Here is a 43,749-nt window from a genome sequence, read left to right as displayed (position 1 = left end):
GGGCAGCTTTGCTGCCCGCCGCGCCTGCGCCCGGATCGGATCGCTGCGCGATCCGATCCGCCGGTCAAACCGGCGTAAAGGGAGGTGTCAGAATGGCACGTCGTCAGTGGCGGAAACAAACCGGGCAACAACTTTCTTGGTGCCGGCCTTCTCAAACTCCACTTCCAGCTTGTCGCCCTCGATACCGGTGATGGCGCCATAGCCGAACTTCTGGTGAAACACCCGTTCGCCCAGGGTGAAGCTGGACGTCGCGGTGAGGTCGATCACCTGATGCTTGCTTTCCTTGGGCTGCGACATCCCGCGCTCGCCTGCCCGCGCCTGCATCCGCTTCCAGCCGGGAGAGTTGTAGCCATCAGCCTGGGCCATTTTCTCTTCGATGGTGGAGCGGACCTGACCGCCCCCCATGGCACCGCCCATTGCACTGCCCGGAGCAGCGGCGCCGTAGCCGCCGCCGTAGAGGCCCGGCGGGGTCAGCACTTCGACGTGTTCCTCGGGCAATTCGTCAATGAAACGGGAGGGCAGTTGCGATTGCCATTGCCCGAACACCCGCCGGTTGCCGGCAAAGGAGATGGTGCAGATCTGCTCGGCGCGGGTGATACCGACATAAGCCAGCCTGCGCTCCTCCTCGAGCCCTTTGAGACCGCTTTCATCCATCGAGCGCTGCGACGGGAACAACCCGTCCTCCCAGCCTGGCAGGAAAACGGCGGGAAATTCCAGGCCCTTGGCGGCGTGCAGGGTCATGATCGAGACCTTCTCGTCCGCATCCTGCTTGTCATTGTCCATCACCAGGCTGACGTGTTCGAGGAAGCCCTGCAGGTTCTCGAAGTTCTCCAGCGCCTTGACCAGTTCCTTGAGGTTTTCCAGGCGGCCGGGCGAATCCGGGTTTTTGTCGTTCTGCCACATGGTGGTGTAGCCGCTCTCGTCCAGGATGATCTCGGCCAGTTCCATATGGGTTATGTCCGCATCACCGGCCATGCGGCCCCAGCGGGCAATGCCCTCGACCAGCTGGCGCAGGGCGCCGCCGCCCTTGCCCTTGATCAGGCCGTTGTCCACCGCGAGCCGGGCGCCTTCCACCAATGACACACCGTTTTCGCGGGCGATGCCCTGAATGGTCTGCTGTGCCTTGTCGCCGAGGCCGCGTTTCGGCGTGTTGACGATGCGTTCGAACGCCAGATCGTCGTCGGGTGAGACCACGACGCGGAAATAAGCCATCGCATCGCGGATTTCGAGCCGCTCATAAAAACGCGGACCGCCGATGACGCGGTACGGCAGGCCGATGGTCAGAAAGCGGTCCTCAAACGCGCGCATCTGGTGCGAGGCGCGGACAAGGATGGCCATGCTGTTGAGGCCGATGGGCGCCTGGCCGCGGGTGCCGCGCTGCATGGCCTCGATCTCTTCACCGATCCAGCGGGCCTCTTCCTCGCCGTCCCAATGGCCGATCAGGCGGAGCTTTTCACCGTCGCCGGCCGCAGTCCACAGCTCCTTGCCCAAACGGCCCTGGTTGCCGCGGATCACGTTCGAGGCGGCGGCCAGGATATGCCCGGTAGAGCGGTAGTTCTGTTCCAGCCGCACCACCATGGCGCCGGGAAAATCCTTTTCAAACCGCAGGATGTTGCCGACCTCGGCGCCGCGCCAGCCATAGATCGACTGGTCGTCGTCGCCAACGCAGCAGACATTCTTATGCGCGCCGGCCAAGAGCCGCAGCCAAAGGTACTGGGCGACGTTGGTATCCTGATATTCGTCCACCATGATGTAGCGGAACCAGCGCTGGTACTGCTCCAGCACGTCCGGGTGGTTCTGAAAGATCGTGACCATGTGCAGCAGCAGATCGCCGAAATCGACCGCGTTCAGCTCGCGCAGGCGGGTCTGATACAAAGCGTAAAACTCGGTGCCGCGGTTGTTATAGGCGCTGGCGTCGCCGGCCGGCACCTTTTCGGGTGTCAGGGCCCGGTTTTTCCAGTCGTCGATGATGTTTGCCAGCATCCGCGCGGGCCAGCGCTTGTCATCGATGCCTTCGGCCTTGATCAGCTGCTTCAACAGCCGGATCTGGTCGTCGGTATCAAGAATGGTGAAATTCGACTTCAGCCCGGCCAGCTCGGCGTGGCGGCGCAGCAGTTTCACGCAGACCGAATGAAAAGTGCCGAGCCAGGGCATGCCTTCGACCGCCTGCCCCAGCATGCCGCTTACCCGCTCCTTCATTTCGCGGGCGGCCTTGTTGGTGAAGGTCACCGACAGGATCTCATTCGGGCGCACCCGGCCGGTGCTGAGGAGATGCACAATCCGGGTGGTCAGCGCCTTGGTCTTGCCGGTGCCCGCCCCTGCCAGCATCAGCACCGGGCCATCCAGGCATTCCACCGCCTCCCGCTGGGCCGGGTTAAGGCTGTCCAGATACGGCATCGGCCGCGCTTGCATGGCGCGGGCCGACAATGATGCGCCCTCAAAGGCGTCCATTTCATCAAAACTGCTCATGAGGGTGATCCTAGCCTGATTCAGCCCCGGCGGAAAGAGGACGTTCACAGTCTGTTCCCAGGAGAATTCCGGGTTCTTCCCAGCCTGTTTTCGCGGCCGGTATCGGCACCCGCCAATCAAAAAATTCTTTAACCCTTACGGCTGATTAACGGTACCGAAATCAATCCCGCCCACAATCGCGGGGCCGTTCTGCGGCGAATATTCCGACTATTTAGGCACATAAGCATGACAACTAATTTGAGATCCAGCCTTGCAGAGAAGATCCGCAGCATGTCGCTGATCTTTGTTCTGGTGGCGGCGGCGGCTGTTTCGGCCTGGGCCGTGTTTGCGGTGCCGACGCCGATCGTGGACCGGATGCTTGAGAATGATGTGCGCAAGCAATCCGAGCTGTGGCAGCGCAGGGTCGTTTTGCACATGGCCAATGTTGAGGAGTCTTTTGAAGACGGGCTCATCCAGTCCAGCGATGCCCGCATGCTGTCCCTGCTTCCGGAGGAAACGGATGTTTTCCGCTACCGCCTGCTGACCAGCGAAGGGGAGATCTTCTGGTCCACCCGCAGCGATGAAATCGGCGAGTATGAGACCAACGCTTTTTTCAGCACGCAAGTGGCGCGCGGCGAAGTCTATTACATGCATGAGCCCCTGCCCGCGTTTGAGGTTGATGGCTTCCCGCTGCAGTCCAACGGCTATGACAGCAGCATCACGCGGGAAGTTGCGCAGGTCTATGTGCCCCTGATCCACAATGGCCATTTCGATGGCGCCATCGACTTTTACACCGACATCACCGAGCTGCGGGAGACCTTTATCCGCCGCGCCCAGCTGTCCCTGATCGTGCTGACATCCATTGCACTGATTGCGATGACCATTGCGGTTTACGTGGTGTTCAAAACCAACCGGTTCAGCATGAATCAGCTGCGCCAGCGCAATGAAACCGAGCGCGGCATTCTGGATGAGCAGCTGCGGCTGGCGCGCGAGGTGCAGCTGCTGGGGGAGTTGAACGAATGGCTGCAGTCCAGCCGTTCTTTGGATGAGCTGTTTGATATGGTTGCCCGCTTCATGACTCATATCCTGCCGACGGCTGAGGGCAGCGTCTATGTCTATTCCAACTCGCGCGATGTGCTGGACGGCTGCGCCAGCTGGAATGGCGGCAGCCACAAGGACCACATCCACCCGGAGGAATGCTGGGGCCTGCGCCGGGGCCGGACCTATGACTTCGGATCGTCGGAGATTGAATTTGTCTGCGAGCACGCCGAGCCGCATGACGGCAGGCGCTATTACTGCTTTCCGATCCTGGCCCATGGCGAGACCGTCGGCCTGATGCATTTGCAGGCGATCAAGGACGACTGCCCGGAGTTCATCAGCAGCAAGAAGCTGGCCCAGATGTGCGCCGAGCAGATCTCGATGGCGATTGCCAATGTGCGGATGCGCGACCAGCTGCATGACCAGTCGGTGCGCGATCCGCTCACCGGGCTGTTCAACCGCCGCCATATGACGGAGACTTTGCGTAAAAGCATCAATGCCAGCCAGAGCAGCGGCCAGCGGCTGAGCATCGTGTCGATCGACGTGGATCATTTCAAGAAGTTCAACGACAACCATGGCCATGACGCCGGCGACATGGTGCTGCGCGCGGTCGGGTCGGTGCTGGAGCAGGCCTGCGACGGCGATGAGGTGGCCTGCCGCCCCGGCGGCGAGGAATTCTCTCTGATCGTGCCGGGCGCCAGCCAGGAAGATGTGATGACCAAGGCCGAACTGGTGCGGCAGGCGGTGGAAGACGTTGTTGTGCGCTATGGCGAAAAGGCGCTGCCGCGGATCACCATTTCGCTGGGTGTTGCGCACTACCCGGCCCATGGCACCATGCCGCAGGATCTGCTGCGGGCTTCGGACGAAGCCCTGTATGACGCCAAGGCGAAGGGCCGCAACCAGGTCTGCGTTGCCGAGAGCGCGGCCCCTGCCCCGCGCAATCCGTCTGCCCGGATTGATACCGGCGGCGCGCGGGACGACGGCAAAGATGCAGCTGCATAGGGCCTGCCCCGGCGGCGCCGGCGGGCCGCGGCGCTTTTTCTTGCGGAATTCGCGGGGGAACGTACCAATGCCCGCATGGACTTGCATCAGCGATACCCCGGCCTTGAAGACCTGAAGCGCCGCGCCGAGCGGCGGCTGCCCCGGTTTGTCTGGGACTACCTGGACAGCGGCACCGGCTCCGAGGCCGCGCGGGCGCGGAACCGGGCAGGCCTGGACCGGGTAGGTTTCCTGCCGTCTGTGCTGCATGGCTCGATGGACCCGGACCTTGCCGTGCCGTTTCTTGGCCGCCGCCCTGCCCTGCCTTTTGGCATTGCGCCCGTCGGCATGTCCGGCCTGATCTGGCCGGATGCCGAGGGCATCCTGGCCCGCAGCGCCGCCAGGGCCGACATTCCCTATTGCCTCTCAACAGTTGCCAGCCAATCGCCCGAGGACCTGGCGCCGCATCTGGGCGGGGATGCCTGGTTCCAGCTCTACCCGCCCAAAGACGAGACCATCCGCAGCGACCTGCTGGCGCGGGCGCGGGATGCCGGGTTCAAGACCTTGGTGCTGACGGTGGATGTGCCTGCGGCGTCCCGCCGCGAACGGCAGACCCGCTCCGGCCTGACCCAGCCGCCGCGGCTGACCCCGCGGCTGCTGGCGCAGATTGCGCAGCGGCCGGCCTGGGCGCTGGGGATGGCGCGCCGGCAAATTAAAGGGCATGGCATGCCGCGGATGCGCACGCTGGACAAGTATATCACTGAGCCCCAGGCCAACCTGCCGCCAACGGCCCATATCGGCTACTTGCTGCGCACCTCGCCGGATTGGGAGTATGTGCATTGGCTGCGCCGCAACTGGGACGGACCCTTTGTCATTAAGGGGGTGCTGCGCGCCGAAGATGCTGTGCGGCTGCAGCAGGCCGGCGCCGACGCGGTCTGGATATCCAACCACGGCGGCCGCCAGTTCGACGGCTGCCCCGCGGCCATTGACCTGCTGCCGGAAATCCGCGCCGCGGTGGATCTCCCGCTGATCTTTGACAGCGGTATCGAAGGCGGGCTGGACATTCTCCGGGCGCTGGCGCTGGGGGCGGATTTTGTCATGCTGGGCCGCGCCTTCCACTATGCGCTGGCCGCGCTTGGCCCTGCAGGCCCAGCCCACCTGATCGATATGCTGGCCAAGGACATGCAAGCCAACATGAGCCAGCTTGGCCTGCCCGGCCTTGATGAGGCTCGCAACCTGCAGCAGCGTGAACTGGACTGATTGCACGCCGTTTTGGCGCAATTCGGGTAAAATCCGGGGAATTGCGCCAAAATGACGCAGCAGTCGCATCATTTCCCCGCTGCGCTGCAGAAAAATAGTTACAAAATCATGCTGCAAGTGCAGAATTCTGGCAGAATCTGCACCTGTTAGCGCCATGCCCCCAAGTCCCCGATTGGACCGGCCGGCGGGCAAACAGCAGATGACGAAAGAGAAAACAGGCCGCTTGAGAGCGCAATCATGCCGGAAATACCCAGAACTACTGTTGTGCGGTTCGATAGTATCCGCCTAACACTGCACCAACTTGCACGGACCCCGAGGGTGAAATGACCGACTTCAAAAAGATCCTGATTGCCAACCGTGGTGAGATCGCCATCCGGGTGATGCGCGCCGCCAACGAAATGGGCAAACGCACCGTCGCTGTCTATGCCGAGGAAGACAAGCTCGGCCTGCACCGGTTCAAGGCGGACGAAGCCTACCGGATCGGCGAAGGGATGGGGCCGGTTGCGGCTTACCTTTCGATCGACGAGATCATCCGCGTTGCCAAGGAATGCGGCGCCGATGCGATCCACCCCGGGTACGGCCTGCTGTCGGAAAACCCGGATTTCGTCGATGCCTGTGCCCGCAACGGCATCACCTTCATCGGCCCCAAGGCCGAAACCATGCGCGCGCTGGGTGACAAGGCCAGCGCCCGCCGGGTCGCGATTGAGGCCGGTGTGCCGGTCATCCCGGCCACCGAAGTGCTGGGCGACGACATGGACGCGATCCGCAAGGAAGCGGCTGAGGTCGGCTATCCGTTGATGCTGAAGGCCTCCTGGGGCGGCGGCGGCCGCGGCATGCGCCCGATCCTGGGCGAAGCGGAGCTGGAAGAGAAAGTCCTGGAAGGCCGCCGCGAAGCGGAAGCCGCCTTTGGCAACGGCGAGGGTTATCTGGAAAAGATGATCACCCGCGCCCGTCACGTCGAGGTGCAGATCCTGGGCGACAAACACGGTGAGATCTATCACCTGTTCGAACGCGACTGCTCGGTTCAGCGCCGCAACCAGAAAGTGGTCGAGCGCGCCCCTGCCCCGTATCTGTCCGACGAACAGCGCGCCGAGATCTGCGATCTGGGCCGCAAGATCTGCCAGCATGTAAACTATGAATGCGCCGGCACCGTCGAATTCCTGATGGATATGAACGACGGCAAATTCTACTTCATCGAGGTGAACCCGCGGGTGCAGGTGGAACACACCGTCACCGAAGAAGTCACCGGCATCGACATCGTGCAAGCGCAGATCCTGATCGCCGAAGGCAAGACCCTGGTCGAAGCCACCGGCAAGGCGTCGCAGGATGATATCCGCCTCAACGGCCACGCGCTGCAGACCCGGGTGACCACCGAAGACCCGCTGAACAACTTCATCCCGGACTATGGCCGCATCACCGCCTACCGGTCCGCGACCGGCATGGGCATCCGTCTGGACGGCGGCACCGCATATGCAGGCGGAGTGATCACCCGCTACTATGACTCGCTCTTGACCAAGGTCACCGCCTCGGCGCAGACCCCGGAAAAGGCGATCGCCCGCATGGACCGCGCGCTGCGCGAATTCCGGGTGCGCGGTGTGTCCACCAACATCGCATTTGTTGAAAACCTGCTGAAGCACCCGACCTTCCTGTCGAATGAATACACCACCAAATTCATCGATGAAACGCCGGACCTGTTCCAGTTTAAGCGCCGCCGCGACCGCGGCACCAAGGTGCTGACGTATATTGCCGACATCTCGGTGAACGGCCATCCCGAGACCGAAGGCCGCGCGGCGCCCGCCGCCGACCTGAAAGAGCCGCGCGCGCCGCATGCGGAGCCGGGCAACCAGCCCTATGGCACCCGCAACCTGCTGGAGCAGAAGGGCGCCCAGGCCGTTGCCGACTGGATGAAGGCACAGCGCCAGCTGTTGCTGACCGACACCACCATGCGGGACGGGCATCAGTCGCTGCTGGCAACCCGGATGCGCTCGATCGATATGATCAAGGTGGCGCCGGCCTATGCGCAGAACCTCAGCCAGCTGTTCTCGGTCGAATGCTGGGGCGGTGCGACGTTTGATGTGGCCTACCGGTTCCTGCAGGAATGCCCCTGGCAGCGCCTGCGCGACCTGCGCGAGCGGATGCCGAACGTGATGACCCAGATGCTGCTGCGCGCCTCCAACGGCGTCGGCTACACCAACTATCCGGACAATGTGGTGCAGGAATTTGTGCGCCAGGCGGCGGAGACCGGTGTCGACGTATTCCGCGTCTTTGATAGCTTGAACTGGGTCGAGAACATGCGCGTCGCCATGGATGCGGTGGTGGAAAGCGGCAAGGTCTGCGAAGGCACCATCTGCTATACCGGCGACATTCTGGACCCGAACCGGGCCAAATACGACCTGAAGTATTATGTCGGCATGGCCAAGGAACTGGAGGCCGCAGGCGCCCATGTTCTGGGCCTGAAGGACATGGCGGGCCTGCTGAAACCCGCCGCCGCCCGCCAGTTGGTCAAGGCGCTGAAGGAAGAGGTCGGCCTGCCGGTCCACTTCCACACCCATGACACATCCGGGATTGCCGGCGCCACCATTCTGGCGGCAGCGGATGCCGGCGTGGACGCGGTGGACGCGGCGATGGATGCGTTCAGTGGCGGCACCTCGCAGCCCTGCCTGGGTTCGATCGTCGAAGGCCTGCGCAACACCGACCGCGACACCGGGCTGGATATCGCCAAGATCCGCGAAATCTCGGGCTATTGGGAGCAGGTGCGGGCACAGTACGCGGCCTTTGAATCGGGCCTCGCCGCGCCGGCCTCGGAGGTTTACCTGCATGAGATGCCGGGCGGCCAGTTCACCAACCTGAAGGCGCAGGCGCGCTCGCTGGGCCTCGAAGAGAAGTGGTCGGATGTGGCGCAGACCTATGCCGACGTGAACCAGATGTTCGGCGATATCGTCAAGGTGACGCCGTCGTCCAAGGTGGTTGGCGACATGGCGCTGATGATGGTGAGCCAGGGCCTGACCCGCGACGAGGTCGAGAACCCGGAAACAGACGTGGCCTTCCCCGACTCGGTGGTCGACATGATGCGCGGCAATCTGGGCCAGCCTCCGGGCGGCTTCCCCGAAGGCATCGTGTCCAAGGTGCTGAAAGGCGAAGCGCCGAATGTCGAACGCCCCGGCGCACATCTTGAGCCGGTCGATCTGGAAGCGGTCCGCGCCGAACTCAGCAAAGAGCTGGAAGGCTTCAAGGTCGATGACGAGGATCTGAACGGTTACCTGATGTACCCCAAGGTGTTCCTGGATTACATGGGCCGCCACCGCCAATACGGCCCGGTGCGCAGCCTGCCGACCCGCACCTTCTTTTACGGCATGGAGCCGGGCGAGGAGATCACTGCCGAGATCGATCCGGGCAAAACCCTGGAGATCCGCCTGCAGGCGATCTCTGAGACCGACGTGAAGGGCGAAGTGAAGGTCTTCTTTGAACTGAACGGCCAGCCGCGGGTGATCCGGGTGCCGAACCGTCTGGTCAAGGCCTCGACCGAACAGCGCGCCAAAGCGGAAGCGGGCAATGCAAACCACGTCGGCGCGCCGATGCCGGGTGTGGTGGCAAGCGTTGCGGTGCAGCCGGGCCAGCAGGTCCACGAGGGCGACATGCTGCTGACCATCGAGGCGATGAAGATGGAGACCGGCATCCACGCCGAGCGCGACGCGGTGGTCAAGGCCGTTCACGTCCAGGCCGGCACCCAGATCGATGCCAAGGACCTTTTGATCGAGCTGGAGTAAGCCACAGGTCCCGTCAAGTTCAGGAAGGGCGCCCCGCCAGCCGGCGGGGCGCCCTTTTCAGTGTCTTTCAGTGGTTGGCGGAACCGGAGTTCTGCAAGAATTCCGGCCCGGAAAACGCCACACCTCAAGGTCAGGTGCTATATTCTGCGGATTGCGGCAGCGTCACAGTGTCAACCGGCACCGGCTTGATCTCTTCGATCTGACCGGCCCAGCCTTCCGTCTCAGGCGCTCCGGAATGCTGCGCCCCCTGCAGAACAACTCCCAGGGCAATTGCTGCGCTCAAGCTGCCGATCCGCAGATAATCTTTCCTAAGCATGGCCTGAATCTCCCTTCGAAAATCCGCTTGTTTGATGGTGAAACGCACGCCCCTGCCCCTTCCGTCGCGGCGGGCGCAGATTTTTTCTTCTGCCGCCGATTTTCCTCTTGCAGCGCGTACGGCGACGCCCTATTTCACCGCTCACCGGATGGCAGCGCGGGCGTAGCTCAGGGGTAGAGCATAACCTTGCCAAGGTTAGGGTCGGGCGTTCGAATCGCCTCGCCCGCTCCATCGGGAACCGAACAGGCCGTCCTTCGGGGCGGCCTTTCGCTTTTGGTGATTTGCGCGTACCTTCCCCCAAGCAGAAATCCTTGTGCGGAATCACCTTTGCGCATAGGAACAGATCAAGAACACGAACACACGGGCAGGCAGAATGCTGACATCGGTAGAACTATGCGCAGGCGCGGGCGGCCAGGCCTTGGGGCTGGAGGCGGCGGGCTTTGATCACACGGCGCTGGTTGAGATCGACAAGCATTGCTGCGCCACCCTGCGCCACAACCGCCCCGCCTGGAATGTGCTGGAAGAAGACGTGCGCAAGTTCAAGGACGTGGCGGGCGATTACAAAGGTATCGACCTGTTGGCGGGCGGTTTGCCCTGCCCGCCGTTTTCCGTCGCTGGCAAGCAGCTGGGTGAAAAGGACGAACGCAACCTGTTCGACGACGCGATCGAAATCGTCGACTCGACCCGGCCCAAGGCCGTGATGATCGAGAATGTACGCGGCTTTCTGGATGCGGTGTTTCATGACTACCGCGAAAAGCTGAAGAAACAGCTGTCGAAGCTGGGGTATGTGACCGACTGGCGGCTGCTGAATGCGTCGGATTATGGCGTACCGCAGTTGCGTCCGCGGGTGGCGATTGTCGCCCTGCGCCGCGAATTCGCAGGCCAATTCAACTGGCCCGAGCCGCTGCCGCACAACCCGCCGACCGTGGGTGCCACCCTCATCGACCTGATGAAGGAACGCGGCTGGCGCGGCGCGGAGGATTGGGCCGCCAAAGCGGATGAGATTGCGCCCACCATTGTCGGCGGCTCCAAGAAACACGGCGGGCCGGATCTGGGTCCGACACGCGCGCGGCGCGCTTGGGCTGCCTTGGGGGTTGAGGGGCGCACCATCGCCTATGAGGCGCCGGATCCGTTCCACAACGACATGCCGCGCCTCACGGTGCGGATGGTGGCGCGCATTCAGGGCTTCCCGGACGCGTGGCATTTCACCGGCGCCAAGACCAATGCCTACCGTCAGGTCGGCAATGCCTTTCCGCCGCCAGTGGCCGAAGCCGTGGCGCGGGAGCTGAGGGCGGCGATTGCCAAGCCGAAGCTGCATGCCGTGCGGGCGTAGCAGCAGCACTGCCCGGCCTGCCGCCGGGCGGGAGATTTGCATTTGAAACAGAAGCTCCCTGACAGTCTTGTCCTGCCCGGCCATTCCGATTTCGGAATCCTTTCCGAATTGGCGGAGGAAATCACCACCCGTGCGGGCGGCGCGTTGGCGCTGGAGCACGATGTGCCCCAGATGCTGCGCCAGTGCATCGATGATGTGATCATGACACCCAAGACCGGGCGGCGTGCCTATGAGGAGCTGGAAAAGACCGAAAAGACCTATATCGGCACCCGGGTTGAGATTGAGTTGCGGGCGCTGCTGCGCCTGCGCAAGGGGCGGCTGGATACCGAGATCCTGGGCCGGGATGTGGATATCAAACACACCATGGGCAGCAACTGGATGATCCCGACCGAGGCGATTGACTGCGCTTGCCTGCTGGTTGCGGCGGATGAGGTGCAGGCGCGCTGCTATCTGGGGCTGATCATTGCCCGGCCTGAATACCTGACCGCGGGCCAGAACAAGGATGCCAAGCGCAGCATCTCGGCTAAGGGGTTCCGCCATATCCTGTGGCTGCTGAAGGACCAGCCCTACCCCGCAAATTTCTGGCGCACGGCGGATGAGACCGCGGTTGAGCAAATCTTTGCTGGCGCAACCGGCAATGAACGGATGGCGCAGTTGTTCCGGCTGATCCAGCGCCGTCCCATCCCCCGCGACGTGGTGGAGGCGGTGGCGCAGCAGAAGGACTTCATGCGCCGCATCCGCGCCGATGGCGGCCATGGTACCAGGGATATTCTGGCGCGCGAACGGATCGTGCTGCTGGAAGGCCAGAAGGACGCCCAGCTGATCAAGGCGCTGGAGCTGCCGCCCTGCCCGGCCAGTGCTTTTCTTTCCTGCCGGATTGAAAGCCGCTACCATGCCCGCATGGTGGAGCAATCCAGGCATCACGTGGAATGGCCGACACACTGACACCGGAACGGCGCAGCGCCAATATGGCAAAGATCCGCGCCAAACACACCAAACCGGAAATGCTGGTGCGCCGCTTGGTGCATGGGCTGGGCTTTCGCTACCGGTTGCACCGCAAGGATCTGCCGGGCAAACCCGATCTGGTGTTCGGGCCGCGCCGCAAAGTGATCTTTGTGCATGGCTGCTTCTGGCATCTGCATGAGTGCCGCGACGGGCGCATTCCCGCCTCCCGCCGGGATTACTGGGAACCTAAATTGCTGCGCAACAAGCAGCGCGACGCCGAGCAACTGGCCGCCCTGCAGGCTGCGGGCTGGCAGGTACTGACCATCTGGGAATGTGAAACAAAAGATCAGGACGCCTTGCAAATCCGCCTCAGGAAATTTCTGGAGAATGAAAAATAACGCTTATCCACAGATACTTGCGCGGTTTTCAAAATTTCCTCTTGCAGCCCGATTGGGAACGCCCTAAACACCGCCTCACCGAATGGCAGCGCGGGCGTAGCTCAGGGGTAGAGCATAACCTTGCCAAGGTTAGGGTCGGGCGTTCGAATCGCCTCGCCCGCTCCATTCGAAAGCCGAAAAAACCGTCCCTCGGGGCGGATTTTCGCGTTTCTGACCCAACCGAATGCGGCGCACTTTCTTCCCTCCCCGGTCATTTTCCTCTTGCGGGTCAATTCGGAAAACCCTAAATACCGCTTCACCGAATGGCAGCGCGGGCGTAGCTCAGGGGTAGAGCATAACCTTGCCAAGGTTAGGGTCGGGCGTTCGAATCGCCTCGCCCGCTCCATTCGAAAGCCGAAAAGGCCGCCCTGCGGGGCGGTCTTTTGCTTTTCTGCCGTTTGCGGCTTTAATTTGATCAAATTCCTTTGACGCGACTCGTGAAACGCGCCAATTCTATCGGCAATAGGCCCCATGGGACGTTCATGGGTGTTTCGCGCAAGGAGTTTGGCCATGGCCCCTGTCATCTATCCCACCACCAATTTCACCGCGACCGAGCAGCTGTGCCTGGACCGTGGCGACGGCATCTATGTCTATGACACGGACGGCAATAAATACATCGAAGGGCTGGCGGGACTGTGGTGCACCTCGCTGGGCTACAGCAACACCGAAGTGATGGATGCGATCACCGATCAGCTGCACAAGCTGCCGTTCTCGCACACCTTTGGCGGCAAGACCCACGCGCCGATTATGGAACTGGCCGAAAAGCTGAAGGCAATGGTCCCGGTGGAGGATGCCTATATCTTCTTTGGCAACTCCGGCTCGGATGCCAATGACACCCACGTGAAAATGCTGCGGTATTACTTCAACGCCATCGGCAAACCGGAGAAGCGCAAGATCATCACCCGCGAGCGCGGCTATCACGGGGTGACGGTGGCAGCGGGGTCGCTGACCTCCCTGCCCGCCAACCTCGCGCATTTCGACGCGCCGCTGGAGGCGCTGTCGATCCTGCGCTCGGATTCGCCGCATTATTACACCGGGCGCCAGGGCAACGAGACCGAAGAGCAGTTCGTTGACCGGATCATCGGCAATCTGGAACAGCAGATCCTGGCAGAAGGCCCCGACACCATCGCCGCGATGATTGTCGAGCCGATCACCGGCGCCTCAGGCGTGATCGTGCCGCCGGAAGGATACTACGAGAAGCTGCAGGCGCTGTTGCGCAAACACGGCATCCTGGTCTGGGCGGATGAGGTAATCTGCGGCTTCGGGCGCACCGGCGCAGACTTTGGCTGCACTACCATGGGCATCAAGCCGGACCTGATGACCTTCGCCAAACAGCTGAGCTCGGCCTATTTCCCGATCTCGGCCTCGGTCATTCCGGGCTGGATGTACAAGGCGATGATCGATCAGACCAACGAGGTTGGCGTCTTTGGCCACGGTTATACCTATTCCGGCCACCCGGCGGCCTGTGCGGCGGCGCTGAAAACGCTGGAGATTTACGAGCGCGACAACCTGTTTGAACATGCCGCCGACGTGGGTGCCTATATGCAAGCGCAGCTGCGCGGGATCTTCACCGATCATCCGCTGGTGGGCGAGGTGCGCGGCAAAGGGCTGATCGCGGCGCTGGAGCTGGTGTCGAACAAGACCACTGGTGCGAGCTTTGACAAAGGTGCAGCAGGGGCTGAGGCGCAGAAGGCCTGCGAGGAAAACGGGCTGATCTTGCGGGCGGTGGCCGGCAATGCGGTGGCGCTGTGCCCGCCGATCATCATCACCAAGGATGAGGTCGATGACATGCTGGCCCGAATGAAGACCGCCATCGACACGGCCTATGAACAGCTCAAGGACAAAGGGCTGATCGCCGCCTGAGCCAATCAAAAAACGCCCCGGCTTGCGGGGCGTTTTCTGTTTCAGAACACCTTGTAGGTCATCGTTGTCAGCGAGCGTTCGATGCCGTCGATCTGCAACAGCTGATCGTTGATGTATTTGCCCACATCCTCGCCCGTCGGGATGTAGAGCTTCATCAGCAGGTCGAAATTGCCGCTGGTGGAGTACAATTCGGAGTGGATTTCGCGCAGCGCAATCTCCTCGGCCACTTTGTAGGTGGTGCCGGGTTTGCAGCGGATCTGGACAAAGACGCAGGTGGACATGGGTGACCCTCATGGCTGATCAGGAATTTGCGCCCAAGCTCGCATGCGCCGCATCCGGGCGCAAGAGACCGGGATGGGGCCGGGATTGCGGCAACAGATTGCCCCCATTGCACAATGCCGCACTTGAGCCATGCCCCCTGACCGCCCTATAAGCGCCCGTGCAGCTTGACGAAGGACAGCCCGCAAATGCGTACCGCCAAAGTGACCCGCAAGACCGCGGAAACCGATATTTCCGTTGAGATCAACCTCGACGGCACCGGGGTTTACGACAACCAGACCGGGGTTGGCTTTTTCGATCACATGCTGGACCAGCTGGCGCGCCATTCGCTGATCGACATGACCATCCGCGCCAAGGGCGATTATCACATCGACGACCACCACACGGTGGAGGACACCGGCATTGCGTTGGGTCAGGCGCTGGTGCAGGCACTGGGGGACAAGAAGGGCATCCGGCGGTATGGCGAATGCCACCTGCCGATGGATGACGCACAGGTGCGCTGCGCGCTGGACCTGTCGGCGCGCCCCTTCCTGATCTGGAACGTGGAAATTCCGACCCAGAAGATCGGCGCGTTTGACACCGAGCTGGTGCGCGAATTTTTCCAAGCGCTCAGCACCCATGGCGGCATCACCCTGCACATCGACCAGCTGCACGGGGTCAACAGCCACCACATTGCCGAGGCGGCGTTCAAAGCCGTGGCCCGCGCACTGCGGCTAGCGGTGGAAACCGACCCGCGCAAGGCGGATGCGATTCCGTCGACCAAGGGTGCGCTGTAAATGCTGACCGCGATTATCGATTACGAGTCCGGCAACCTGCACTCCGCCGAGAAGGCCTTCCAGCGCATGGCGCGGGAGATGGATGCGGGCGAGGTTGTGGTGACCTCTGATGCGGACGTTGTGGCGCGGGCCGACCGGCTGGTGCTGCCTGGCGACGGCGCCTTTCCGGCCTGCGCGGCAGAGCTGCGCGGCCACAAGGGCATCTATGATGCCATGGTCGAGGCGGTGGAGCAGAAGGGCCGCCCGTTCCTGGGCATCTGCGTCGGCATGCAGTTGATGGCCACCACCGGGCATGAATACCAGGAAACGCCGGGCCTTGGCTGGGTCGGCGGCGATGTGGTGAAGATTGAACCCTCTGACAAGACACTGAAGGTGCCGCACATGGGCTGGAACGATCTGGTGATCGAGACAGCGCACCCGGTGTTTGACGGTATTGCTTCCGGCGATCACGTGTATTTCGTGCACTCCTACCATTTCCGTGTTTCCACCCCGGCAGAACGGCTGGCACATGTGGATTATGCCGGCGACGTGACCGCGGTGGTTGGGCGGGACACAATGCTGGGCATGCAATTTCACCCTGAGAAAAGCCAGGCCACAGGCCTGCGGATGATCGGGAATTTCCTGACCTGGAAACCATAAAGGAACGGCGCTGAAGCGCCGTTGCCTCCCCTCTCGGCGGCAAAGCCGCCTGCCGGGCAGGGGAAAGGGAGTATTTGAGAAAAGATGAAATGCGCCGCCTGTTCTTTCACCTTTTTATAAATACTCATTAACGCCGCACTGCCAGCCTGAAACCACTTTCCTAGACAGCGAGCATCCTAAGCCGCACGACGCAACGAAACCGGCGCAACACCATAGACCTTGCGGAAGGCGCGAGTGAATCCTTCGGGCGAACCATAGGCATAGCGGCGCGCCACCGCCTCAACCCTGTCGCCGCGGGCAAGATCCTGATGCGCGAGGATCAGGCGCCAGCGGCGCAAATACCCTATTGGGGTTTCCCCGACCTCCGATGCAAAAAGTTCAGAAAAGCGCGACAGCGACAGCCCGGCTTCCTGCGCCAGATCTGCATTGGTCCAAAGCCTGCCGGGATGGTCATGCATTGCCACAATGGCCCGGCTGAGGCGCGGGTCGGCCAGGCCGGCCAGCAGCCCGGGTTCAGTGGCGCCTTTCTGGATCTGATTGCGCAGCAGGCGCACCATCAGCACCTCCCCCAGCCGGTTGATCACAGACTGCGCGCCGCAATGCTGCCCCTCGGCCTCGTCCCGCATCAAGCGAACCAGCCCCTGCGCCTCGGCATTGCTGCCGATGCCGTAGTCCACAACCGGCGGCAGGGCCGCCAGGAACGGGTTGCTGTTGCCCGACCATTCCACCCGTGCGGCCCACATGACCGTGCCGGGGGCCGGATCCGCCAGCGCGCCCTTGGTGCGATAGAGGATCCGCACCGGCTGCCCCGCCGCATCTGCCAGTGCAATCAGATTGGCCTCTCCAGGCCCGGCGGCCTGCACGGCGAGCTGAAAGCGGTCCATCAAAGTCGTGAGGCGGTCCATGATTTCGAGGTTCCCGTCATGTTTTTCGGATTTATGAAACCGTAAACTGCGCGATACAGTGGATCAACCACCACTCACACGACGGCTTATAAGGAGCATCCCCATGCTGATTCCCCGCCAGAAGACCCCGAATCTGACCCTGCCGACGCTGGACCACGGTCCGTTCGACCTGTCCGCGGAAACTGCTGAGCGCGGCACTGTGATCTGTTTCTACCGCGGCCTGCATTGCCCGATCTGCGCCACTTATCTGAAGGAGTTCGAGAAGAAGGCCGCGGCCTTTGCCGAGCGCGGTGTTGATTGCATCGCCATCAGCTCGGACGGCCAGGAGCGCACCCGCGCGATGGCCGACAAGATCGAAGCCAAGGACCTGCGATTTGGCTATGACCTGCCGCTCTCTGTGGCCAAGGACTGGGGCCTCTATATCTCGACCTCGCGCGGCAAGACCTCGATCGGGATTGAGGAGCCGGCGCTGTTTTCCGAGCCCGGCCTGTTCATGGTGACGCCGGAGCAGACGCTGTATTACGGCGCGGTGCAGACCATGCCGTTTGTGCGGCCGCATTTCGCGGAACTGGTGGCGGCGCTGGATTTTGCGATCCCCAACAACTACCCGGCGCGCGGCGAATACACCGGTGATGTGTAGCTTCGACGCCAGCCCTTAAAATCGGCTGTGTCCGGTAATGGACAAGAGGTCCGCTTCGATGCATACGGGGCGGACCTTTTTACGCGCCCCAGGTCCCCCATTGCACATCCGCTTCGAGAAATACGACCATAGTGAAGGCAAGCACCGCTATTGCCAGCTGAGCCTGACGCCGACCCTGTTCGGCGACTGGTGTGTTGAACGCGTATCGGGGCCGCTGAATGCTCCGGGCGGAGTGCAGAAGCGGACGTATTTTGCCGCCCAAGGTGAGGCGTTGGCGATTTTCGAACGCTTCCGGGACCGGCAGATGAAGCGCGGTTATGCGCCGATCCCGGTGCAGCTGGGATTGCTGTAGAAGCCCCCCCTCAGGGATTTACTTGATCCGCGTCCAGGTCTGCTTTGAGCAGATCAGCCCGCCCGCCACACAACCGCGCAGGGCAAGGCTGTTTCCGGCCATGTCCATCTTGCCGATGTAGACTTTATCGTTGGACGGTCTCCAGACCTTGCCCTCGTAAGAGCCGTCGCCGTTCGGCACCATGTCGATCACCAGCGTTTTGCCGATGTTGGGGGACTTGTATTCACCCTCGCTATTGAAGGTGCGGGCGATCTTGCCGCAGACCGCAGCGCCGCATTTCGCCATCTGGATGTGGGCATAAGAGCCGTCATCGGGCTGCGTTTTCCAGACGCCCAGAACCGGATCCGCTGCTGCGGCGCCAGACAGCCCAAGGGCCACAGCCATACCTGCCAGTAGATGTTTCATTCCATTTCCTCCCTGTTTTTCAGGCAGCCTGTCCCTGATCCGGCGCTTGTGGCAAGGTTGACTTCGGGTCGCGTTGCAATTCAGGCCGGGCTTGTGCAAAACACCGCCAGCTTGATTTCACGAAGGACCGCCCGGATGATCCTCTACCCCGCGATTGACCTCAAAGACGGCCAGGCCGTGCGCCTTCTGCATGGCGAGATGGACAAAACCACCGTGTTCAACGACAACCCCGCCGCCCAGGCGCTGGAGTTTGTCGCGGCGGGCTGCGAATGGCTGCATCTGGTCGACCTCAACGGCGCCTTTGCCGGTGAGCCGGTGAATGCCGCGCCGGTGGAGGAGATCCTGAAGCAGACCAAAGTGCCCGCGCAGCTGGGCGGCGGCATCCGCGACATGGCCACCATCGAGCGCTGGATCGGCAAAGGCCTGGCGCGGGTGATCCTGGGCACCGTCGCGGTCGAGAACCCGGATCTGGTGCGCGAAGCGGCACGCGAATTCCCTGGCAAGATCGCGGTGGGCATTGACGCCCGCAACGGCAAGGTGGCGACCAAGGGCTGGGCTGAGGAGACCGACGTGATGGTCACAGATTTGGCCAAATCTTTTGAGGACGCCGGCGTGGCCGCGATCATCTATACCGACATCCTGCGCGACGGCGCCATGAAAGGCCCGAATGTCGAGGCCACCGCCGATCTGGCCAATGCGGTCAGCATTCCGGTGATTGCCTCCGGCGGCGTGTCGTCGCTGGAAGATTTGCGCGCGCTGAAATCCTGCGGCGCACCGCTGAACGGTGCCATTTCGGGCCGGGCGCTGTATGATGGGGCGATAGATCTGAAAGAGGCGCTGGCGGTTCTGAAGGCCTGACGCGTCAACGGAACCGGGAGGCTATATGCGCCTGATCCGCCGCATCTTTGCCATTCTGGCCCTGGCACCCATCGTTTTGTGGCTGCTGTGCATTGCCTTTGTGATGCTGCTGGGGTTCGGCTTTGGCTGTGAAATCCACGAGGGCTTTGCCAATCCATGTGTGGTGCTGGGCCGCGATCTGGCGGAGACCGCCTATACCATGGGTGTCTTTGCCGCCTGGGGGCCGCTGATCTTTGGCCCCGTCTCCCTTGGGGGCGGGTTTTTATGGGCGATTGCGGTGGCGATTGACCGCCGCCGCTCCCGCCCGCGCCGCTAAGGCACGGGAAGGCCGGCAACAGCTCCCGCGGCTTACTGTGCAGCGGCGGCCGTCAGCTTGCCCAGTGCGCCCTGCATCTTGGCGATGAAACCCGCGTCCTTAGGGATGTCGAGGGGAGAGAGCATCTCTGCAGGGTCCTCATAGGTCAACCAGACCTGCCCCTCTGCGTCCTCATAGGCCAGCACCTTAAGCGGCAAATAGAGGCCTGCACGCATGTCGGCCTGCATCGCCGGGGTGCCGAGCTTGGGATTGCCGAAGATCAAAAGCTGCGAGCCGGCCAGTTCCAGCTCTGCCTTCTGCGCGCCCGCAGCATGGTCAACGCGGACAAAGACGGTTGCGCCGGCGCCTTCAACGGCGGCCTGCAACGCATCCATGGTTTCGGCTACAGGTTTCTGGCTGGGCACTTTGATCAGTTCAGCGGCGGCGGGCAATGCGGACATGAGGGCGATGGCTCCGGCAAGAATAAGGGGTTTTGTCATAACAGCTGCTCCGAAAATGTGCGGTGATGGGATGAAAACAAGGCAACAAGCCCCGGCTGGCAATTCACGTTTCCGGCATGGGCAGGACCTTGCTGCCCTCCGGACGCTCTGCGCGGCAGAATACCACAGCAGCCCGCCCGGACCAAAACGCGCACGGGCAGCCATATCTGTTGCGCTTTCACCGGTCATTGCGTACCCACGGCGCCAAGCAGCTTGAAAGGCCCGATCCATGCTGAAGACCCGTATCATCCCCTGTCTCGACGTGGCCGACGGGCGAGTGGTCAAGGGTGTCAACTTTGTCGGCCTGCGCGATGCGGGCGACCCGGTGGAATCGGCCAAGGCCTATGATGCGGCCGGCGCGGATGAGATTTGCTTTCTTGATATTCACGCGACCCATGAAAATCGCGGCACCATGTTCGACGTAGTGCGCCGCACCGCCGAGCAGTGCTTTGTGCCGCTGACCGTGGGCGGCGGGGTACGGACCAAAGATGATGTGCGCGCGCTGCTGCTGGCGGGGGCCGACAAGGTCTCGTTCAACTCCGCCGCCGTGGCCAACCCGGATGTGATTGCCGAGGCCGCGGATCAGTTCGGCAGCCAGTGCATCGTCTGCGCCATCGACGCCAAGACGGTGGAACCGGGCCGCTGGGAGATTTTCACCCACGGCGGCCGCAAGCCCACCGGCATCGATGCGGTGGAATTCGCCCGCACCGTGGTGGCCAAGGGCGCGGGTGAAATCCTGCTGACTTCGATGGACCGGGACGGCACCAAGGCGGGCTTCAACCTGCCGCTGACACGGGCGATTTCGGACGCGGTCGACGTGCCGGTGATTGCCTCGGGCGGCGTCGGCAACCTGGATCACCTGGTGGAGGGCGTGACCAAAGGCGGCGCAAGCGCGGTGCTGGCGGCGTCGATCTTCCATTTCGGGGAATACACCATCCAGGAAGCCAAGAACCACATGGCTGCCGCCGGCATCCCGATGCGGGTCAACTGAGGGGGCATGTGATGAGCCTGCTGCACGATCTCGAAACCACCATCCTGTCCCGCAAAGGCTCAGATCCGGAGGCCAGCTGGACCGCCAGGCTGCTCGCCAAAGGTCCGGAGAAATGCGCCGAGAAATTTGGCGAGGAAGCCATTGAGGCCATCATCGAAGCGGTGAAGGGCGACAGCGGCAAGCTCGCCTCGGAAGGCGCCGATGTGCTCTATCATTTCCTGGTGATGCTGGCCGCCCGTGACGTGGCGCTGGACGATGTGCTGCAGGTGCTGGCGGAACGCCAGGGCCTGAGCGGTATCACCGAGAAGGCCAGCCGCCCCAAGGGTTGATCCCGGACTCGGACGGCCCCTTTTGGAGGCGGGTCAAGGGAGGCGCAGCCTCCGCGCGGCAGCGCGGCTTGCCCTTGACGCGCGAAAGAAAAGTACAATCAGAAAGGCCCGGAAGGGCACACCTGCACCTTAAGGGCTTCTCAGCACTTTCTTCTTGCGCCGCGCAGCGGCGCTACGCCCAACCGTGGAGGCCGTCCAAAGGACGGCCGGAACGGGCGGGAGCACCTCCGCCCCGCGCCCCTCAAAGCTTCGAGGATATGATTCCGGTGGCGAAACCGCCGAACCGCAACTCTCCGAACAGGCGCTGGTATTCGATCTTGGGACAGCGGTTCTGGATCACCGTGACACCACGTGCTTCGGCCTTTGCGGCGGCTTCGGCATGTTCCACTCCAATCTGCATCCAAATGGTCTGCAGGTCAGGGAACATCTCCAGCGCCTCGTCCACAATCGGCGGCACCGCCTCGGAGCGGCGGAAGATGTCGACCATATCCACCGGCGCGTCGATATCAGAAAGACTGGCCCGCACGGTTTCGCCAAACAGCATCTTGCCTGCATGGCCGGGGTTCACCGGAATCACCCGGTAGCCTTTGAGGCCCAGATAGCGCGCCACGTAATAGCTGGGGCGCACCGGATTCATCGACACGCCGACAACCGCCACCGTCTTGGCCCGCTGCAGGACCGCTTGCAGATGCTTATCACTGTATTCTGTCATGCCGCGCACCCTAGCTGCGGCGCCCGCCGCCGCAAAGCCGGATTCACTGCCCGCAAACAAAAAAGCGCCCGGACGAACCGGGCGCTAGGTATGGAACGAGGGACAGTGAAAAAGATCTGCGGTGGTTCCACTCCGCAGTCTCTATTGAATATGGGCCACAGTCTGGAAAATAAAAGAGGACCTCTCGCAATCGTGAGGTGACAGGCTATTTCCTCAATACCGCTGGCCAATGCGCGCGGCCATCCGCAATCAACTGCACGGTGTCCGCCTGCCACAGATGGTGGACATTGCGGTTGTTCAGAAGAAACAGTTCACCATCAACGATGGCCCAAATCTGCGGGTTTCCATCATGAAGCCGTCCCTGCGACATCGCATAGGCGCAGTAGCCGCCAAAGGCCGGCGCATAGGCCCGCGGGTTGGCCTCGAACTGCGCCTGATTGCGGGCCGAGGCGAACCGCCAGACAACGCCTTTCCACATCACCGCATGGCCGCGCCGTCCGGGTTCGGCCGCGCCATGTTCGAAAAACGCGACGGCGTCATAACCTCCGATGGCGACCCCTGCACGCGCGGAGAACACAGATGCATCCGCCCGCGCCGCGCCCGGCAGGGACAGAAAGATCACCGCAACAGCCATCAGGACCAGACGCAAGGCCACATTGCACCCCATTCAATTCTTGCAACAGACTTCCGACTCTGCCGCACCGCACTGCCCTTGCAAAGACAGCATACGCAGATGTGATCAGCCCGTGACGGCCGGTGCCGCAGCCCTACCGGGCGGTAGAGGCATAAAGCGCGATAGCCGCCGCATTGGAGACATTGAGCGAACCAAAACCGCCCGCAGCGTCAATTTTGACCAGCCCGTCGACGGTTTCTTTGGTTTTTTGACGCAGCCCCGGCCCCTCGGCGCCCAGCACCAGCGCCACCGGCAGGTGCTTTTTGCCGTCCAGCGCGGTCTCGATGGTGTCCTCCGCTTCGCCGTCCAGACCCAGCACGATGAAACCCATGTTCTGCAGCTCGGCGATAGTGTCGGCCAGGTTGCGCATCCGCAGATAGGGCTGGCGTTCCAGCGCGCCGCTGGCGGTCTTGGCCAGCGCGCCGGTTTCCGGTGCCGAATGGTGGCGGGTGCCGATCACCGCACTGGCGCCCAGCACCTCGGCCGAGCGCAGGATGGCGCCGACGTTATGCGGATCCGTCACCCGGTCCAGCAGCAGGACACGCGGGGCCTCGCGGCCAATGCAGTTGTCGGCCAGTCCGCCCCAGTTCAAGGGCTTCACTTCCAGTGCGGCGCCCTGATGCACCGACTGCGCGTCAATCGGCGGATTGAACTTGCGCGGGTCGATCACCTCGGCCTCGACACCCGAAGCTGCGATGGCGTCCGCCAGTTTCACTTCGGCGTTCATGGTCACCATCAGGCGCAGTTTTTCACGCTGGGGATTCATCAGCGCATCGCGCACCGCATGCAGCCCGAACAGCCATACGGTTTCTGCCGAGGCGGCTTTTTTGGACTGTTCTTTTGCGACGACCCATTTGGGTTTCTTGGTCATTTTGCTCTCCGGCAGAAAGATTTTCCAGGCGCTTTGAAAAACTTGCGATTTTCCTGTTGACGCCCGTTTGGCCTGCTAGTAATCACGCCTCCACGTCAGGTGCAACACTCACCTGACAGTGGGCGACAGGCCGCAAGGTGTGGCAGGGGACTGTAACTCCCTCGCGGAGACGCACGCCTGGTTCGATTCCAGGGTCGCCCACCATCTTCTCTCTTTTTCAGACCGGACGATGGTGGTTCAGCTGCAGGCAGGACCCGCCGTGCGCTGCCAGGCACAGCAAAAAGCCCGCGTGAAGTTCGCGGGCTTTCCGTTTGATTTGAAATGGGAATGCGCCAGTCAGGCGGTTTCGGCAACGGCCTGTTCCGCCCAGGCGACCAGGGCCTCAAGATCCGGCCCCGCCTCCACGGCCATGCCGTCGGCAAAGGCCTGGAACGGCTCCACATTCATCTTGTTGACGCCGGAAATCACCGGAATGCCAAGGGCCAGCGCTTCGCCGATGACCGGCCGCATACCGCGCCCGTCGGCCTCGTGCTTGCCGAATTTGTTGACGATCATCAGTTGCGGCGCCGGGTCCGATTGCAGTGTGGCAGAGACCTGGCCGACCGCCTGTTCCAGCGCCTCCGGGTTGAGGCGGCACCCGCGGGCGCCTGCGCCCAGGGATTGCGAAATCCGGATGGTTTCGCCGTCAGGCAGCACCCGCACATCCATGTCGCACAGCTCCTTGTCGTAGCATTCGACATTGGTCTGCGCGATGCCTGCCAGGCGGATGCCCTTGGCCTGCAATTTCTCAGCCAGCTCACTCAGCAGGCGGTCGGTGGCACCGCGTTCTTGGGTCATCACATATGCCAGGTGCATCGGTTGTTCTCTCCAGTCTCGTCTCAGTTCATAGGTGGTCATGCGGCGGGCCGGGTCAACCCCTACCACGGCAACGGGTGGTAGCCGATGACCGGGGCGTGCAGGATCAGCAGGACCAGGAACACCGCGCCAGCCAGCCCGGCTTCAGCTGCAGAGGGGCGCAGGCAAGCCAGGTTCAGCCGCGCAGTATTGCGGCTGAGGCGCGTCCATTCGCCCTGCCCCATCTGGTTCTGCTTGCGTTTGTCTATGATCGCCATGCCGGCCCAGGCAAAACCTGCAAACAGGCCGAACAGGATCACATGCGCCAGATCGCCATTGGCCAGTAGATGCGCCCCGGCCCACAGCGCCATCGCCGCCAGCAGCGGGTGGCGGCTGACCGCCAGAATGCCGGGATCCGCCGGATCAAAGGCCCGCAACCCCAGCCCGCCAAAACTGAACGGGTTTTGCCGCATCATCCCCGCCACCGCCAGCAGGCAGGCCAGCGGCATCAGCAAAAACGGCGCCCAGCGGAAGACGCCCCAATAGGGCAGCACGCCGACATAGGGCGCCCGGGCAGCCGCCACGACCAGCCAAGCCAGAATAGCCAGCGACAGCAGGCTGTAGGCGGTGATATAGCCGCGCCGGCCAAGACGGTTCACCAGCCAGGGCCGCACCGGCGGGCGCACCGGTATCGCGTGGCTCAGCAGAAACAGCGCCAGCGCCGCGGTGAATTCAAGCCAGCCCATCGAGGTCTCTCCTGCTTTAGATCAGTCAGTTGTGCAGCTATACGCGGACGAGCAGTATAAGACGTTGCCCCAGATCAAAAAAGGGCGCCGCTGGGGCGCCCTTCTTCCGGGATTTACGGATGGCTACAAGCCCAGCGCCTTGCGCCGCTCCTCGGCAAAGCCCTGCACCATGCGGTCGGCGATCAAGGCAAGGATCGCCATTGCCGCGCCAGCAGAGATACCCAGCCCCACATCCGCCTGCCCCAGCGCCAGATAGATCGACTGGCCCAGGCCGGTGGTGCCGATCAGCGCCGCAATCACCAGCATCGCAAAGGCATAGAGAATGGTCTGGTTCAACCCCAGCAGGATCGACGGCGCCGCATAAGGCGCGCGGATATCCTTGAGCATCTGCCACTTGGTCGCGCCGGAGGCCGTTGCGGCTTCGATCATCTCCTCCGGTGTCGATACCAGACCGTGCCTTGTGTAGCGGATCATCGGCACGATGGCATAGGCGATGATCGCCAGGAAGGCCGAGAACTCGCCGATCTGGAACACCATCAGCACCGGGATCAGGAAGACAAACAGCGGGATCGTCTGCAGCATGTCGCAGATCGGGTGCACCACCCGCCACACGCTCGGCGACACCGCCGAGACAAGGCCGATCGCCCCGCCCATAACGGCACAGGCAAAGACCGCAGCACCCGACAGATACAACGACAGCAGCGCCCGCTCCCACAGGCCGGAGACCAGAATGGTGCCCAGCAGAACAACCGTCATGATGGCCAGTCCGCGCCCGCCGGCAACCCAGGCCAGCGCGCCAGCGCCGATCAGCACAAAAGGCCAGGGCAGTTGCGAAATACCCGTTTCCAGCATGCCGGCGGCAATCAGCAGCATCAGGCCCAGCGCCAGCTGGCCGCGTAACGCAAAGATCACGCCGGCAGCGGCACCCGCTGCAAACAGTCCCAGGCTCATCACCGGGGTCCAGGAAAACCCCCAGGTGAAGGGCAGCACTGCCTGATCCAGCCCGATCCGCAGCGGCAGCAGCACATAAAACAGCACGTTGTTTTTGAACGCCGTCAGCAGGTCTGCATTGGCAGTTGTAAAGGCCGACAGCCCCCTGTCCACGCTATCCGCCACGGGGTTGAACAGGGCATAAGCGCCGGGCTGCTGAATGTGACCCCAAAACACGGCGCTGGCTGCGGCGCCCACGGCCAGGATGCCCCAGGCGATGCGCGGATCGTGTTTTTCGCGCCGGTCCTGGGTCAGGGTGCCGCTCATCCGGTCGATCAGGATGGCAAAAATCACAATCACCAGACCCGCCAGCAGGCTTTGGCCGAACTGCGCCTTGCGCATGGTCAGCAGGACTTCCCAGCCGATGTCGTCGAAACCGCCAATGACAGCCGCGATAATCACCATCGACAGCGCCGCCATCAGGCATTGGTTCACCCCCACCATGATCTGCTGCCCGGCCGAAGGGATTTCGCATTGAAACAACTGCTGCAGCCGGGTGCCGCCGGCCATGATAGCGGCTTCCTTGATCTCCGGCTCCACCCGCTCCAGCCCGAGCAGCACATTGCGCGCCATTGGCGGCGCGGCATAGATGGCAGAGGCTATGAGGCCGACCACCGGGCCAAAGCCGAACAGCACCAGCAAGGGGGTAAGATAGGCAAAGGTCGGCACCGTTTGCATGATGTCCAGCAATGCCTGCACCGGTTTTCGGACGCGCGGGTATTCATTGGCCAGGATGCCGATGCCGCCGCCGATGATCAGCGCCAGCGGCACTGAAACAGCAACCAGCGCCAGCGTGTTCATGCTTTCGGGCCAATAGCCCGACGCCAGCACAAACCCCAGGCCGGCAAGGGCCATCAGCGCCATCCGCAGCCCGCCCAGGATCCAGGCCAGCGCCGTCGTGGCGCAGATGACCAGCGGCCAGGGCGTGCTGCTCAGCACATAATTGGCGGCCTCCATCGGATAGAACATCAGCGCCGAGAAACTGCGCGCAGCGGGTTTGATCAGCGCCAGCAGCCACTCCATCGCGGCACCCGCCCAATCGGTTGCTGGCAGCACCCAGGCGGCAGGGAATTTGACCAGCCACGGCAGGCTGCCTTCCAGCAGCAGGCACAGCGCCCCAACCGCCGCCGCGATCAGCGCCGCCACAGCTCCTTTTGTCAGAACTGCCATTACCCCTGCTCCACCTGCAGCGCCGCTGCCAGGTCTGCCGGGTTCACTACTCCCACTACGTTGCCCTCGGGCGAGCGCACCGGCACCGGCTCGTACAGCTCCATGCAGCGTGCCAGCGCGGCATCCAGCGTCATATCCTGGCGCAGGCCTGGGTCATCGGCGCCATACGCCAGCCCCGCGCCGGTTTCCATCACCGAGGCCACACGGGCGTGCCGACCCTTGGCCACATCCTTGGAGAACTCGCGCACGTAATCATCCACCGGGCGCAGCACGATGTCGGCGGGCGTGCCGATCTGCACAATCCTGCCGTCCCGCATGATGGCAATACGGTCAGCCAGCTTCAGCGCCTCGTTGATGTCATGGGTGATGAAGACGATGGTGGTTTTCAGCTTGGCCTGGATCTCCAGGAACTCATCCTGCAGCTGGCGCCGGATCAGCGGGTCCAGCGCCGAGAACGGCTCATCCAGGAACCAGACCGAACAATCCGCCACCAATGAGCGGGCGATGCCGACGCGCTGGCGCTGGCCGCCGGACAGTTCGCGCGGATAGTGGTTTTCGCGGCCGCGCAGGCCGACCAGATCGATCACCTCTTCTGCCTTGGCCTGCCGTTGCTTTTTCTGCACCCCCTGCACCCGCAAGGGGTAGGCGACGTTTTCGGCCACCGTCATATGCGGAAACAGGCCGAAGTGCTGAAACACCATGCCCAGCTTCTTGCGGCGCAGTTCGATCAGCCGTTTGGGGCTGGCCTCAACAATGTTTTCGCCGTCGATGCGGATTTCACCGCCGGTTGCGTGCAGCAAATGCGAGATGCAGCGGATCAGGGTGGACTTGCCCGAACCAGACAGCCCCATGATCACAAACAGCTCCCCTTCCTGCACCTGAAAGGACGCGTTCTGCACCGCAGGGATCAGCCCCATACGGCGCAGCTCTCCGGCGGCGTCATGCGGCGAGGGATGGTTTGCCAGCACCTTTTTCAAGGCGCTGTCTGCGTCATTGCCAAACACCTGCCAGACGTTCTGGCAGGTGATGGCAGGCGTTTCAGAGCCACTCACTGGGCGCGGCTCACTTAATGGCGGCGTCGACAACCGGGCGCCATTTGCCCTCGTTTTCGGCCATCCAGGCGGCGACCACCTCTTCGACCTTACCGCCGTCCACGTCGATCGCGCCCATCATCGGCTGCTGGTCTTCCACAGCGAGAGTGTAGTTCGACAGGATTTCATAGGCCGCGGGCCAGGTTTCTGCAGTGCCGGACCAGGCCGCCTTGAAGATGCGCGAGGGCGAGAAATCGCAATCGTTCACCGCATTCGGGTTCGGGCCCCAGGCCGGATCGGAGAAGCAAGCATCATCGCCCGGCGGCAGATCGACGAACTTCACATCATAGGCCGACATTGCCCAATGCGGCTGCCAGAAGGTGACCAAGAGCGGCGTCTTGCGCTCGGTCGCGGCGCGCAGCTCGACGATCAAGGCGGCTTCGGAGCCCGCAGGCACGGCCTTGAACGGCAGGTCCAGCCCGGTCATGCGGTCGGCACCCGGCGTACCCCAGTCGGCGGGGTAATCCACCAGGCGGCCATTGGGCAGGGTTTCTGCGGTGGCGAACTGCATCGCGCAGTCTTTCAGCGCCTCCCAGGCCGGCAGGCCAGGGCAAAGCTCAGCCACATGGGCCGGATAGGCGATTCCTTCGCGCGCGTTCAGCTCCAAATCGCCGAGTTCGACAACAGTGCCCTCTTCGATCTTCTTGGCGTATTCATCCGACACGTTCGACGACCAGATCTCCAGCGTCGCGTGAATGTCGCCATCGGCAATCGCCTGGAACTGGTTCATCATGCCGGCCGAGACAAATTCCACCTCATAGCCCGCGGCCTTCAGCATCTCTGCGGCGATATGGGTGGTAACATGCTGGCCGGTCCATTCGTTCACAGCCAGCTTGATCGGCTTGCTGGTATCACCGAGGTCCGCCGCCGAAGCAAAGCCCGCAGCAACCGTCATCGATGCGGCGCCCAGCGCCAGCGCATATCCTTTGAAGTTCATTGTTCTACTCCCTGTCATTGGTCTTGCGCCGCCGATTGTCCGGCTTGGCGCGTCTTTTGGAACCCGGCGGTTCATGGCGTCTGCCTGGCCTTGCGGCTGGTCTTATTCTTGTCAGCAGGCGGCCATGGTCCAAGTGTGGCCGGGGATAATGCAAGTATTGGAACATATTACGACAGTTTGTCGAGCGATTGCGGCACAAACTGCGAAATATTTTGATTGACGGTTCAAGTTTCTGTGCACCTGGACAAGTTCCGGAATCACCCTGCCCCGCCCCGCAAACGCTTGCAACCGGCATACCGCGGCCGGGGACCCGGCTTCAAGGAATTCCCCGAAAACAACGGCAGCGCCCCCGCCTGGGGCGGGAGCGCTGAAACCGAAATCCGGACCTTGCGGGTCAGGACCGGCCCTTGCCGGTGGCTTCCTCGACAACGGGCATCCATTTGGCCCGGTTCACCGCCAGCCAGCCGCGGGCGGCGCCCTGCGGGGTCTCGCCCCGGACATCCACCAGCCCGATCAGCGGCTGCTGGTCCCAAATGCTCAGCTGATAGTTCTTCAGGATCTCATGGGCCGCGGGCCAGCGGTCCTTAAGGCCGGGCCAGCTCGCCTTCACCACCCCGCCGCGGGCAAAATCGCAATCGCCGGTGGCCTTGGGGTTCGGCCCCCAGGAAGGATCGGTGTAGCAGGCCGGTTCCGGCTTGGGCAGGCGCACAAATTGCAGCGCATAAGACGACATGGCCCAATGCGGCGCCCAGAAGGTAGAGATCACCGGACGCTTCTCTCGGTAGGCGGTCTGGAAGGCTTCAATCATCGCTGCCTCGGATTCGGCAGCGACCACATCAAACGGCAGCTCCAGTGCCAGTATCCGGTCGGCCCCAGGCGATCCCCAGGAATCCGGATAGGCCAGATAGATTCCGCGTTTGCCTTTTCCATCCTCGGAGAAGATGCCTGCGCAGTCGCGCAGCGCCTCCCAATTGGGCAGGCCAGGGCACATCTGCGCCACATAGGGCGGGAAGACCACCCCGTTGCGCGCGTCCAGCCCCATGTCGCCTAGGTTTTCCAAACGGCCCGCCTCCACGAGATCAAAGTATTCCGTCGGGTCGCTGCTGGTCCAAACCTCGACCATCGCGTGCACATCGCCGGTTGCGATCTCCTCGTACAGGGCGCTTTGGTCCGCCTCGACGTACTCAACCGTATATCCGGCCTCTTCCAACAGGCCCCCTGCGATATAGGTCGACAGTTGCTGACCGGTCCAGTTGTTCAGAGATAGCCGGATTGGCGTTCCGGTGTCCCCCATGTCAGCGGCTTCGGCGGCCCCCGAAACCGCCAGCGCCGCCAAAGCGGCGGCAAACGCTTTGAATTTCATTGGCGTCACTCCCGTACTGCCAGTATTTCCACGTTCCGCACCCCCGGGCACGGCTCTGGTTCCGGCATAGCAGGCGGGAGTTGACAAAGATTAACGCACCGCTGGAAGCGGCGGTCTTATGGCGGGGAAAAAACCTAAAACTTGCCTCAAGCGCGGAATGCGCACACCAGCCGCCCTAACCGGTCAGCCGGTCTTGCGCGCCACCAGCAGCACCGGATCATAGGTCAGCGGCAGCTTGCCGCCACCGCCGAAACGCTGCCGGTAGGCGTCTTCAAATTCCTGCAGCCGCCTGCGGCTCCAGCTTTGCTGGGCGTGGCCGTTGACACCGGTCCGGCGCAGGTGTTTCAGCAGCTCCAGCGCGGTATCGAACTCCAGCACGGCAGGGCGCTGTTCGATGGCCAGAATCTCCAGGCCTTGCGGCAGCACGGACGGCCACTCCCCGGCATCCAAATAGCTGGGCGCCGCCGCGGCCGAGCCGAGCGCCGCCAGCTCGCGGAACTGGCCCCGGCCAAAGCCCGACAGCGCCAGCCAGCCGCCGGGTTTCAACCGCGCCGCCAGCCGGGCCATCAGCGCGGGCAGATCGCAAACCCATTGCACGGTCGAGGCCGAGGCGATCAGGTCCAGTTGCTGCGGCAGCGGCAGGGTCTCGATCGGGCCGGCCTCAAACCGGGACTGCGCCGGGGCTGCGCCGCCCAGTGCCTGCAGCACCTGCGCCGCCTCCGGCACCAGGTCATTCAGCAGCAGGCTGCCGGCCGAGAACCGTTGCAGCAAGTGCCGGGTCAGATGACCGGTGCCGCAGCCGAACTCCAATACAGCCCCGAACCGGCGGGGCGCGCCCTGCGCCTGCAGCAGCCCGGCAAGCTGCGCCGCAATATCCGCCTGCACAGACGCGGTGCCGTGATAACTGTCCAGCCCGCGGCGGAAGCTTTGGCGCACGCGGGTCTGATCCAGCTGAGGCGGCAGCACATCTTTCACTGAAACAGCCCCTCCCACTGCGAGAACTGGCCAAAGGGGGCGTGCGGCGCTTCGATCTGTGTCACGTTCTGCCCCGCCCAAGCCCGAGCCAGATTGGCGGGTGGAAAGATCTTGTCGCCGGAGCTGATCCAGATCCGGTCAAACCGCATCTGCGGCGCGTCACCGCGCTGCTCCACCGCCAGCAGCTCGGCCCGCCGCGCGGGCACATCCAGTGCTTGTGCCTCTTGCGCAGCGCCGAACACACGGGCCAGAAACCCTTGGTAGCTTTCCAGGCTCAGCGTTTCCATTGTCCTGCGGAAAACCGCTGGCGGGATGCCTGCGCCCCGGTTCACCGGCTGCAGGCTGCCGTTCACCGCCGCCTTGCGCTGGAACAGATCGGGCCGCCCCTGCTGCCAATGGGCATAAGCCGCGACGCCAAAGGACCAGGCCAGCAGGCTGACACGCCCGTATTCCGACAGGTCCGGCAGCTCTGCGTCCAGATCGGTGTAATCGCTGGCAAACAGGATGTCTTGCGGACCATCCAGATGCCAGAACACCTCCGGCCCCACAGCCCAGCCGCCAAAGACCACGATGGCCTCGGCTGCATTGTCCTGTTTGAGCCAGCGGAACTCCATGACTTACAGCTCCCGCGCCAGCCGCAGCATACCTGCTGTGATCGCGCTCAGCTGATCCGGGGACGTGATGAACGGCGGCATGGTATAGATGTTCTTACCAAAGGGGCGCAGGAAGACGCCCATCCCGTGCGCGCGGGCGTGCGCCTCGTCTGCGGATACCGCATGTTTCATCTCGATGACGCCGATCGCGCCCAGCACCCGCACATCGGCCACATTGGGAAGGTCGCGCGCCGGGGCCAGCTCGACCGCCATCTGTTCGGCAATCGCCGCAACCGTGCCGCGCCAGTCCTGCCCGGTCAGCAGGTCCAGCGAGGCCTTGGCTGCGGCACAGGCCAGCGGGTTGGCCATATAGGTCGGCCCGTGCATGAAGATACCGGGATTGCCGCCGCCGACACCCTCGGCCACACGGTCATTGGTCATCGTGCAGGCAAAGGAAATATGACCGCCGGTCAGCCCCTTGCCAAGACAGATGATGTCCGGCTCCACCCCGCAGAAACCGGTGGCAAACATCTCCCCGGTGCGGCCGAAACCGGTCGCGATCTCGTCGAAGATCAGCAGGATACCCAGTTCATCGCAAAGGGCGCGGGCCCGGTTCAGATATTCCGGGTGATAGAAATACATGCCACCAGTGCCCTGCACGACGGGCTCCAGGATGAAGGCGGCGATCTTGTCCTGCCCGGCCTCCAGCACGCTGCGCAGTTCACCCAGACCGTTCCGGGCCGGGTCGTCGGTCCACTCCTCATGGATACGGATGGGCGGGCGGGAGACGAAATGCTGCACGCTCAGCGCGCCCTGAAACAGGTGGTGCATACCAGTGTCCGGGTCGCAGACGCTCATCGCTTTCCAGGTATCGCCGTGATAGCCGGAGCGGATGGTGGCGAATTCCTTGCGCCCCGGCTGGCCAATTGCGTGCTGGTACTGCACCGCCATCTTCATCGCCACCTCGACCGAGACCGAGCCCGAATCGCAGTAGAAGATACGCGTCAGGCTTTCGGGGGTGATCTCCAGCAGCTTGCGGCCCAGATTGATGGCCGGATCATGGGTCAGCCCGCCGAACATCACATGCGGCAAGGTGTCGAGCTGGTCGTGGATTGCCTTGGTGATCGCCGGGTTTTTATGCCCATGCATCATGCACCACCAGGACGACATGGCGTCGATCAGCCTTGTGCCGTCGTCCAGCGTGATATGCACGCCTTCGCTTTCCTTCACCACAAAGGTCGGGCCGGGCTTGGCGACATTGGTGTAAGGGTGCCAAAGGTGCTGCTGGTCGAATTCCAGCTGGGTAAGGCCTGATGCACTCATGCCGCTTCTCCTTGGGCCAGCGCTTCCTTGATCAGGTCCACCCGGATGCCGGCCTGAAAGGCCACGGCCAGGGCGTCAGAGCTCAGTTCAGCCAGCACCGGCAGGCGGCCCAAGTGCGCCACCTGGCCGAACTGGCAGATGGTTTCCTCCACCTCCGGCTCCGCATCACCAATGAAAGCAACGCCCACCACCGCACAGCCCACATCCCGCAAGGCTTTCAGCGACAAGAGCGTGTGGTTAATCGTCCCCAGCTGGGTCCGGGCGCAAAGGATCACCGGCGCGCCCCAGCGCGCGAAGAGATCGAGATACAGTACCTCGCGGTTCAGCGGCACCATCAGCCCGCCCGCCCCTTCGGCGACCAGAACGCCGTCCACCTCTGGCAGAGGCAGCGCGTCCGGGTCGATCTCCACGCCTTCGGCCTCTGCCGACAGATGCGGCGAGGCGGGCAGTTGCAGCAGATAGCCCTCGGGCAGCGCGGGCTGGCCGGAAAGGCGCGCCACGGTCTGACTGTCGGTCTCCTCCTCCAGCCCCGACTGCACCGGCTTCCAATAGGTGGCGCCCAGCGCCTGCACCAGGCCGGCCGAAAAGATGGTCTTGCCAATGCCGGTATCGGTTCCGGTCACGATCAGCGCGCTCATGCCGCAATCTCCAGTTCCCGGGCGAGGTCTTCGAACATCGCGGTGATGACCTCCGCTCCTGTGTTCAGCGTGATCGACAGCCGCAGCCGCGAGGTGCCGCGCGGCACCGTCGGCGGGCGGATGCCGCGGATGTCATAGCCGCGGGCCTGCATCCGCTCGGCCAGCGCCATGGTGCGTTTGTCATCGCCGATCACCACCGGCAGGATCTGGCTCTGGAACCCCTCCAGCCCGCACAGGCGTTTCGCCTCATCTTGCGCATGAGTGATCCCGCGCCACGCCTGTTCGCGGCGGCCCGGGTTCTGCTGCAGCTCCTGCAAGGCCGCCCGCACCAATGCAGCGTTCAGCGGCGACGGAGCGGTCGCAAAGATAAACCCGCGCGCCTTGTTGATCAGCGTCTCGATCAGCACCCGCTGACCGCAGATCAGAGCGCCGGAAGCACCCAAAGCCTTGCCGCAGGTGTGCAGGCTCAGGACATTCGGGCGGTGCGCAATTTCATGCGCCAGCCCGCGGCCCAGATCGCCGAACACACCCGTGGAATGCGCCTCATCCACCACCAGCACAGCACCCTCGGCATTGGCCAGCGCCATCAGCGCATCCAGCGGGGCGAGATCGCCATCCATCGAATAAACCGCCTCGACCGCAATCCAGACCTGGCCTTCGCCGCCCTCAGTGCGCCAGTCCTTCAATACCTGCGCTGCGTCGCTGGCATCGCCGTGCGCAAAGCTGCGGCTTTCGGCACGGCCCAGCCGCATCCCGTCATGGGTGCTGGCGTGGATCAGCGCATCATAAAGCACCAGATCGCCCTGCTGCGGCAGGGTCGAGAAAATCGCCTGGTTGGCGTTGAAACCGCCGCCCATGAACAGCGCAGCCTCAGTGCCGAAGAACTCCGCTGCCTCGGCTTCCAGCAACTGATGCTCTGCATCATTGCCGCGCAGCAGGCGCGCGGCGCCCGCCCCCACCGGAACGCCGCGCGCCAGTGCATCGGCAGCGGCAGCGCGCAGCACATCACTGCCCGCCAGCCCGAGGTAATCGTTAGAGGCAAAGTCATGCCCCTTCCGCGGCATCAGCTGCCGGTAGCGCCCGCGATTGCGCAGCGCTTCCAGCGATTTCTCATGCCTGGGAAAGGCACCCGCCATCAGCGGCTGCCGTCACATCCCACCGCCATAGCGGTGATGCCCAGACGGTCGAACAGCTGCTGGTCCTTGTCCTCTTCCGGGTTGTCCGCGGTCAGCAGCGTGTCACCCACAAAGATCGAGTTGGCACCGGCAAAGAAGCACATCGCCTGCATCTCGTCCGACATATCGGTGCGGCCTGCGGACAGGCGCACATGCGATTTCGGCATCAGGATCCGGGCCAGCGCCACCGAGCGGACAAATTCGATCGGGTCCAGCTTCTCGACATTGGCCAGCGGCGTGTCGGCAATCGGGATCAGCATGTTCACGGGCACCGAGTCGGGGTGCACCTCCAGCGTTGCCAGCGCCAGCATCATGTCGATACGGTCGAGCTGCTTTTCACCCATGCCGACGATGCCGCCGGAGCAGACCTTGATGCCTGCCTCGCGCACCTTGTTCAGGGTGTCGATGCGGTCGGCAAAGGTGCGGGTGGTGATGATCTCCGAATAATAGCGCTCGGAGGTGTCGATATTGTGGTTGTAATAATCCAGACCCGCGTCGCGCAGGCGGAACACCTGGTCTTCTTCCAGCATGCCCAGGGTCATGCAGGTCTCCATGCCCAGGTCTTTGACGCCCTGCACCATCGCCTCAAGCGCTGCCATGTCGCGATCCTTGGGCGAGCGCCAGGCGGCGCCCATGCAATAGCGCGTCGCGCCGCCGTCCTTGGCTTTCTTGGCCTCGGCAATCACCCGCTGCACTTCGATCAGCTTGGAGGCCGACAGTTGCGCGCCGTTGCGCGCCGACTGCGAGCAATAGGCGCAATCCTCGGCGCAGCCGCCGGTCTTGATGCTGAGCAGTTTGGACTTCTGCACCTGGTTGGGGTCGAAATACTGCCGGTGAACTGTATGCGCCTGAAACAGCAAGTCCATGAAAGGCTTGTTGTAAATCGCTTCCGCTTCTTCGCGGGTCCAGTCGGTGCGGATGGGTGCAGCGTCCAGCATGCTGTCTCCTGTTCTCGTGTACCAGTTGGCCATGCGCGGATGGCGGTTCGGGATTTTATAGATAATTTTTCCACCTGCGATCAAGCACCAAAGCTGCGCTGCAGCGATTTACCCCAAAACCGGCAGCGAATTCCAGCCAAGAGACTGCCATTAAAAGATAAAAATAATCTACAAAGTTTTCGGTTGACGCGAACCCCATGCCTCCCCTAGCCCTATAGGCACGCAGGGGAGTCCCGCCCAAGGGACTGAGAGGCGTCATGGTGCGGGGCAACCCGGACCGGCGGCGCGACCCTTTGAACCTGACCCAGTTGATACTGGCGTAGGAAGCTAGGACGCGCCTTTTGTCCCCGCGGGGACAGCCGTTTGAAACGGGCGCATTCCGGTACAGCAGGCCGCTTGCCTGCCGGTTTCCCAGCCAAAACTCATCTGGTGTCTTTTCTGAGTTATTGGCTTTGAGGAGCACCAAAATGAACGTCCCCAACCCCAAGATCACCACAGGTGCGTTGCCCGCGTCGCGCAAGATCTATGTCGCAGGCGAGGTCCACCCGGACATCCGCGTGCCAATGCGCGAAATCGCCACCCACCCCACGGCGGGCGAAGCGCCGCTGCCGGTCTATGACAGCTCTGGCCCCTATACCGACCCAGACGTGCTGACCGACATCCGCCAGGGCCTGCCGCAGCTGCGCCGCCAGTGGATCGAGGCGCGCGGCGATGTCGAAGAATACCAGGGCCGTGATGTGACACCCGCGGACAACGGCTTTGTCGCGGGCGAGCGGCTGACGCCTGAATTCCCGGTAAAACCCGCGCCGCTGCGGGCCAAGGACGGTAAGGCGGTGACCCAGCTGGCCTATGCCCGCGCCGGCATCGTGACGCCGGAGATGGAATTCATCGCCATCCGCGAAAACCAGCTGCGTGAACTGTCGCCCTGCCACCGCGACGGCAATGATTTCGGTGCCAATATCCCCGATTACGTGACGCCGGAATTTGTCCGCGATGAAATCGCTGCCGGCCGCGCCATCATCCCCGCCAACATCAACCACCCCGAGATCGAACCGATGATCATCGGCCGCAATTTCCTGGTGAAGATCAACGCCAACATGGGCACCTCTGCGGTGACTTCCTCGATGGAGGAAGAGGTCGACAAGCTGGTCTGGTCGATCCGCTGGGGCGCGGACACGGTGATGGACCTGTCGACGGGGCGCAACATCCACAACACCCGCGAATGGATCATCCGCAACAGCCCCGTGCCCATCGGCACCGTGCCGATGTATCAGGCGCTGGAAAAGGTGAACGGCATCGCCGAGGACCTGACCTGGGAGGTATTCCGCGACACGCTGATCGAACAGGCCGAACAGGGCGTCGATTACTTCACCATCCACGCGGGCGTGCGCCTGCATATGGTGCCGATGACGGTTGAGCGGGTCACGGGGATCGTCTCGCGCGGCGGCTCGATCATGGCCAAGTGGTGCCTGCATCACCACAAGGAGTCGTTCCTCTATGAGCACTTCGAGGAAATCTGCGACATCTGCCGCCAGTATGATGTCTCCTTCTCGCTGGGCGATGGATTGCGCCCGGGTTCGATTGCCGACGCCAATGACGAGGCGCAGTTTGCCGAGCTGGAAACCCTGGGCGAACTGACCAAAATCGCCTGGGCCAAGGACTGCCAGGTGATGATCGAAGGGCCAGGCCATGTCGCCATGCACAAGATCAAGGAGAACATGGACAAGCAGCTGGAGTGCTGCCACGAGGCGCCGTTCTATACGCTTGGGCCGCTGACCACGGATATCGCGCCGGGCTATGACCACATCACCAGCGGCATTGGTGCGGCGATGATCGGCTGGTTCGGCTGCGCGATGCTCTGCTACGTGACGCCCAAGGAGCATCTGGGCCTGCCGGACCGCGACGACGTCAAGGTGGGGGTGATCACCTACAAGATCGCCGCCCATGCCGCCGACCTCGCCAAGGGCCTGCCGGGCGCCCAGCGCCGCGACGACGCGCTGAGCCGCGCGCGGTTCGAGTTCCGCTGGGAGGATCAGTTCAACCTGTCGCTGGACCCGGATACCGCGCGCGAATTCCACGACCAGACCCTGCCGAAACAGGCCCATAAGGTGGCCCATTTCTGCTCCATGTGCGGGCCGAAATTCTGCTCGATGCGGATCAGCCACGACATCCGCGCCGAAGCACAGAAGGAGGGCATGGAGGCAATGGCCGCCAAGTTCCGCGAAGGCGGTGAGCTGTATGTGCCTGCAGCCGAGGCTGCGGAACCGGCAGAATGATCACCATTGCAGGCGCGGGCCTGGCCGGCCTCGCCTGCGCCTATGAACTGGCGCAGCGCGGGGCCAGGGTCACGGTCTATGAACGGGGGGAAACCTCCGGGGACAGCAGCGTCGCGCGCTTTGCGGGCGGCATGCTGGCCCCCTGGTGCGAGAGGGAAAGCGCCGAAGCAGAGGTGATCACCCTCGGCAGCCGCGCCTTCACCTGGTGGGCCAGGGTCACACCGGTCCACAGGCGCGGCACGCTGGTGGTGGCGCCCGCCCGCGACCGTGCAGAACTCACCCGGTTTGCCCGCCGCACCACCACCCACCGGCAGGTGAACGGGGCGGAGATTGCAGTTCTGGAACCGGCGGTGGCCGGGCGGTTTGCGCAAGGCCTGTTCTTTGAGCAGGAGGCGCATCTGGACCCGCGCCGCGCCCTGCGGGATCTGAGTGCCAAGGTACAGGAGATGGGAGTGGAGATCCGATACGGCTCCCCTGCCCCGGCCGGCGTCACGCTGGACTGCACCGGCATGGCGGCACCGCTGCCGGGTTTGCGTCCCGTGCGCGGCGAGATGGCCATTCTGCATTGCCCTGAGGTGCAGATCCGCCGCACCCTGCGCCTGCTGCACCCGCGGATGCCGCTGTACCTTGTTCCCCGCGGCGACGGGCATTTCATGATCGGCGGCACCATGATCGAAAGCAGCTCGGACCGTCCTGTCACCCTGCGCTCGCTCAGCGAACTGCTGAACGCCGCCTACACTCTGCACCCCGCCTTTGCCGAGGCCAGCGTGGCGGAAACCGGCGCAGGACTGCGCCCCGCCTTTCCCGACAACCTGCCGCGGCTGACCGAACAGGACGGCACGCTTTTTCTCAACGGGCTTTACCGCCACGGCTTTTTGCTGGCGCCCGCAATGGCGCAGCGGGCCGCGGACCAACTGCTACCGGAGACGACAGATGAAAATCATCGTGAACGCCAAACCGCATGACCTATCCGCAACCGACCTGAAAACCGCCCTGCAGGAACTTGGCTTTGCCTGCTCCTCTGTCGCCACCGCGCTGAACGGCACATTTGTGGCCCGCAGCAACCGGGAACAGGTGCAACTCACTGAGGGCGACCACCTGGAAGTGCTTGCCCCGATGCAGGGAGGCTGAAATGCAGTTTTATGGAACAGAAATCACCTCGCGGCTGCTGCTGGGCACCGCGCAATACCCCTCGCCCGCGGTTCTGGCAGAGGCGGTGAAATCCAGCGGCACCGGAATCATCACCGTCAGCTTGCGCCGCGAAACCGCTGACGGCTCCGGAGCCGGCTTTTGGGAGATTTTGCGCGAAACCGGTTGCCGGATCCTGCCCAATACTGCCGGCTGCCACTCGGTGCAGGAAGCCGTGACCACCGCCCATATGGCACGGGAGCTGTTTGACACGCCCTGGATCAAGCTGGAGGTGATCGGCCATTCCGACACGCTGCAGCCGGATGTGTTCGGGCTGGTTGAGGCGGCGCGGATTCTGTCGGACGAGGGCTTTCAGGTCTTTCCCTACACCACCGACGATCTGGTGGTCGGCGAGCGGCTGCTGGAGGCGGGCTGCGAAGTGCTGATGCCCTGGGGCGCGCCGATCGGCTCGGGCCAGGGATTGCGCAACCCGGATGCCTTGCGTGCGATGCGGGCGCATTTCCCGCAGGTGCCGCTGATCGTGGATGCCGGCATCGGGCGGCCCTCGGATGCGGCACAGGCGATGGAACTGGGCATGGATGCGGTGCTGCTGAACACCGCAGTGGCCAAGGCGGGTGATCCTGCGGGCATGGCACGGGCAATGACATTGGCCATTGAGGCCGGACGCGCGGGCTTTGCCGCCGATCCGATGGAGCGGCGCGACATGGCGGTACCTTCAACCCCCGTTCTGGGACTGGCGGAGTTTGCATAATGGAACGTTTCTACCTGATCACGGGCCACGTCGGCCGGCTGGAGCTGCTGGTGCCGCATGGGGCCAAACTTGTGCAGCTGCGCCTCAAGGACGAACCGGAAGCCGAGGTGCGGCGCCAGATCGCCCGCGCCCGCGATTTCTGCGCGGTTCACGACGCGCAGCTGGTGGTCAATGACTATTGGCAGGCCGCGCTGGATCTGAACTGCAACTTTGTTCACCTGGGCCAGGAAGACATGGACAGGGCCGATTTTGCCGCGCTGCGCCGCAAAGGCCTGCGCTTTGGCCTGTCCACCCATGACGAGAGCGAACTGGAGCGCGCCCTGTCGTTCGGGCCTGCCTATGTGGCCTTGGGGCCGGTGTATCCGACATTGTTGAAAAAGATGAAGTGGGACCCGCAGGGGCTGGAGCGGGTGACGCGCTGGAAGCAGATGGCGGGTGCGACTCCTCTGGTCGCGATTGGCGGGCTGACGCCGGAACGGCTGCCCGGAGTGTTTGCTGCGGGTGCGGACAGCGCCGCAGTGGTGACCGACATCCAGCTGGCAGAAGACCCCGAGGCGCGCACCCGCGAATGGGCGGAGGCCTGCCGGGTCAAGGAGGCCGCATGAGCCGTTACACCCGCCAGATGATCCTGCCGGAGGTTGGTGCCGAGGGCCAGGAACGGCTCTCCCGGGCGCATATTCTGGTGGTGGGTGCCGGGGGTCTCGGCTGTCCGGTGCTGCAGTATCTCGGCGGTGCAGGCGTGGGGTGCATCACCCTGATGGATGGAGACGTGGTGGAGGAGAGCAACCTGCACCGGCAGGTTCTTTATACTATGGGGGACCTTGGCCAGCCCAAGGCAGAGGCCGCCCGTCGGCACCTGCTGGCGGCCCACCCGGCGCTGCAGGTGACAGCGCGGATTGCGCCTCTGGATGCGGCCAATGCTGCGGGGATGGTGGCAGCAGCTGATCTGGTTGTGGATGCGGCGGACAGTTTTGCGGTGTCCTATATCCTCTCGGATGAATGCCGGCGGCAGGGCAAGATGCTGATCTCGGCCTCGGCGCTGGGGCAATCGGGTTATGCCGGGGGCTTTTGCGGCGGCGGACCGTCCCTGCGCGCGGTGTTCCCGGATTTGCCCGCACAGGCGGCGACCTGTGCAACCGCGGGTGTCATGGGGCCGGCCGTCGGCATGATCGGTGCGCTGCAGGCACAACTGGCCCTGAAGTCCCTGCTCGATCACCAGCCGTCCCCGCGGGGACAGTTGTTTGTTTTCCGGCTAGGGGACCTCCAGATCAGCAGCTTCCGCTTTGATGAGGCAGCAGAACCGGAGGACGCCCTGCCCTTTACCTCCGCCGCGCATATCACTGCGGATGATACCGTGATCGAACTGCGCGATGCCGCTGAGGCGCCCGGATTGCCCGCGCCCCAGGCCCGCCGGATCGCCCGCGCCGATCTGCTGGCGGCGGAACTGCCGCGCAAGGGGCGGATTGTGCTGTGCTGCCGGACCGGCCTGCGCGCCTGGGGCGCAGCTTCGGATCTGAAGGCTGCGGGCTATGGCGACCTCGCCCTGCTGGCCGCCGGAGACCCCGCATGACCGCCATCCTGGCGATCGGCGGAACCGACAGCAGCGGCGGCGCCGGCCTCACCCGCGATACGGCCATGGCAGCCGGGCTTGGCGCGGTGGTGCGCCCAGTGGTGACAGCTGTGACTGTACAGACCGATGCCGCAGTCCTGGCCATTCACCCCAGCACGCCGCAAGCCGTTGCAGACCAGGCGAAGGCTGCTTTGACCGCGGTGCCTGCACCGGCCGCAGCCAAGATCGGAATGCTAGGGTCTGCCGCAGTGGCCAGCGCAGTTGACGCGGCCCTGCCCAGAGAGATGCCTATCGTGCTGGATCCGGTTCTTAAAGCAACCTCCGGCGGCAGGCTGATGGCGGCAGACGGCTTTGGCGCATTGCTGAAGCGGGCGATCTTAGTCACACCGAACCTGGCGGAGCTGGAAGTGCTTTCCGGCTCAACCGGCAGTATTGAGACGCAGGCAGCAGTCCTTGTGGCGCAGGGGTGTCAAGCGGTGCTGGTCAAAGGCGGCCATGGCACAGGCGCGCAGAGCATTGATGTGCTCTGCACCGGCGATGGCGCCGTCCTCTCCTTGGCCGCACAACGGCTGCCCGGCTCCAAACGCGGAACAGGGTGCAGCCTGGCCACCGCTATCGCCTGCCACCTGGCCAAAGGAGAGAACCTGCAGGAGGCCTGCCGCCTGGGCAAGGATGCAGTCCACCGCTGGCTTGCCCGCTGAGGCCTGCCCGCAGAAGCCTTCCAGGTCGCTGGCAGACGCTTTTGAGGCCGGTTTCAGAAGGGTCCCGCCCGGCACCGGTTTTTAGTTTGACGGCAGCGCCCCTTTTCAACCAGCACCGGAAGACCTGCCGCATGACAGACATCACCGCCCTTTCCGCCGAGGACATGACCGCCAAGCTGCGGGCGCGTGATCTGAGTGCCCGCGACGTTCTGGCGGCGCATAAGACGCAGACCGAAGCGCGGGAAAGCACCGTCAATGCCTTTGTCACCCTGGACTGGGATGCGGCAGAGGCGCGGGCCGCGGAACTGGATGCGATGGCGGCCTCGGGCGCCTTTGCCGGACCGCTGCACGGTCTGCCGGTTGCCATCAAGGATTGCTTTGAAACCAAGGGCTTGCGCACCACTTGGGGGTCCCGGAGCTTTGAAGCCCATGTCCCGGATTTTGACGCCCTGCATGTGGCCCGTCTGCGCGCGGCGGGTGCCGTGATCACCGGCAAAAGCAACACGCCTGAGTTCACCTTCTCCGGCCAGACCAGCAATCTTGTGGCCGGCACCACCCGCAACCCGCTGAACCCGGAAAAAACAGTGGCCGGCAGCTCGGGCGGCGCCGCGGCAGCGCTGGCGGCGCATATGGTGGCGCTTGCGGATGGCTCGGATCTGGGCGGCAGCACCCGCACGCCCGCAGCCTGGTGCGGTGTCGTGGGGTACCGGCCGACCCCGGGCCTTATCCCCTATGACCCGAACCCGGCGCCGTTCGACGGGCTGTCAGTGCCCGGTCCGATGGCCCGGACCCTGCGCGATCTGGTGCTGATGCTGGAAGCCATGCAGGGCAACACCCCCCGCCAGCCGCTGGGCTTCTGGCAGGACATGCCGCGGCTTGCCAGCCTGGAAGAGGCGCCGCCCCGCAGCGCAGGCAGGGT

The 43,749-nt window shown here is 63.5% G+C and carries 44 protein-coding genes, 4 tRNA genes and 1 riboswitch; of the genes, 27 read left to right on the top strand and 21 right to left on the bottom strand.

Going from position 1 to position 43,749, the window contains the following annotated elements:
- Positions 1-87: 87 nt before the first annotated feature.
- On the bottom strand, positions 88-2,469 hold the full coding sequence (locus tag A2I95_RS19875; protein ID WP_291732495.1) for an ATP-dependent helicase: 2,382 nt from the start codon (positions 2,467-2,469) through the stop codon (positions 88-90).
- A 225-nt stretch (positions 2,470-2,694) separates the two neighbouring features.
- On the opposite strand from A2I95_RS19875, the gene A2I95_RS19870 reads away from it, so the two are divergent.
- The 3 genes from A2I95_RS19870 (at position 2,695) to A2I95_RS19860 (ending at position 9,491) form a co-directional block, all read left to right on the top strand.
- Positions 2,695-4,488 carry a diguanylate cyclase gene (locus A2I95_RS19870; RefSeq protein ID WP_291732494.1) on the top strand — a complete coding sequence of 598 codons (1,794 nt, stop codon included), beginning with the start codon at positions 2,695-2,697 and terminating at the stop codon, positions 4,486-4,488.
- A gap of 75 nt (positions 4,489-4,563) precedes the next feature.
- The gene (locus tag A2I95_RS19865) at positions 4,564-5,724 is read left to right on the top strand and encodes an alpha-hydroxy acid oxidase (protein ID WP_291732493.1); all 1,161 of its coding nucleotides are present in this window, start codon (positions 4,564-4,566) and stop codon (positions 5,722-5,724) included.
- A 323-nt stretch (positions 5,725-6,047) separates the two neighbouring features.
- Positions 6,048-9,491, top strand: a complete 3,444-nt coding sequence (locus A2I95_RS19860; protein WP_291732492.1) for a pyruvate carboxylase — start codon at positions 6,048-6,050, stop codon at positions 9,489-9,491.
- A gap of 130 nt (positions 9,492-9,621) precedes the next feature.
- Here A2I95_RS19860 and A2I95_RS19855 read toward each other — a convergent pair whose 3' ends face one another.
- Positions 9,622-9,807 (bottom strand): hypothetical protein, encoded by a 186-nt coding sequence (locus tag A2I95_RS19855; protein ID WP_291732491.1) that lies wholly within the window; start codon positions 9,805-9,807, stop codon positions 9,622-9,624.
- Positions 9,808-9,963: 156 nt separating this feature from the next.
- Between A2I95_RS19855 and A2I95_RS19850 the strand changes: the two genes are divergently transcribed.
- From A2I95_RS19850 to A2I95_RS19820, 7 genes are all read left to right on the top strand, one after another.
- Positions 9,964-10,038: transfer RNA gene (locus tag A2I95_RS19850), tRNA-Gly, on the top strand.
- Positions 10,039-10,180: 142 nt separating this feature from the next.
- Positions 10,181-11,140: a DNA cytosine methyltransferase gene (locus A2I95_RS19845; protein WP_291732490.1), complete on the top strand. Its 960-nt coding sequence runs from the start codon at positions 10,181-10,183 to the stop codon at positions 11,138-11,140.
- 42 nt (positions 11,141-11,182) lie between these two features.
- The gene (locus A2I95_RS19840) at positions 11,183-12,085 is read left to right on the top strand and encodes a NaeI family type II restriction endonuclease (protein WP_291732489.1); all 903 of its coding nucleotides are present in this window, start codon (positions 11,183-11,185) and stop codon (positions 12,083-12,085) included.
- Positions 12,070-12,483, top strand: coding sequence for a very short patch repair endonuclease (locus tag A2I95_RS19835; protein ID WP_291732488.1), 414 nt, complete (start codon positions 12,070-12,072; stop codon positions 12,481-12,483). The genes A2I95_RS19840 and A2I95_RS19835 overlap by 16 nt, the downstream gene beginning before the upstream one ends.
- A gap of 90 nt (positions 12,484-12,573) precedes the next feature.
- A tRNA-Gly gene (locus A2I95_RS19830) sits at positions 12,574-12,648 on the top strand.
- Positions 12,649-12,793: 145 nt separating this feature from the next.
- Positions 12,794-12,868, top strand: a tRNA-Gly gene (locus A2I95_RS19825).
- Positions 12,869-13,032: 164 nt separating this feature from the next.
- Positions 13,033-14,385, top strand: a complete 1,353-nt coding sequence (locus A2I95_RS19820; RefSeq protein WP_291732486.1) for an aminotransferase — start codon at positions 13,033-13,035, stop codon at positions 14,383-14,385.
- 41 nt (positions 14,386-14,426) lie between these two features.
- Here A2I95_RS19820 and A2I95_RS19815 read toward each other — a convergent pair whose 3' ends face one another.
- Positions 14,427-14,666: an Lrp/AsnC ligand binding domain-containing protein gene (locus tag A2I95_RS19815; protein ID WP_129371499.1), complete on the bottom strand. Its 240-nt coding sequence runs from the start codon at positions 14,664-14,666 to the stop codon at positions 14,427-14,429.
- Between the two features lie 186 nt (positions 14,667-14,852).
- On the opposite strand from A2I95_RS19815, the gene hisB reads away from it, so the two are divergent.
- A complete protein-coding gene (gene hisB, locus A2I95_RS19810; protein ID WP_291732481.1) occupies positions 14,853-15,440 on the top strand; it encodes an imidazoleglycerol-phosphate dehydratase HisB in 588 nt (195 codons plus the stop codon).
- Positions 15,441-16,079, top strand: coding sequence for an imidazole glycerol phosphate synthase subunit HisH (gene hisH, locus A2I95_RS19805; protein ID WP_291732478.1), 639 nt, complete (start codon positions 15,441-15,443; stop codon positions 16,077-16,079).
- Between the two features lie 176 nt (positions 16,080-16,255).
- On the opposite strand, the gene A2I95_RS19800 is transcribed toward hisH, so the two are convergent.
- On the bottom strand, positions 16,256-16,984 hold the full coding sequence (locus tag A2I95_RS19800; RefSeq protein ID WP_291732476.1) for an AraC family transcriptional regulator: 729 nt from the start codon (positions 16,982-16,984) through the stop codon (positions 16,256-16,258).
- Positions 16,985-17,087: 103 nt separating this feature from the next.
- Here A2I95_RS19800 and A2I95_RS19795 point away from each other — a divergent pair, with 103 nt between their 5' ends.
- Both A2I95_RS19795 and A2I95_RS19790 read left to right on the top strand, forming a co-directional pair.
- Complete coding sequence (locus tag A2I95_RS19795; RefSeq protein WP_291732474.1) at positions 17,088-17,624, top strand: peroxiredoxin-like family protein; 537 nt, start codon at positions 17,088-17,090, stop codon at positions 17,622-17,624.
- A gap of 100 nt (positions 17,625-17,724) precedes the next feature.
- Positions 17,725-17,976, top strand: a complete 252-nt coding sequence (locus A2I95_RS19790) for a WGR domain-containing protein (RefSeq protein WP_291732472.1) — start codon at positions 17,725-17,727, stop codon at positions 17,974-17,976.
- An 18-nt stretch (positions 17,977-17,994) separates the two neighbouring features.
- Here A2I95_RS19790 and A2I95_RS19785 read toward each other — a convergent pair whose 3' ends face one another.
- Positions 17,995-18,381, bottom strand: a complete 387-nt coding sequence (locus A2I95_RS19785; protein ID WP_291732470.1) for a DUF2147 domain-containing protein — start codon at positions 18,379-18,381, stop codon at positions 17,995-17,997.
- A 135-nt stretch (positions 18,382-18,516) separates the two neighbouring features.
- Here A2I95_RS19785 and hisA point away from each other — a divergent pair, with 135 nt between their 5' ends.
- Together hisA and A2I95_RS19775 are read left to right on the top strand one after the other, a co-directional pair.
- The gene (gene hisA / locus A2I95_RS19780) at positions 18,517-19,239 is read left to right on the top strand and encodes a 1-(5-phosphoribosyl)-5-[(5-phosphoribosylamino)methylideneamino]imidazole-4-carboxamide isomerase (RefSeq protein WP_291732468.1); all 723 of its coding nucleotides are present in this window, start codon (positions 18,517-18,519) and stop codon (positions 19,237-19,239) included.
- Positions 19,240-19,264: 25 nt separating this feature from the next.
- Positions 19,265-19,555: a hypothetical protein gene (locus A2I95_RS19775; protein ID WP_291732466.1), complete on the top strand. Its 291-nt coding sequence runs from the start codon at positions 19,265-19,267 to the stop codon at positions 19,553-19,555.
- A 32-nt stretch (positions 19,556-19,587) separates the two neighbouring features.
- Here A2I95_RS19775 and A2I95_RS19770 read toward each other — a convergent pair whose 3' ends face one another.
- Complete coding sequence (locus A2I95_RS19770) at positions 19,588-20,034, bottom strand: DUF302 domain-containing protein (protein WP_291732464.1); 447 nt, start codon at positions 20,032-20,034, stop codon at positions 19,588-19,590.
- Positions 20,035-20,263: 229 nt separating this feature from the next.
- On the opposite strand from A2I95_RS19770, the gene hisF reads away from it, so the two are divergent.
- Both hisF and A2I95_RS19760 read left to right on the top strand, forming a co-directional pair.
- On the top strand, positions 20,264-21,025 hold the full coding sequence (gene hisF, locus A2I95_RS19765) for an imidazole glycerol phosphate synthase subunit HisF (RefSeq protein ID WP_291732461.1): 762 nt from the start codon (positions 20,264-20,266) through the stop codon (positions 21,023-21,025).
- Positions 21,026-21,036: 11 nt separating this feature from the next.
- On the top strand, positions 21,037-21,354 hold the full coding sequence (locus tag A2I95_RS19760; protein ID WP_259985977.1) for a phosphoribosyl-ATP diphosphatase: 318 nt from the start codon (positions 21,037-21,039) through the stop codon (positions 21,352-21,354).
- A gap of 241 nt (positions 21,355-21,595) precedes the next feature.
- Here A2I95_RS19760 and A2I95_RS19755 read toward each other — a convergent pair whose 3' ends face one another.
- From A2I95_RS19755 to rlmB, 3 genes are all read right to left on the bottom strand, one after another.
- Positions 21,596-22,066, bottom strand: coding sequence for a CoA-binding protein (locus A2I95_RS19755; protein WP_291732456.1), 471 nt, complete (start codon positions 22,064-22,066; stop codon positions 21,596-21,598).
- A 205-nt stretch (positions 22,067-22,271) separates the two neighbouring features.
- Positions 22,272-22,733 carry a YHS domain-containing (seleno)protein gene (locus tag A2I95_RS19750; RefSeq protein WP_291732454.1) on the bottom strand — a complete coding sequence of 154 codons (462 nt, stop codon included), beginning with the start codon at positions 22,731-22,733 and terminating at the stop codon, positions 22,272-22,274.
- Between the two features lie 100 nt (positions 22,734-22,833).
- Positions 22,834-23,610 (bottom strand): 23S rRNA (guanosine(2251)-2'-O)-methyltransferase RlmB, encoded by a 777-nt coding sequence (gene rlmB / locus A2I95_RS19745; RefSeq protein ID WP_291732451.1) that lies wholly within the window; start codon positions 23,608-23,610, stop codon positions 22,834-22,836.
- A gap of 120 nt (positions 23,611-23,730) precedes the next feature.
- Between rlmB and A2I95_RS19740 the strand changes: the two genes are divergently transcribed.
- Positions 23,731-23,814: transfer RNA gene (locus A2I95_RS19740), tRNA-Tyr, on the top strand.
- A 132-nt stretch (positions 23,815-23,946) separates the two neighbouring features.
- On the opposite strand, the gene A2I95_RS19735 is transcribed toward A2I95_RS19740, so the two are convergent.
- The 12 genes from A2I95_RS19735 to bioB form a co-directional block, all read right to left on the bottom strand.
- Entirely contained in the window at positions 23,947-24,465 is a 519-nt protein-coding gene (locus A2I95_RS19735; protein WP_291732449.1) for a DUF2478 domain-containing protein, read from the bottom strand.
- Positions 24,466-24,527: 62 nt separating this feature from the next.
- Positions 24,528-25,190, bottom strand: coding sequence for an NnrU family protein (locus tag A2I95_RS19730; protein ID WP_291732446.1), 663 nt, complete (start codon positions 25,188-25,190; stop codon positions 24,528-24,530).
- 123 nt (positions 25,191-25,313) lie between these two features.
- Positions 25,314-27,350 (bottom strand): proline/glycine betaine ABC transporter permease, encoded by a 2,037-nt coding sequence (locus tag A2I95_RS19725; protein WP_291732444.1) that lies wholly within the window; start codon positions 27,348-27,350, stop codon positions 25,314-25,316.
- Complete coding sequence (locus tag A2I95_RS19720) at positions 27,350-28,402, bottom strand: glycine betaine/L-proline ABC transporter ATP-binding protein (RefSeq protein WP_291732442.1); 1,053 nt, start codon at positions 28,400-28,402, stop codon at positions 27,350-27,352. Before A2I95_RS19720 ends, A2I95_RS19725 begins: the two co-directional genes overlap by 1 nt.
- A 10-nt stretch (positions 28,403-28,412) precedes the next feature.
- Positions 28,413-29,378, bottom strand: a complete 966-nt coding sequence (locus tag A2I95_RS19715; protein WP_291732440.1) for an ABC transporter substrate-binding protein — start codon at positions 29,376-29,378, stop codon at positions 28,413-28,415.
- A 394-nt stretch (positions 29,379-29,772) separates the two neighbouring features.
- On the bottom strand, positions 29,773-30,741 hold the full coding sequence (locus A2I95_RS19710) for an ABC transporter substrate-binding protein (RefSeq protein ID WP_291732438.1): 969 nt from the start codon (positions 30,739-30,741) through the stop codon (positions 29,773-29,775).
- A gap of 183 nt (positions 30,742-30,924) precedes the next feature.
- A complete protein-coding gene (gene bioC, locus A2I95_RS19705) occupies positions 30,925-31,716 on the bottom strand; it encodes a malonyl-ACP O-methyltransferase BioC (protein ID WP_291732436.1) in 792 nt (263 codons plus the stop codon).
- Positions 31,713-32,330, bottom strand: coding sequence for a pimeloyl-ACP methyl esterase BioG family protein (locus A2I95_RS19700; protein WP_291732433.1), 618 nt, complete (start codon positions 32,328-32,330; stop codon positions 31,713-31,715). The genes bioC and A2I95_RS19700 overlap by 4 nt, the downstream gene beginning before the upstream one ends.
- Before the next feature lie 3 nt (positions 32,331-32,333).
- Positions 32,334-33,632 carry an adenosylmethionine--8-amino-7-oxononanoate transaminase gene (gene bioA, locus A2I95_RS19695; RefSeq protein WP_291732431.1) on the bottom strand — a complete coding sequence of 433 codons (1,299 nt, stop codon included), beginning with the start codon at positions 33,630-33,632 and terminating at the stop codon, positions 32,334-32,336.
- A complete protein-coding gene (gene bioD / locus A2I95_RS19690; protein WP_291732429.1) occupies positions 33,629-34,270 on the bottom strand; it encodes a dethiobiotin synthase in 642 nt (213 codons plus the stop codon). Before bioD ends, bioA begins: the two co-directional genes overlap by 4 nt.
- Positions 34,267-35,406 (bottom strand): 8-amino-7-oxononanoate synthase, encoded by a 1,140-nt coding sequence (locus A2I95_RS19685; RefSeq protein WP_291732427.1) that lies wholly within the window; start codon positions 35,404-35,406, stop codon positions 34,267-34,269. Before A2I95_RS19685 ends, bioD begins: the two co-directional genes overlap by 4 nt.
- On the bottom strand, positions 35,406-36,383 hold the full coding sequence (bioB, locus tag A2I95_RS19680; RefSeq protein WP_291732425.1) for a biotin synthase BioB: 978 nt from the start codon (positions 36,381-36,383) through the stop codon (positions 35,406-35,408). The genes A2I95_RS19685 and bioB overlap by 1 nt, the downstream gene beginning before the upstream one ends.
- Positions 36,384-36,597: 214 nt before the next feature.
- Positions 36,598-36,726, top strand: a riboswitch (TPP riboswitch).
- A gap of 124 nt (positions 36,727-36,850) precedes the next feature.
- Between bioB and thiC the strand changes: the two genes are divergently transcribed.
- From thiC to A2I95_RS19640, 8 genes are all read left to right on the top strand, one after another.
- Entirely contained in the window at positions 36,851-38,659 is a 1,809-nt protein-coding gene (gene thiC / locus A2I95_RS19675) for a phosphomethylpyrimidine synthase ThiC (RefSeq protein WP_291732422.1), read from the top strand.
- Positions 38,656-39,624 (top strand): FAD-dependent oxidoreductase, encoded by a 969-nt coding sequence (locus A2I95_RS19670; protein WP_291732420.1) that lies wholly within the window; start codon positions 38,656-38,658, stop codon positions 39,622-39,624. Before thiC ends, A2I95_RS19670 begins: the two co-directional genes overlap by 4 nt.
- On the top strand, positions 39,593-39,790 hold the full coding sequence (gene thiS, locus A2I95_RS19665; RefSeq protein WP_291732418.1) for a sulfur carrier protein ThiS: 198 nt from the start codon (positions 39,593-39,595) through the stop codon (positions 39,788-39,790). Before A2I95_RS19670 ends, thiS begins: the two co-directional genes overlap by 32 nt.
- A 1-nt stretch (position 39,791) precedes the next feature.
- The gene (locus A2I95_RS19660; RefSeq protein ID WP_291732415.1) at positions 39,792-40,559 is read left to right on the top strand and encodes a thiazole synthase; all 768 of its coding nucleotides are present in this window, start codon (positions 39,792-39,794) and stop codon (positions 40,557-40,559) included.
- Positions 40,559-41,164: a thiamine phosphate synthase gene (locus A2I95_RS19655; RefSeq protein WP_291732413.1), complete on the top strand. Its 606-nt coding sequence runs from the start codon at positions 40,559-40,561 to the stop codon at positions 41,162-41,164. The genes A2I95_RS19660 and A2I95_RS19655 overlap by 1 nt, the downstream gene beginning before the upstream one ends.
- The gene (locus tag A2I95_RS19650) at positions 41,161-42,129 is read left to right on the top strand and encodes a ThiF family adenylyltransferase (RefSeq protein ID WP_291732412.1); all 969 of its coding nucleotides are present in this window, start codon (positions 41,161-41,163) and stop codon (positions 42,127-42,129) included. The genes A2I95_RS19655 and A2I95_RS19650 overlap by 4 nt, the downstream gene beginning before the upstream one ends.
- Entirely contained in the window at positions 42,126-42,830 is a 705-nt protein-coding gene (locus A2I95_RS19645) for a hydroxymethylpyrimidine/phosphomethylpyrimidine kinase (RefSeq protein WP_291732411.1), read from the top strand. The genes A2I95_RS19650 and A2I95_RS19645 overlap by 4 nt, the downstream gene beginning before the upstream one ends.
- A 131-nt stretch (positions 42,831-42,961) precedes the next feature.
- Positions 42,962-43,749: amidase (locus A2I95_RS19640; RefSeq protein WP_291732409.1), on the top strand; the 788-nt coding region annotated here is incomplete at its 3' end.

Source organism: Leisingera sp. F5, assembly GCF_001593695.1.
Note: the sequence above shows the minus strand (reverse complement) of the source record. Positions and strands in the feature narration are given on the sequence as shown.

What these genes read in the sequence shown, in the direction of transcription:
- A2I95_RS19875 (WP_291732495.1), bottom strand. Translation starts at nt 2,469, where the DNA reads ATGAGCAGTTTTGATGAAATGGACGCCTTTGAGGGCGCATCATTGTCG.
- A2I95_RS19870 (WP_291732494.1), top strand. Translation starts at nt 2,695, where the DNA reads ATGACAACTAATTTGAGATCCAGCCTTGCAGAGAAGATCCGCAGCATG.
- A2I95_RS19865 (WP_291732493.1), top strand. Translation starts at nt 4,564, where the DNA reads ATGGACTTGCATCAGCGATACCCCGGCCTTGAAGACCTGAAGCGCCGC.
- A2I95_RS19860 (WP_291732492.1), top strand. Translation starts at nt 6,048, where the DNA reads ATGACCGACTTCAAAAAGATCCTGATTGCCAACCGTGGTGAGATCGCC.
- A2I95_RS19855 (WP_291732491.1), bottom strand. Translation starts at nt 9,807, where the DNA reads ATGCTTAGGAAAGATTATCTGCGGATCGGCAGCTTGAGCGCAGCAATT.
- A2I95_RS19845 (WP_291732490.1), top strand. Translation starts at nt 10,181, where the DNA reads ATGCTGACATCGGTAGAACTATGCGCAGGCGCGGGCGGCCAGGCCTTG.
- A2I95_RS19835 (WP_291732488.1), top strand. Translation starts at nt 12,070, where the DNA reads ATGGCCGACACACTGACACCGGAACGGCGCAGCGCCAATATGGCAAAG.
- A2I95_RS19820 (WP_291732486.1), top strand. Translation starts at nt 13,033, where the DNA reads ATGGCCCCTGTCATCTATCCCACCACCAATTTCACCGCGACCGAGCAG.
- A2I95_RS19815 (WP_129371499.1), bottom strand. Translation starts at nt 14,666, where the DNA reads ATGTCCACCTGCGTCTTTGTCCAGATCCGCTGCAAACCCGGCACCACC.
- hisB (WP_291732481.1), top strand. Translation starts at nt 14,853, where the DNA reads ATGCGTACCGCCAAAGTGACCCGCAAGACCGCGGAAACCGATATTTCC.
- hisH (WP_291732478.1), top strand. Translation starts at nt 15,441, where the DNA reads ATGCTGACCGCGATTATCGATTACGAGTCCGGCAACCTGCACTCCGCC.
- A2I95_RS19800 (WP_291732476.1), bottom strand. Translation starts at nt 16,984, where the DNA reads ATGGACCGCCTCACGACTTTGATGGACCGCTTTCAGCTCGCCGTGCAG.
- A2I95_RS19795 (WP_291732474.1), top strand. Translation starts at nt 17,088, where the DNA reads ATGCTGATTCCCCGCCAGAAGACCCCGAATCTGACCCTGCCGACGCTG.
- A2I95_RS19785 (WP_291732470.1), bottom strand. Translation starts at nt 18,381, where the DNA reads ATGAAACATCTACTGGCAGGTATGGCTGTGGCCCTTGGGCTGTCTGGC.
- hisA (WP_291732468.1), top strand. Translation starts at nt 18,517, where the DNA reads ATGATCCTCTACCCCGCGATTGACCTCAAAGACGGCCAGGCCGTGCGC.
- A2I95_RS19775 (WP_291732466.1), top strand. Translation starts at nt 19,265, where the DNA reads ATGCGCCTGATCCGCCGCATCTTTGCCATTCTGGCCCTGGCACCCATC.
- A2I95_RS19770 (WP_291732464.1), bottom strand. Translation starts at nt 20,034, where the DNA reads ATGACAAAACCCCTTATTCTTGCCGGAGCCATCGCCCTCATGTCCGCA.
- hisF (WP_291732461.1), top strand. Translation starts at nt 20,264, where the DNA reads ATGCTGAAGACCCGTATCATCCCCTGTCTCGACGTGGCCGACGGGCGA.
- A2I95_RS19760 (WP_259985977.1), top strand. Translation starts at nt 21,037, where the DNA reads ATGAGCCTGCTGCACGATCTCGAAACCACCATCCTGTCCCGCAAAGGC.
- A2I95_RS19755 (WP_291732456.1), bottom strand. Translation starts at nt 22,066, where the DNA reads ATGACAGAATACAGTGATAAGCATCTGCAAGCGGTCCTGCAGCGGGCC.
- A2I95_RS19750 (WP_291732454.1), bottom strand. Translation starts at nt 22,733, where the DNA reads ATGGGGTGCAATGTGGCCTTGCGTCTGGTCCTGATGGCTGTTGCGGTG.
- rlmB (WP_291732451.1), bottom strand. Translation starts at nt 23,610, where the DNA reads ATGACCAAGAAACCCAAATGGGTCGTCGCAAAAGAACAGTCCAAAAAA.
- A2I95_RS19735 (WP_291732449.1), bottom strand. Translation starts at nt 24,465, where the DNA reads ATGCACCTGGCATATGTGATGACCCAAGAACGCGGTGCCACCGACCGC.
- A2I95_RS19730 (WP_291732446.1), bottom strand. Translation starts at nt 25,190, where the DNA reads ATGGGCTGGCTTGAATTCACCGCGGCGCTGGCGCTGTTTCTGCTGAGC.
- A2I95_RS19725 (WP_291732444.1), bottom strand. Translation starts at nt 27,350, where the DNA reads ATGGCAGTTCTGACAAAAGGAGCTGTGGCGGCGCTGATCGCGGCGGCG.
- A2I95_RS19715 (WP_291732440.1), bottom strand. Translation starts at nt 29,378, where the DNA reads ATGAACTTCAAAGGATATGCGCTGGCGCTGGGCGCCGCATCGATGACG.
- A2I95_RS19710 (WP_291732438.1), bottom strand. Translation starts at nt 30,741, where the DNA reads ATGAAATTCAAAGCGTTTGCCGCCGCTTTGGCGGCGCTGGCGGTTTCG.
- A2I95_RS19700 (WP_291732433.1), bottom strand. Translation starts at nt 32,330, where the DNA reads ATGGAGTTCCGCTGGCTCAAACAGGACAATGCAGCCGAGGCCATCGTG.
- bioA (WP_291732431.1), bottom strand. Translation starts at nt 33,632, where the DNA reads ATGAGTGCATCAGGCCTTACCCAGCTGGAATTCGACCAGCAGCACCTT.
- bioD (WP_291732429.1), bottom strand. Translation starts at nt 34,270, where the DNA reads ATGAGCGCGCTGATCGTGACCGGAACCGATACCGGCATTGGCAAGACC.
- A2I95_RS19685 (WP_291732427.1), bottom strand. Translation starts at nt 35,406, where the DNA reads ATGGCGGGTGCCTTTCCCAGGCATGAGAAATCGCTGGAAGCGCTGCGC.
- bioB (WP_291732425.1), bottom strand. Translation starts at nt 36,383, where the DNA reads ATGCTGGACGCTGCACCCATCCGCACCGACTGGACCCGCGAAGAAGCG.
- thiC (WP_291732422.1), top strand. Translation starts at nt 36,851, where the DNA reads ATGAACGTCCCCAACCCCAAGATCACCACAGGTGCGTTGCCCGCGTCG.
- A2I95_RS19670 (WP_291732420.1), top strand. Translation starts at nt 38,656, where the DNA reads ATGATCACCATTGCAGGCGCGGGCCTGGCCGGCCTCGCCTGCGCCTAT.
- thiS (WP_291732418.1), top strand. Translation starts at nt 39,593, where the DNA reads ATGAAAATCATCGTGAACGCCAAACCGCATGACCTATCCGCAACCGAC.
- A2I95_RS19660 (WP_291732415.1), top strand. Translation starts at nt 39,792, where the DNA reads ATGCAGTTTTATGGAACAGAAATCACCTCGCGGCTGCTGCTGGGCACC.
- A2I95_RS19655 (WP_291732413.1), top strand. Translation starts at nt 40,559, where the DNA reads ATGGAACGTTTCTACCTGATCACGGGCCACGTCGGCCGGCTGGAGCTG.
- A2I95_RS19650 (WP_291732412.1), top strand. Translation starts at nt 41,161, where the DNA reads ATGAGCCGTTACACCCGCCAGATGATCCTGCCGGAGGTTGGTGCCGAG.
- A2I95_RS19645 (WP_291732411.1), top strand. Translation starts at nt 42,126, where the DNA reads ATGACCGCCATCCTGGCGATCGGCGGAACCGACAGCAGCGGCGGCGCC.